Origin of the sequence: Nonomuraea jiangxiensis (assembly GCF_900099965.1) — a bacterium.
Lineage (GTDB): Bacteria > Actinomycetota > Actinomycetes > Streptosporangiales > Streptosporangiaceae > Nonomuraea > Nonomuraea jiangxiensis.
This window is the reverse complement of record NZ_FNDJ01000043.1, coordinates 1-57,175: the sequence shown is the minus strand read 5'-3', so window position 1 is coordinate 57,175 and position 57,175 is coordinate 1. Positions and strand designations below refer to the sequence as shown.

Sequence of the window (57,175 nt, the reverse complement as noted above, 5' to 3'; positions counted from 1 at the left end):
CGGCCGCTGCCAGTCACAGTGCCCGGCCTGGAACACCGACAAGCCGCTCTCGCCGAAGATGCTCATCCTCGACCAGCGCGACCACGCCTTCAAGGTGGCCCCCTACCTGTTGGCGGCCCAGGGCGGCGTCGAGCACAAGGACACCGACGTGCTGGCCCTGCTGGACAAGCCCCTGGTCGGCGAGGAGGGCGTGATCCACCCCGACGTGCTCTGGTCGTGCACCAACTGCGGCGCCTGCGTCGAGCAGTGCCCGGTGGACATCGAGCACATCGACCACATTCTCGACATGCGCCGCTACCAGGTGATGGTGGAGTCGTCGTTCCCGTCCGAGGCGGGAGTGATGGTGAAGAACCTGGAGAACAAGGGCAACCCGTGGGGGATGTCCGAGACGAAGCGGGCCGACTGGATCGAGGAGCTGGACTTCGAGGTCGAGTTGGTCGATGAAAAGATGCCCGAGGACGCCGAATACCTGTTCTGGGTGGGCTGCGCGGGCGCGCTGGAAGACCGGGCCAAGAAGACCACCAAGGCCGTCGCGGAGCTGCTGCACATCGCGGGCGTGAAGTTCGCGGTGCTCGGCCCGATGGAGGCCTGCACCGGTGACCCGGCCCGCCGCCTGGGCATGGAATACCTGTTCAACATGCTGGCCCAGCAGAACATCGAGACGCTCAACGAGGCCGGCGTCAAGAAGATCGTCGCCACCTGCCCGCACTGCTTCAACACGCTGGCCAACGAATATCCGCAGCTCGGCGGCACGTACGAGGTCGTGCACCACACCCAGCTACTGGCGAAGCTGGTCGAGGAGGGTCTGCTCACCCCGGTCACGCCGATCGAGGAGAAGATCACCTATCACGACCCGTGCTTCCTCGGCCGCCACAACAAGGTCTACTCCCAGCCGCGCGACATCATGGCCAAGGTTCCCGGCGTGCGGACCCAGGAGATGCACCGGCACAAGGACCGCGGCTTCTGCTGCGGCGCGGGCGGCGCGCGCATGTGGATGGAGGAGCGCATCGGCAAGCGCATCAACACCGAGCGGGTGGACGAGGCGCTGACCACCGATCCCGACACCGTGTCGACCGCCTGCCCGTTCTGCATGGTGATGCTCGGCGACGCGATCAACGAGAAGAAGAACAGCGGCGCGGCCAAGGAATCGCTGGAAGTCGTGGACGTGGCCCAGCTGTTGATCAAGTCGGTCAAGGGCCCGTCCTGACAGGTGAAGTCGGACTCCCTTACATCGCGTGTGAGGGAGTTTCGCACGTCAGCAGGGTTGGGTTTGAGAAATCTGCCATCCACATAACGGGAAAATCACGGTAACCTCAACGTCGCATGGCTCTATTCGACGGGGAGGGGGGTCGTGATGCGCGTCGTCGTCACTGACGCCGAGGTCACCCTGGCCGACGTGCTCTCCCTGCGACTCGCCATCGACGAACCACTGGCAGACGGCACCGAACTCGTTCTCAGGCACCGCACCACGGGGGTGGAACGCGGCGTGCGGCTCGGTACGCCAGGCAGACGGGCGCGCGAGGCCTCGCTGGCGGTCTCGCTGGCGCCGCTGGAGCTCACGGCCGGGCGCTGGGACGCCTACCTGCGCCACGGCGACAAACGTGACCGGTTGCGCAGCGTCGATCCGGGATTCTCGCTCGACCACCTCGACGCGTACGCCCTGTGCCGCCGGACCCTCGCCTACCGCTCCTACCGCACCCGCAACGGTTACCTGGCACTGAAGATCTCCGACGCGGAGCCGGTGGCCGAGGTGCGCGCCGTCTGGTTCAGGGAGGGCCGTTTCGAGGTCATGGGCCTGCTGGCGTACACGGGCCTGGAGGACGACGACTCCCGCCATGAGGCCGTGCTGACCCTGGACCGCAGGCAGACGAGCTCGCGGGTGTCCGCCACCGCCACCGTGCAGGGAGTGCGCTTCCACGCCGCCGTGTCGCTCGTGGACGTGCTGGCCGCCGACCCCGGGACCGCCGCGGGCTCCGGCACCTGGGAGCCCGCGCTGGAGGTCGAGGGCGTGCCCACGCCGCTGCGGCTGGGCGCCCGGCTCGACGACGTGGACGGCAAGAGACGCCGGCTGCACTATCCCTCGGCCAAGGTGGACGGTGTGCCCATCAGACCCTGCTACACCGCCGACGACGAGCTGCGGATCGAGGTCGGGGGATGAAGGTCAGCCTGGTGCTCGCCTCGGCGTATGTCATGCGGGGCGACGTACGGGCCACGCTCAACCTCGCGACCGCTCTGGCCGAGCGGCACGACGTCGAGGTGATCAGCATCAGGCGCCAGAAGGAGAAGCCGTTCTTCCCCGTCGGCCCCAACGTGGCCCTGCGCAGCGTGGTCGACGCCAGGCCGGGGGTGCGGCACCTGTTCCCCAACGGGCAGGTGCGCGCCGAGGTGGCGTTCTGGCGGGTGCTGCGCAACCTCAAGTCCGACGTCCTGATCACGACCAGGCCGGGGCTCAGCGTCCAGGCCGCCCGGCATGCTCCACGTGAAACCTTGACGATCGCCAGGGAGTGGGCGCGGCCGTCCGTCCCGGGGCCGGTGAAACGCCTCTACCCGCGCCTGAGCGCCGTCGTGACGGCCACGGACTCGGCCCGGGAGGAATGGGCCGGGCTGCTGGCCGGCGGGCCGCCTGTGCACTCCGTGCTGGACGCGCTGCCGAGTGGCCCGTGGCCGCGCTCGCGGATGGACAACAGGATCGTGGCCGCCGGCGGGCGGTGGGTGCCGGTCAAGGCCTACGACCGGTTGATCAGGGCGTTCGCGGTCGTGGCCGACAAGCGGCCGGACTGGCGGCTGCGGCTCTACGGCGGCGGCTCGGAGGAGCGGCGGCTGCGGGCGCTCGTACGCGACCTCAACCTGCACAATCACGTCTACTTCATGGGGACGACGCCGGACCTGGCGGGGGAGTTCGCCAAGGCGTCGATCGTGGCCAGCACCTCGCGCACCGAGGAGCTCGGCATGACCGTGCTGGAGGCCATGGGGTGCGGAGTGCCCGTGGTGGCCTTCGAGGGGGCCAGGGCGCCGACGGAGTTCGTGGCGACCGGCTACAACGGGGTGCTGGTGCCGGAGACGGAGGGCGACCTGCAGCTCTTCGCGGCGGCCCTGCTGGCGCTGATCGACGACGAGCGGCGGCGGCGCTCGCTGGCGGCGGGGGCGCTGGACACGGCGGTACGGCACTCGGCGGAAGAGGTGGCCGAGCAGTGGGAGAAGCTGATCTCCAGCCTCCGCTGACCGGTCCGAGGACCTCCAGTGCCATACCTAATACGGGTACCGTAGGAGCATGCATGGGTACAGCGGAGACAAGCAGGCATATCTGACGCGCCTCAGGCGAATCGAGGGTCAGATCAGGGGCCTGCAGCGCATGGTCGATGACGACGCCTACTGCATTGACGTGCTCACCCAGGTCTCCGCGGCCACGCGGGCGCTTCAGGCGGTGGCCCTCGGGCTGCTGGAGGAGCACATTTCCCACTGCGTGGCGGACGCGATCAACACCGGCGGGCCGGAGGCCGAGGCGAAGGTGAAGGAGGCGTCGGCGGCCATCGCACGTCTCGTGCGTTCGTAGCAGTGACGGGTGACGATTGACTAGTTATGTCGAAACCCCGGGAAACCATGTCCGGGGTCCTCATGGGTCCGGATCCAGGTCCCCGGGGCTAGTAATCGAGATGGTCCTTCAGCGGCTCGCCGAAGTCCGCAATCCGAGCGCGTCGTCGAGTTCGTCCAAGGTCAGCCGCCGTTCGCTGACTGCCACGGCAGTGAGCACCTCGGCGTAGAGCGCAATCTCGTCCAACGCGACACGGTCGTGGACCCGAGAGTCCAGGTCGTCGTGCCCCACCGCGTCGTCCTTTCCTTCCGCAGCCCACACCCTCTACGAGGTTACGGCGCGGCTCCCGGTCGGCGACATGGCCCATCGGAGTCATTCCTTTCCACGCCACGGGGGCCCCATCGGGATCATTTCCCGATACCGAGATCACAATTCAGCGAATTTCCTGTGACGGAAGTGTTGGACCGTTATAGGAGGAGTTAGTGTGAAAAAGTAGATTATTGGGTTAGAAGTGGTCATCGTCGCGTTCGTGGATGAGTCGACGTACGAGTGCCGCCTGTCCGGCGAGTCCGCGCTCGGGAACTTTGGCCCCCGTCAGCCCACCCCACGCCAGCCCCGTCGCGTACGCGGCCCCGAGCACCGCCGCCGCGCTCGCCCGGTCCGGCGGCGCCACCTCCGTCACCGGCGCGGGCATCGTCAGCACCCGGCCGGGCACCGGGAAGCCGTCCGGCTCGGTCGACTCGCCCGCCGAGGTGCCGGTCAGCCCGGCCCGGTCCAGCTCCTCGTACGCCAGCCTGAGCCGGTGGTCCAGCCGGGCCGGCAGCGCGCCCCTGGAGTCGGACAGGTCGGCCAGGAACGTGGCGGCGGCCTGCCGCGGATCCCGCGCGAACTGCAGCGCCTCCACCAGGTCGTAGACTGCGTGGGAGAAGTGCGCCTCCCGGTCGGTCTCGCCCATCAGCGCCCTGCACAGGCGCGCCGGGCAACGCTCCAGCCACGCCCGGCGTACCGCCTCGTCGTCGTCCAGCCCCGCGTCGAGGGTGGGCTCGCGCAGCACCGGCTCGACCATCGTGAGCAGCGCCAGCGCCCGCGGCCTGAAGCGGGTGTCGGAGAGCAGGATCTGGGCCGTGTCCGCCATCACGGCGGCGAGCCTGAGAGCGGCCCTGGACCGGCCGGCCCTGGCGCGCTCGGTCACCAGCGTGACGAGGTCGACCAGCGGCGGGGTGGGCAGCCAGCGCACCCACTCGTCCCCGGGCAGCGGGCGGCGCAGGTATTCGCCGAACACGGTGATCAGCCGCTCGTTGCCGTCGAAGGCCGGCGCGTACGCGCACCACATGATCGCGCCCCACACGGCCGCCACCGTGCTCGGCACGTCGGAGGCGAAGATCTCGCCGAAGGCCGTCAGCGGGTATTCCAGCTCCGACTTGCGCCCGGCGGCCCGCAACAGCACCCTGAGCTGCTCGGTCAGCCGCTCCGACACGTCGGGGCCGATGAAGGCCTGGGTCGAGCCCGGCTCGGCGAGGAAGTCGGGGCCGTCCGGGATCACGTCCAGGGGCAGCTCCGCCGACGGATGCCGCCCCTGGCGCGCCCGCGTGCCCCGCGGCGGCGGCGCGGGATGCCAGCGGCCGTCGGCCGGATCGTGCAGATGCCAGCGCGCGTGCGCGCCGAAGAGCCACCGGTCGCCATCGGGGGTCACAAGTATTCTGACGGCCAGGACGTGAGCGCGGTCGTGAAGGGAAAGCCCCTGCCAGCGCGGGTCCGCGACCATCGCGCGGACCTCCGCCTCGGCGGAGGTGAACGCATCCCAGGGTCGCACGGCCGTCATCGTACTGGGCCGCTTCGGATCATCCATCGGCAATTCACGGCAGAATGACCGCTATGAGGGCGAAGGTGGCAGGGGTGCTGGCGATTGCGGGTGTGCTCTCCGGTTGCGGTACGGCCACGTCGGAGCAGCCGCCGCAGACCGGCCCCGGAGTGCTCACGCTGGAGAACGCCACGGCCCCGGCCCCCGGCGGCGAGGTGGGCGAGGCGTCGACCGAGTTCGCCGACGCCGCCGACATGAAGATGTGGACCAAGCTGAGCGACACGGAGAAGGACGTCGACCGGCTGGCCAAGTACGACGTCAACAAGACCGCGAAGGGCTCGATGTACCTGGAGCCCAGGACCTCGGCCTGGTTCGGCGGCTTCCGCGGGCCCTTCGTCTATCAGGAGCTCGCCGGGGACATCGTCATGTACGCCCGGGTCAAGGTCGAGGGCAGGGCCGGCGGCCAGCCCAAGCGGCTGTTCTCCCTCGGTGGCCTGATGGCCCGCCAGCCCGGCTCGTACGACAAGCCCAACTGGGTGTCGATCACCACCGGGACCGCCGAGAAGAGCGGCCAGGTCGAGGTGAAGTACACCCAGGACGGCAGCTCCAAACCGGTGGAGCTGGCCGTCAAGCCCGGCTGGGTGGATCTGGTGCTGGGCCGGGTGGGCCGGGTCTTCGTGGCGCTCTACCGGGAGGACAAGGGCCAGTGGAAGGTCGGTCAGCGCTGGCCCTCGACCCTGCCCGACGTCCTGCAGTGGGGCGTCACCGCCTACACCGACTGGGACAGCTACGCACTGCTCCAGAAGGACCCGGCCAAGGGCAACGCCAAGCAGGTCAAGGGCACGCCCGACCTGAAGCTGACCGTCGACTTCGTCCGCTTCCTGCGGCCGGAACTGCCCGAATATGCCGATCCGCTCAACAGCGCGTCGGTGTCGGACGAGGTCCTGATCAAAGCGATGACGCCTGCCGGTGCCTGAGCGCCTTGGCCATGTAGTTGTCCGGCGTACGGGCGAAGGAAGCCCGGTCGTCGTCGGTGAGCTCGCGCACGACCTTCGCGGGCACGCCGGCCACCAGCACGCCGGCGGGGATCTTCTTGCCGGGGCCGACGAGCGCACCGGCCGCGACCAGCGCTCCCGCTCCCACGTGGGCGCCGCCCAGCACGATCGCGCCGATGCCGACCAGCGCCCCGGACTCCACGTAGGCGCCGTGGACCATGGCCTTGTGGCCCAGGCTGACCCGGTCCTCCAGGATCGCGGGCTCACCGGGGTCCGCGTGCAGACAGCACAGATCCTGTACGTTGCACTCCTCGCCGATCTCGATTCGCTCGTCGTCCCCTCGGAGAACGGAGCCGTACCAGATGCTGGACGCCCGGCCCACGCGCACGCTGCCCACCACGACCGCGCCGGGCGCGACGTAGGCCCCCGGGTGTATCTCTGGAATCGCCCCGTTGTCCAATGCTGCTATGTACATCCGTCACATCGTAATTCCCACTCCAGCTATGGCGTTCCGGTTGCGGACGTGGGCAGATGGCAGGAAAGTCGTTTCCTGACGTCTCGTCGCCACACCCTCACAAAACGCAGTTATCCCCCGCCTCACGCAAACCACCTTAGGTAACCCCCATGACGAACCAGCACGAGAGCATTCCCGATCTGATGCAAGAGGACACCTTCGAGGTCGTGATGCGCGGCTACAACCGCCGCCAGGTTCACGACTACATGATCCGTACCCGAAACCAAATCAGAGATCTGGAAGAGCGGCTGGCGCGCGCGATCGACCAGGCCGAGCAGGGCCGCATCGAGCTGGCGGAGGCCAGGCGCCGCATGGTCGAGGCACCGCAGAGCTACGAGGACCTCAGCCCCCGGCTCGCGCAGATCCTCCGGCTCGGCGAGGAGGAGGCCGCGGCGAAACGTGAGGATGCCGCGTCCGAGGCCGCCAGCGTGCGCGAGGCGGCCAAGGCCGAGGCCGAGCGGCTCGTGACCTCCTCCCGCGAGACCGCCGACAAGATCCTCACCTCCGCGCAGGCGGAGGCGGAGCGCCGCGTGAGCGAGGCGACGCAGGCGGCCGAGCGCATGCTGGCCCAGGCGGGCTCCGACGCCGAGGAGCAGCTCAACGCCGCCCGTACCGAGGCCGAGGACGTCCTGCGCGAGTCACGGGCCGAGGCCGAGCGGCTGCTCGCGGCGGCCCAGGCGGAGGCCGAGCAGCTCGTGCAGTCCGCCAACACGCAGGCCGAGCAGCTCGTCAGAGGGGCGAGGGACGAGGCCGAGACGATGCTGACGGACGCGCGGCAGCGCACCGCCACGCTGGACGAGCAGGCGGGCCGCCGGGTCGACTACCTGACCAACACGCACACGGAGGTCGTGCGGCGGCTGAGCGAGATCAGCTCGGTGCTCGGCGACCTCATGCGCAGCGAGTCGTCGGCCGGGCAGCTGATCCCCGAGGCCGCCCTGCCCCCGGCCGCTCCTCAGGAGGACGTGCGGGTGATCGTCCAGGAGGACGAGCCGGCCGAGGCCGCCCAGGAGGAGAAGCCACAGGACAAGCCGCAGGAGAAGAGCCCCGAGGACACCGACGTGCACATCGTCCGGCTGTCCGAGGTGCACAAGTAGCCGCCGTCGCCGGCCCGGCGGCACGCCGCCGGGCTCGGCTCTACGGAGCGGAAGCCCCCGCCCCCGATTGGGTCGGAGGCTTCCGCGTTCGTGGCCCCTCCTGATTGGGGGCCCGGTGCCGGGGCCGCCGAGACGCTGGACACGGCACCGGGCTGCTCGTGTGCGCGGGCCGGGGAACGCTCCACGGCCCGCGTCAAGGTGGCGCGGGGCCGGCCCGCCGCGGGTGCTGGCCGCCGGTCCGCCTTTCCTGGGCCCGGAGCAGGTCGCGCAGGCCGTCCGGGTCGTCCGCGTCGATGGTCATCGCACATCCGGCGTCGCGCTGCGCCGCGCTGAGCGGATGGTGTCTCGTGGCCCACCAGCGGCCCGCATCGCTCCGCCAGATGGTCCACTTGGGGTATTCCCGGGCGATTTCGGCAAGGTGCCGGTCAAAGGACACTGCTGTCTATCCTTCCCGGGGCCCCAGGCGAGTTCCATCTCCTTAGAAGGTGCGCCACATCTCTAGAGAACGCAATGATCGCGATGGACAGGTCAACCTAGCCTTGACAAATCCGTTTGAACTAGGCCTCGAAGTCGTACTGAAGTACATATGCCGCCGAGTCGAGGACCATCTCGTTGAGCTCGACCGGCAGCCCGCCCGACGTGTACGCGGTGCGGACGATCGCGATCACCGGCGTGCCCGCCGGCAGGTCGAGCAGCCCGCTCTCCCACGGCCGCGGCATGCGGGCGCGTACCTCCTCGGTGAACTGGGCCGGAGGCAGGCCCAGGTCGCTCAGCCTGGCGTAGACGCCACCGGGGCCGGTGTCCGGGGTGGTGATCGCGCTGCCCTCCACCAGGTGGGCGGGAAAGTAGGAGGTGGCCAGTTGCACGGGCCTGGAGTCGACCGAGTAGCGGCGCCGGCGTACCCATACCTCGTCGCTCTCCAGAACGCCCGCCACCTCCTCCGTGGCTCGCTCCAACGCAACCTCCAGCCGGTCCACGGTGAAAGGGCGGCCCCGCGTGTCGGCCTCCCAGACGGCCCGCCCCTGACCCCATTGCTCTCTCGACAGACGGCGCGCGCCGTGTCGTCGAATCGGTTTGAACTGCCGCACGTAAACCCCCGAACCTCGTTTGGGCACCGCCAGCCCTTCGTTGATCAGTACGGCAAGCGCCTGCCTGGCCGTGGCTCGTGCGATCGCGTGGTCGGCCATCAGCGCGTTCTCGCCCGGTAGTCGGTCCCCATCGCGCAGTTCGCCGGACAGAATCCGGGCGCGGAGGCCGTCGGCGATGCGTCGATAGATCGGGGGCTCGTGGGATACCGGGGATTCAGACACGTTCGATCACCCTCTGTCACCAACCAGGTTGTGGCGTCTCCAGAGAACTTGCCCCGTCTTGTCCACGATCGCACAGAAGTAAGCCGTGGTCGTGACCTTCTTTTGAGCGGATCGTGCCCGTGTGAGGAATTCCAGGGTGTTTTAACGGGCCGTTATCGTGGAACGGTCGCGGCCGGTATTCGACCGGCCCACCAGCGGCGAGTAACCAGTGCCGCCATGGCGGCGCCCGCCGTGTTGAGGATCACGTCGTCCACGGAGGAGAAGCGTCCCAGGCGCAGGGCGTACTGGAGCAGTTCGACCAGGACCGAAAAGGCGGCCGCGAGCGCCGCAACGCGGGCCGTCGAGGACATCGCCCGGCTGCGTACGGGCAGCAGCGCGCCGAGCGCCGCGAACACCAGGAGATTGCCTCCGACCTGCACCAACACCACCTCCCACGGGGCGCCGGCGAGGTCGGCGAGGTCGGCGAACGGGACCAGCCCGACTCCTGTCGGGCCGCTCGACGGGGTGAGGATCATCCAGACCCAGGGAGCGGTGCCGACGATGATGCCGACCTCGGCGATGGAGGTGCGCAGGGGCGCCGGATGGCCGGCGCGAGCGCGGTGGCGGGAGAGGAGCAAGATTGCTAGGAGGGCGAGGGGAAGTGCAAAAGTACCAGCAATAATGACGTTTCCCCACAATTCCCACGTGCGCGCCATCCGACCATGATGGCGATGATCTAGGGGTACCGGAAGATGTCCATCTGGACAGGTCTTCCGGAACCCCGGAGTAAAGCGGCGCTGTGGCGCACTGTCACGATCGGGAGCCCGTCACGGGCGGACGGACGGTCACGCCCGGGCCGGCAGATGATCCTCCAGGAACGCCAGAGCCACCTTCCAGGCCCGCTCCGCCGCCGCCGGATGGTGGAACATCGGGGCCTCGCTGTTGTGGAAGGCGTGCCCGGCCTCCTCCGCCACGTGCATGACCACGTTCGGCCGGCCCTGCGCCGCCTGCTCGACCACGCTCACCCGATCGCGGGTGATGTAGGGGTCCGCGCCGCCGAAGACCAGCAGGAGCGGCGCGGAGATCTGGTCCATGAGCCCCGTCGCGTCCGGCACGGCCGAGCCGTAGAAGGACAGCACCGCCTCCAGCTCGACCTGCGTGGCCAGCATGTAGTCGATGGAACCGCCCAGGCAGAAGCCGACCGCGCCGACCCCGCCGCGGACCTCGGGCATCGCCTTCAGGTGACCGACCGTGAGCGCGCAGTCGGCCACGCCCTGCGCGAAGTCGAAGCCGGAGGCCAGGTCGATCGCGGCCTTCGTGCCCTCGGGTGTGTGCTCGCCCCGCCAGTGCGGGTGCAGGCGCCAGAACAGGTCGGGCGCGGCCACCACGTAGCCGCGCCCGGCCAGCTCCGTCGCGACCTTCTCGATGTACGGGCCCACGCCGTAGATCTCCTGCACCAGCAGGATGCCGGGACCGCTCCCGGCGTCGGGCAGCCAGACGTGGACGTCGAACGAGCCGTCGTGGGCGGTGATTTGATCGGTACGGGTTCGCATGTGCAACAGCATCGCTCATAGCGCGCGTGGCGTTCGCGGGGAGACGATGCGATCGAGGAGTTTCGTGTCCCGGTAGGCCCGTCGTTGTCCGCCGCTACGAGCAGACGAGGAGAGTGTTGTGCTGACCCACTTCATCGGTGGCCGGCCCGTGGCCGAGGGTAAGGGGTTCCCCGTGCACGACCCGGTGACGGGCGCGGTGATCAGGCAGGTCCACGAGGCCGACCCCGAAGTGGTCGACCGGGCGGTCCGCGCGGCCAGGCAGGCGGCCCGCGACTGGGCGGCGATGCCGGTCGGCGAGCGCGCCGGGTGGATGCGGCGCCTGGCCGAGGGCATCGAGGCCCGTTTCGACGACCTGGTGGCCGCCGAGCTCGCCGACACCGGCAAGCCGCTCGACCAGACCCGCACGCTCGACATCCCGCGCGGCATCGCGAACTTCCGCGCCTTCGCGGAGATCGCCGCCCAGCGTCCCGACGACGCCTTCCACCTGTCCGGCGTGCTCAGCTACACCGTACGCAGGCCGCACGGGGTGGTCGCGGTGATCGTGCCGTGGAACCTGCCGTTCCTGCTCATGACGTGGAAGCTGGCGCCCGCCCTGGTCGCGGGCAACACGGTGGTGGTCAAGCCGTCGGAGAACACGCCGGGCTCGGCGGCGGTGTTCGCCGAGATCTGCGCCGACGCCGGACTGCCCGCCGGCGTCGTCAACATCATCTACGGGTACGGCTCCGCCGGCCAGCTCCTGGTCGAGCACCCGGGCGTGGACGCCGTGACGTTCACCGGCTCCACCCGGACGGGCACGGCGATCATGCACGCGGTGGCCGACCGGGTGAAGCCGGTCTCGTTCGAGCTGGGCGGGAAGAACGCCGGGGTGGTCTTCGAGGACTGCGACCTCGACCGGGCCGTCGAGGGGAGCGTGAAGTCGGTCTTCACCAACGGCGGCCAGGTCTGCCTGTGCACCGAGCGGCTCTACGTGCAGCGGCCGATCTTCGAGGAGTTCTGCGCGCGGCTGGCGGCCCGGGCCCACGAGGTCGATCCCCAGCCGATGATCTCCGCCGAACACCGCGAGAAGGTGCTCTCCTACTACGCCTTGGCCCGCTCGGAGGGAGCCAAGGTGCTGGCAGGCGGGGGTGTCCCCGCGTTCGGCGATCATCGCGACTCCGGCTATTACGTCGAACCGACGGTAGTGACAGGCTTGTCGGAGTGGTCGAGGTTCAACAGGGAGGAGATCTTCGGTCCCGTGTGTCACGTGGCGTCCTTCGACAGCGAGGCCGAGGCGATAGACCTGGCCAACGCCGGTGACTACGGCCTGGCCGCCACGCTCTGGACCTCGAACCTCGACCGGGCGCACCGGGTGGGACAGCGGCTGGAGGCCGGTCTGGTCTGGGTCAACACCTGGTATTTGCGCGACCTGCGCACCCCGTTCGGTGGCCTGCGGCTGTCGGGCATCGGCCGGGAGGGCGGTATCCAGTCGCTCGACTTCTACTCTGAACCCACGACCATCACCATCAAATTGGAGCAACCCGATGTATGACGAATGGTCCCAGGCCGTAGACGCGCACTCCCAGGCGGCCGACCGGCTGGTCGAGGCCGCGCGTTCGGGCGAACCGTGCGCGCCGATCCGGGACCTGGTCGCCACGGCGGCCGACGGGTACGCGGTACAGGAGATCAATACGAGACGGGCGCTCGGCGCGGGGCGGCGGCTGGTCGGCCGGAAGATCGGCGTGACGAACCTGCTGTTGCAGCAGCAGTTCGGCATCGACCAGCCGGACTTCGGCATGCTTTTTGCGGATATGTCCTACTCCGATGGGCTTCCTATCCCCATCGAGAAGTTCCTGCAGCCGCGGGCCGAGGCCGAGATCGCCCTGGTGTTCGGCCGGGACCTGAGCGGCGGGCCGTTCACCGTGGCCGACGTGATCAGGGCGGTGGACTTCGTGCTGCCCGCCATCGAGATCGCCGACTCGCGCATCGCCGACTGGGACATCACGCTGGCCGACACGGTCGCGGACAACGCCTCGGCCGGCGCGTACGTGCTGGGCCACACGCCCACCTCGCTGCTCGGGCTGGACCTGCGGGCGGTCCGGATGACGATGACGCGGGACGGGCAGGAGGTCTCCACCGGCACCGGCGAGGTGTGCCTGGGCGGCCCGCTCAACGCCGCCGTCTGGCTGGCCACGCGGCTCGGCCGCACGGACCACGCGCTGCGGGCCGGCGACGTGGTGCTGACCGGCGCGCTCGGGCCGGTGGTGCCGGTCGGGCCCGAGGACGTGTTCGAGGCCCGGATCGACGGGCTCGGCTCCGTACGGGCGGTGTTCACGAAGTGAGCGAGAGGGGCAGGGCCCTGCGGGTCCGGGGCAAAGCCACTCCCTGGGGCAGGTTCCCGCACGTCAAGCGGGCTGGCGACTTCCTGTACGTCTCGGGCACGAGCTGCCGGCGCCCCGACGACACGTACGTGGGCGTGGAGGTGGACAAGCACGGGGTGGCGAACCTCGACATCCGCGCGCAGACCAGGGCGGTCATCGAGAACATCGGTGACATCCTGAAGGCGGCGGGCGGGTCGCTCGCCGACCTCGTGCAGATCACCACCTATCTGGTCAACATGAACGACTTCAAGGGCTACAACGAGGTCTACGCCGAGTTCTTCGACGAGGAGGGGCCCACCAGGGCCACGGTCGCGGTGCACCAGCTCCCGCACCCGCACCTGCTCATCGAGATGCAGGCGGTCGCCTACCATCCACAGGAGCGATCATGATCGCGCCCATCGACTTCACCAGGTGGATCGACGAGCACGCTCACCTGCTCAAGCCGCCGGTGGGCAACAAGGTGGTCTTCGAGCAGGCGCACGACCTCATCGTGATGGTCGTCGGCGGGCCCAACTCCAGGACGGACTTCCACGTCGATCCGTACGAGGAGCTCTTCTACCAGGTGCGCGGCAACATGCACGTCAACGTCGTGGGCGAGCGGGGCCCGGAGACCGTGCACATCCGCGAGGGTCAGATGTGGCTGCTGCCGCCGCGCATGCCGCACTCGCCGCAGCGGCCCGAGGCCGGGTCCGTGGGGCTGGTGGTGGAGCGGATCAGGCCCGAGGGCGAGCCGGAGAAGTTCCAGTGGTACTGCCCCGAGTGCGGCAACCTGGTACACGAGGTGGAGCTCCAGGTGCACGACATCGTCAAGGACCTGCCGCCGGTCTTCGAGGCGTTCTACCGCGACGAGCAGGCCCGCACCTGCGCCCGATGCGGTGCGCTGCACCCCGGCAAGGGCTAGTCGGTCCCGGATGGCGATCGACGTCCACACGCACTGCGTGCCCCGCGGCTGGCCCGAGCTGGGCTGGCCCGGGGCGCCCAGGTTGAGGGTCGAGTCGGAGCGCGAGGCGACGATCCTCGTCAACGACCGAGAATTCCGGAAAATTCAGGATGACTGCTGGGACCCCCGGGTCAGGCTGGCCCGGATGGACAGGGACGGCGTGGACCGGCAGGTGGTCTCGCCCACGCCCGTCTTCTTCGGCTACGACCGGCCGCCCGAGGATGGCATGCGGATCGCGAAGATCTTCAACGACCTGGCTCTGGAGGTCTGCGACGACGCGCGGTTGATCCCGTTCTGCCAGGTGCCGCTGCAGGACCCCGCCCTCGCCTGCGAGGAGCTCGACCGCTGCGTGGCCAACGGGCACCGCGGCGTGGAGATCGGCAACCACGTCGGCGACCGGGATCTCGACGACCCGGGGGTGGTGGAGTTCCTCCAGCACTGCGCGGACGGCGGCGTGCCCGTCTTCGTGCACCCGTGGGACCTGCCCACCGGGCCGCGGGTCGAGCGGTGGATGGCGCAGTGGCTGGTCGGGATGCCGGCCGAGACCCACCTGTCCATCCTGGCGATGATCCTCGGCGGCGTATTCGACCGCGTTCCCGGCACGCTGCGGATCTGCTTCGCGCACGGCGGCGGCTCGTTCGCGTTCTGGCTCGGCCGGTTGGAGAACGCCTGGCACCGCAGGCACGACCTGGTCGGCGTCTCAGAGCGGCCGCCGTCCCACTATCTCGGCAGGTTCAGCGTCGACTCCGCCGTCTTCGACGAGCGCGCGTTGCGGCTGCTCGTCGACACCCTCGGGGAGGACCACGTGATGCTCGGCACCGACTTCCCCTATCCGCTGGGCGAGGCGCCCGCCGGTGACCTGATCCGGCGGGCGGGCTTCCTGTCCGGTACGGCCCGCGCCAAGCTGCTCACGGCCAACGCCGAGGCGTTCCTCGGCTGACGTGCTCATGGCTCGGAGTTGAGGCGGGCAGAATGGTGTTAATCGGGTCATTGCCACCATTCCGCCGTTACAGGAGTGACACTTGCACCGGGACCGCTGTCTCGCCCTCGACGCCGACGATCCGTTGCGCGCGTTCAGATCAGAGTTCGTGCTGCCGGAGGGCATCATCTACCTCGTCGGCAACTCGCTGGGCGCGCTGCCCCGCGGCACCGCCGAGCGGGTGCGGCGGACCGTGGAGGACGAGTGGGGCCGGCAACTCGTCGGCGCCTGGAACCACGCCGGATGGTACGAGCAGCCGCTGACCCTCGGCGACCGGCTGGCACCGCTGATCGGCGCCGGCCCCGGCCAGGTCGTGGTGGGCAACACCACCTCGATCGTGATCTACCAGGCGGTGGCGGCGGCGCTGCGGCTGCGTCCGGAGCGCCGGGTGATCGTCTCCGACGTGCGGAACTTCCCCACCGACCACTACATGGTCGAGGGGCTGGCCGGGCTGCACGGCGGCTACGAGGTACGCGACCTCGCCGCGGGGCGCTTCGACGACGCCGCCGTGGTGCTGCTGTCGGAGGTGGACTACCGCACCGGCGCGCGGCACGACGTGCCGGCGGTCACCGCCGAGGTCCAGGCGGCCGGGGCCCTCATGGTGTGGGACGTGTGCCACAGCGTGGGCGCCATGGAGGTGGACGTCTCGGCGGCGGACTTCGCGGTCGGGTGCACGTACAAGTACCTCTGCGGCGGGCCCGGCGCGCCCGCGTTCCTGTACGTCAACCCGCGTCACCACGCGAGCGCCGAGAACGTGCTGCCCGGCTGGCACGGCCACGCCGCCCCGTTCGCTTTCGAGGCCGGCTACCGGCCGGCCGCGGACATCAGGCGGTTCGTGGTGAGCACCCCGCACGTGCTGTCGATGGCCGGGCTGGACGCGGCGCTGGACCTGTGGGACCGGGTGCCGCTGGACCTGGTGCGGGCCAAGAGCATGGCGTTGACCTCGCTGTTCATCGAGCTGGTCGGGGACGCGCTGGAGCTGGCCTCGCCCCGGGAGGCCGCCGCCCGGGGCAGCCAGGTCAGCTACCGCCACCCCGAGGGCTACCGGATCATGCGCGCGCTGATCGACCGGGGCGTGCACGGCGACTTCCGTGCGCCCGACCTGCTCAGGTTCGGGTTCGCGCCGCTCTACATCGGCTACGCCGACGTCCACGACGCCGCCGCCACCCTCCTGGAGGTGCTGGAGAAGGAGTTGTGGCGGGACGAGAAGTACTCCCAGCGGCTGGCCGTCACCTGAGGGTGTACGCGGCCGCCGTCACCTGAGGTCCAGCAGGGTGATCGCGCGTTTCGGGGCGATCACCCGGTAGCTCTCCTCCACCCAGTCGAGCAGCACCTCCGTCTCCGGCAGCGGGGACAGGAACGGCACGGTCACCCAGCCCGCCCGGCCGAGCCCGTGGCTGGTGGGCGCCGCGCCTTCCACGGTCAGCGCGTGGCCGTGCGCCTCCGAGCGCAGCTTGACGCTGAACTTCGGGTCCCACCTCTCCGTCGGCTCGTCCAGCCCCAGGAACAGGAACACCTTCTTGTTCACCTTGATCACCGTCTCGCCCCACGGGTGGTCCTCGTGGGTCTCGGGCAGGCCCAGGGCGAACGCGCGCAGCTCCTCGCGTATCACATGCCAGTCGGTCATGGCCTTCTGAACTCCTCCAACTTGCGCTCGATGACGTCTCTGATCCGGTCGCGGGCCTCCATCCGCGGCACACCCCGCATGAGCAGGCTGTCGTACTCGGTGTCGAGATGCCGGATGGAGGCGATCACGGCCAGCGTGATGGCGTTCTCGTCGAGGGCCCGGGCCGCCGCTGACCTGCCCACCCGGCCGCTGCCGCGCTGGCCCGCGTGCTCGGCGATCTCCTTGGCCCGCCCCTCCGGGCAGCCGGGGAACAGCCGGGCGATCTCCGCGGCCATCGCGGCCTGGAACTCCACGTCCTCCTCCGCCCGGCGTACGCGGTCGCGCTCGCGGCGGCGCAGGCGTACCTCCTCGTCGGCCAGGCACCGCTCCTCGGCGGCGGCCAGCGCGGCCTCCTCCACCAGCAGGCCGAGGCGCTGGTAGACCTTGCGCCGCCGGTTGAACTGGACGACCACCGCCGCGAGACCGCTCTCCTGCTTGGCCCGGCGGCTGAGCGCGGCGTTGCCCGCCGGCAGGAACACCAGGTGGTCCAGGTCCGCGCAGGTCAGGCAGTGCGGCCGGTCGTCCTCCATGATGAGGTAGGGACCGGTGTCGCCGCAGTCCGCGCACGTCCAGGGGGCCGACGGGGCCACCGCCACCAGGTCGGGCGCCTTGCTCTGCCGCTCGGTCAGGCTGCGGACCCGGGCCTCGCTGAGGTCGGGCGAGAGCCAGTGCACGCGGAACGCCTCCTGCCCGGCCCCGGTGGTGAAGCGCAGCTCGCGGCGGTCGCGGGTGCCGGCCACGTACGGCGTGTCCACCGGCCGCAGCCCCCTGGCCAGCGCCCAGTCCCGCAGCAGGGCGGCCGTGGTGAGCAGCCGGTCCTCGTCCACCGCCGCCAGCTCGGCCAGCGTCGCGGCCCTGCCCTGCCGCCAGAGGTCCACGTGCCGCGAGTGCAACCAGCGCAGGCCGGTCACCACGTCGATGAACGTCACGTATTTCCGCGTGGTCAGCGCGATCTCGGCCGCGTCCGCGACCCTGCGCGCCAGGTTCGGCTTGCTCACAGGTCCCTCCTGAGCCGGCCGTCGTGTCTGTGGATCCGCTTGCTCACGTGCCCCAGTCTCCCGCGCCTTTGTCGGGAGATGGCGAGACCGGAGGGATTCCTTTTGCCCCATTGCGGCAAGTAACCCCCGTGGACCTGGCCCTGGAGGATCATCGTGCGTCTGTTCTGGCCGGCCGTGCTCGTGCTCGCCACCTCGTGTGGCGTGGCCGAGGATGGCACGCAGCCCGTCGTCACGGGTGAGTTCGGCAGCAAACCGAAGGTGGCCATCCCCAGGGGCCGGCCGGGCCGCACGCCGCGGATCACGGTGCTGAGCGTGGGGAGCGGGCGGCCCACGGTGCAGGGTGACGTGGTGCTCGCCGACGTCGACATCCGGAGCTGGTCGGGCAACCGGCCGTACCTGAGCACGTACGAGGCCAACCAGCCCACCACGGTGGTCTTCGACGGCAGGAGCGTGTCGGAGACCTGGCGGCGGGCGCTCATCGGGCGGCCGGCCGGCAGCCGGGTCATGCTGGTCAGCCCGGCCGCCGAGGCGCTGGGGCCGAACGTGCCGCTGACCGGCGTCGCGCCCGGCGAGACGCTGGTGCTGGTCTTCGACATCCTGGGCGGCTACCCGCCCGACGCGCGGCTCGTCGGCCGGACCCTGCCGGTGGTCCCCGCCGACCTCACGCCCTCCGCGCCACCCCGCACGCTCATCGACGGCTCGGGGCGGGAGATCGTGGCGGGGGCGAAGGTGGTCGTCCAGTACGTGGCCGCCGCCTGGCCCTCCGGCGCGGTCGTGGACTCGTCGTACCGGCGCGGCGGGCCCGGCGCTTTCACCCTCAAGCCGGGTGCGGTGCCGGCGGCCTGGCTGGACGCGCTCGTGGGCCGGCGGGTGGGCAGCCGCGTGGCCGTGCCCGCGCCGGACCGGATCTACGTCATCGACGTGCTGGACACCATCACCCCGGAGTAGGCGTCACGCCTCGTCGGCCAGGTCGGAGCGGATCATGCTGTAGAGCACGCCGTCGCGCCACTCCCCGGCGCGGAAACCGCCGCCACGCAGCACGCCCTCGCGGGTGAACCCGGCCTTCTCCAGCGCCCGCCGCTCGGCCACGTTGTCGATCTCGGTGGCCGCCTCGATCCGGTTGACCGTCGTGTGGTCGAACAGGTAGCGCGCGAGCTGCCGCTGCGCCTGCGTGCCATAACCCTGGCCGCGGAACTCCGGCGCCACGATCAACCCCATCGACCAGTAGTGACTGGCGCGGTTGGCCACCTTCTTGGTCCACGAGATCATGCCGACGCTCTCCTCGGCATGCGCGATGACCAGGATGCCCCCGTCCTCGCCGAGCCACCCGTCCTCCTCCCACCGCCGGCGCAGGCGGTGCGGGTCCTGCCAGCCGTACCACTGGAAGTCGCCGGTGCTGTCCGGCTCGCTCGTCAACCGGTACAGGAGGGGCAGGTCACGCTCTTTGACGGGGCGCAAATGTACGGTCATGATCCGGACACTATGCGACGTACGAGCCGCTTGAGCCGCGACTCCTGCAGGCGCGCCCCCTCCAGCGCGTCGAGTGCCTCGGCGGCGGTCGGCCGCTTGGCCGGCACGGGGTCGAGCATCCGGCGCACCACCTCGGGCACGTCAGGCCCGTGGGCGTCGGAGCTGGTCGGGAGCTGGCCGGTGAGGAGCTGATAGGCGATGACCCCGGCCGCGTAGACGTCGGAGGCCGTGGTCATCCTGTCGGGCCGCTCGATGCACTCGGGCGCCACGTAGTGGGCGTCGAGCACGTTGCCCAGCTCGTGGACGACGGTGTAGTTGCGCGGCCCCGGCTTGGCGTAGTCGAACCCGGTCAGCACCGCGTGCCCGTCGTCGGTGACCAGCACGGAGGCCGGGGTGAGCGCCCGGTGGATGACACCGTGCGCGTGCGCGTGCGCCAGCCCGCGCAGCAGGTCCTGGATCACGCCCAGCCGGGCGCCCTTGCCCAGCGACAGGTGCAGCGCCTCGCCGTGCACGTCGTCGAGCACCAGCACGAACCGGCTCTCGTCATCGATCGCGAAGAAGTCGCGCGAGCGCACCACGCACGGATGCGGGGGGATCTTGGCCAGCGTCTGGTAGGCGTTGGCGATGCGCTGCCGCTCGGCCGCCCGCGCCTCGTGGTCGGCCAGCGGGTCGGCCTGGTAGACCCGCAGCAGCACGGTCTCGCTGCCGGGCAGCGTCGTGTTGAACGCCCGGTATTCGGTGACCCGGGCGTCGCCGCCGAGCTGCTCCTCGGCCTCCCAGTTGCCGTATCTCGGAGGTGCGGTGCTGCGGCGCACGGTCTGGTTGAGCGCGTCGAGGATCGCGGTCAGATACGGCTTCGCGTCCGGACTGCACCCGCGCCTGATCCGCGAGACGTCGCTCAGGGTGGCGATGAGCCCGGGCAGGTCGGTGACGTTGGGCGCGTCCCGCCCCGCCGGGTCGACCACCTCGGCGTCCGGCGAGGTGAGCACCACCAGCGCGTCGACGTAGACGCGTTCGAGCTGGGTGGCCTTGGACACCAGCAGGCCCTTCAGCGCCTTCGCGGTGCCGCGCAACTTGGTCACCGGGGAGCCGAACGCCTCCCGGCGCGGCGGGAACCACCGCGTGCCGGACACCTCGATGCGGCCCCTGGTGCCCTTGACGTCGACCACCACGAGCGAGTGGCCGGTCAGCACCAGCAGGTCCACCTCGAAGATGTCATGGCCGCGCGGGACCTCGACGTTGTGCAGCAGCAACCAGTCGGCGGGCGCGTGGTCCCGCAGATAGGCGATCACCCGCCGCTCGGCGTCGTTGACCGGACGTCCTCCGCCGACGATCTCTGCCATGGAGCTATCCTCGCACGGCCCACCGCCGGGCCTGGCTCTTCTCCAGCGCCCCCGGCCCCCTGGACGCCCCGCCGCGGTCCGCCGTCGAACAGTTTGGCGCGCGGCTTGAAGATCGACAGCACCGTGGCCGTCATCAGCATGGCGACCTGCGTGCCCAGCACGGCCACCTGGCCCCACTGCCGGGCGTCGGAGGCGGGGACGGGGACCCCGGACGCGCTTTCGGTCGCGGCGGCCATTCCCTCCGGATCGAACAGGAACATCCCCGCGCAGATCACGGCCACCAGGAGCACCAGCTTGGCCGCGGTCCAGTAATAGCGAAACAGTCCCCATTGGCTGACCAGGCCGAGCACGACGCCGGTGGTCAATGCGATGAGGCTGAACGGTATCCCGCCCCCGAACACCATCACCGGCATCAACCGATAGGCGGCGTGGGCCAGCCCGGGATCGTTTGTCAGCGTCGCCGCGGTATTCAGCAGCACCAGTCCCCAGACCTCGCCGAGCAGCGCGACGGAGGCGACGACGTGGATAACCAGGACTGTCTTACGGGTACGCGGTCGCAGCAATGCCCTCACCTGACCTCCGGAATCGAACTCGCGGCCCATCCTCGCCGCTATGAGCGCGCCGGACGTCAGCCCGCGGGCGGCACTCCGGATACGCCGTGGGGCGTAGGAGTGATTCTCAAGTTTCGGGTGATCGTTGCCTAAACGGCGGTGAACGCCAGTCCCAACCGCGCTGTGCCGAGCCAAAATAAATGCCCTTCGACGACCTAAGGGCGCAGCTTTAATGCCGCGCGTCGTCGACGGGCCGGAAAACCGACAGCCAAGAAATCGAGGCGCCTCCTTGACCACGAAGAGGGATTTCTGAGTTGCGGTTCCCGCTCCCTGCCGCGATTGTTATTGGCGGCACCTCACAGCCCTGCACAAACGACTACGGCGCTGGAATTCCGCGCCTATCCATGGAGGAAAGCACACATGATCCGTCGCATTCTGGCCGGTGCAGCAATCGCGGCCGTCGCCCTCGGCTTCTCCGCCTCCGGAGCCTCCGCCGACGTCGGCCCCAACCCGCACAACGGCGGGCAGAGCGTCCTGAGCCAGTTCAGCATTCTCGACGATCTGACCGCACTGAACGACGTCCTCAACGACTCCGTCAAGTACGTCGACATCCTCACGCTGCTGCACCTGAACGACATCGACGCCGACATCCTCAACAACGAGGAAGGCACGGGCGACAACAACTGACGGCTCCCTGCGTGGCGTAGGCAGGACGGCGATCGGCGACTCCCCGGCTCATCGACAGGGAGCCCGCCCGGCCAAGATCGCCCTCCTGGTGCCTTGAGGTGAACCGAAAGAACGGGCCGTGGAATTTCGCGAGGCCACGGCACGGGCTCGGTGCGCACCGAGCTCCAGCGCCGCGCGGCTCAGGTCGATCACTGCAGGACGACCTGGGCCGCGCGGCCGCTTGCGTTCCGGCCCCGACCGCCCGTGGAACCGCGACCTACGGCACCGGGCCGTGAACGCTCTCGGAAAGGCCTGGCTCGTCAGGCCGGCCGGCGATCGTGACCGCACCCGCGGCCTCGACGTTGGCGCCGGCCGCGCTCGGCCGCACCACTCCCAGGAACGTCCGCCTGTCCAGCGGATCCAGCCGCACGACCTGACCCGTGTACGGCGCGTGCACGATCCGGGTGGCGTCCACCGCCAGGCCGACGTGCTCCGGGCCCGGCCGGCTCGGATCGTTGTCGTAGAACACCAGATCCCCCGGCTCCACCTCCTCCTTGGCCAGCCGGATCCCCGACCGCCACTGCGCGTACGTGGTCGAGCCGATCAGCACCCCGGCCCGCGCCCAGGCGTACTCGGTCAGCCCCGAGCAGTCGAATCCCCGGATCCCGGCCCCTCTCCCGGTGCCGAACCCGGGCCCCTTTCTCCCGCCGCCGCCCCACGAGTACGGGACGCCGATCATCTCGATCGCCGCCCGCACCGCGATGGCGCCGCCCGCCGACCTGGCCAGCGCGGGAGCGGAATGCGTGCCGTGAATCGCCAGCACCAGCGCGATCGGCAGTAGCCGCCGTAGTCCATTCATGGCATTTTCCAGCGCTCCCATGACTAATCGGCGCCCCGGCGTCCGGCGGTGGCCCGCCGAGTTCTCCGTGGCGTGTGCCAGGTCGTTTCTCCCGTTAGCATTCCGCCATCGCTATGCGGATAAAACGCCCTTTGGTCAGGTGGGACGCGCGTATGGCAATAAGCTGGAAATTGCCTTCCCGATTTATGCGGCAAAACTGACCAGTCGGGACATATCTGGCCCATTAATGATCAGGGCCAAGGAATTGGGAGGTGTATTTGACTTCGACTTAGCTCGGCCGGGTTGCGACTCGCCGACGCACCGCGAGATTGTTATTACTGGAATCTCGCAAGCCTGCGAGTGATTTACGATGACGCGCATCCCGCGCCGATTCCGACGAAGGAGAAGTAGAAAAATGATGCGTCGCATTCTGGCCGGTGCAGCCATCGCGGGCTTCCTACTCGGGTTCTCGGCCACGAGCGCCTCGGCCGACGTCGGCCCCAACGCCTTCAACAAGAAGCAGCAGACCCTGAGCCAGTTCAGCCTGCTCGACGATCTCACTGCGGCGAACGACGTCCTCAACGACTCGGTGAAGTACATCGACCTGCTCACCGCGCTGCACCTGCAGGACCTCGACGTCGACCTGCTCAACAACGAGAAGAACACGGGCGACAACAACTAGCCGCCCCGGGTGGCGGCACGCCCCCGGCGTACAGGTCTGACAGGACGGTGTTCCGGCAGCCACGGCTCCCCGTGGCGGCACCTTGCCGGGGCGCCTGCCCGGGGCCGAGCGCGGGGCGCGGGCCGTGCCCGCAGGAGGTGCCTCCGACCAGGCCGACGTCCGTCAAGCCCGCAGCCGGCGCGGGCTCCGTCGGCCTGTACGGAGACCCTTCATAGTTCCCCCCAAATTCGGTCATTTCTTACATAGTGAAACAAACTTCGTAGTAACCTGGTTTCGGGTTGATCGTCGGACACTTTCCCGGTCATCCCCTGCAGACGGCAGATCCGGCTACTACCCCCAAAAGCCTGCGTTGGGGGGTGTGAAGAGCGGTGAGCAGTGTCAGAGAGCGGTTGCTCTACCAGGACGGGCAACTGACCATTCTCGTACGCGCGGCGCTCGGGGCTCCGGTCGTCACACTGATCGGCGAGGTCGACGCCACCAACAGCCGCGCGCTGGCCGCCGCCCTGGCGAGCTGCCACCAGGGCGCCCACGTCGACGTCGACACCGGCGGACTGACCTTCATCGACATCTCGGGACTACGCGTGCTCGTCATGCCCACGCTGCCACCGTCGCAGCGGTGGATCCGCCTGCACAACGTCACGCCGAGCCAGCAGCGCCTGCTGCGCATGATGGGCTGGTTCTACCAACCCCACGCGGACAATCTGCCCGCATAGCCGTACCGGCGGGTCACCGGCTCGCCGTGATGATCGACGCCGAGGTGCCGAGGCCGGTCGGGCCGCGTAGGGGCACGGGCCGCGGCCGGTAGTGGCGGCGCAGCGACTCCTCGTCGTAGCGGGAGCAATGAAGGTGCCAGTGGACGATGCCCGCCACCCAGTTGCGCAGCTCGTCCAGATAGCCGTCGAGCGCCCTGCGGGCCTCGGCGTCCAGGCCGAGCTCGGCGGTCAGGATCGGCAGTTCGTTCGCCACGATGTGCTCGAACTCCCGCATCCGCGACGTCAACAGGTCGTTGACGATGCCGAGCGCCACCGGGTAGTCGCAGTCGAAGAAGCTGCGTACCACCAGGATGCCGTTGTGCAGATCGCCCTCGAACTCCATCTCCCTCTGGTAGGAGACGATGTCGTTGACGAGCACCCCGCAGTCGGCGATCGCGCTCTCCAGTGCCCGCATCGGCCCGCTGCGACGAAGCTCCTCGGAGATCCCCTTGGTGTGCCGCAGCCGGCACAGGTCGATCAACAGCTCGCCGCCGGAGGTCAGCCGGGCCATTTCCAGGTAGTCGACGGGGTCGGGGATGTGGTTGACCACCCTGTTGGCCAGCTCCCACAGCCACGCCTCGCCCATCGTCTCCACGTCCGCGCGGAGCCTGCGCCGGAACGCGAGCGGCACCGGCCCGACCGTCCGTGACCACACGTCGGCCAGGCCACGCTCGATCGCGTTCAGGGGCTGCGGCGGGGGAGAGCCGTCGAGCGGCATGAACGCCGACAACCGGGCCACCGCGATCCGCGCGCCGGGCAGGTTGCCCGTCCTGCCGTGGACGGCGGGGAAGTAGTCGTCGGCGTAGGTCCCCCAGGCCAGCCAGAACGACGCCAGGTCGAGCTCTTCAGGATTGGCGTCGGGATGCAGGCCGGCGGCGCAGAGCGGGAGGTCGAAGTCGGTCAGCTTCTCCTCGTCCCAGATCACCGAGCCCACCACCCCCGGCTGTCCCTCCAGCATGCCCATCTCCCGGCACCAGGCGACCGTGGAGCGCCGGGCGGCGTCCAGGTGCGGGGACAACCTGAGCGGGAACGGCATGTACAGCTCCGGGACGTGGACCGGTCCCACCCGCTCGTACGGCACATGCGTGAAGTTGCGCACCCGCTTGGCGCCCAGCAGGTTGACCAGCGCCGGCACGCCCAGCGGCCGGCTGGCCCCGGCCCGCTTGTTCATGTACCGGCTGGAGCGCAGGTGCCACGCGTGCCCGCCCGCCTGCCAGTCCTGCAGCCCCTTGACGTAGGCCAGCACGCCCACCGCGCTGAGCGCGTCGACCCCGTGCTCCACGAACAGCGGCCCGAGCTCGGTGAACACCGTGTGCTCGAACTGCTGCAACCGCGAGGTCAGCAGGTCGTTGACGGCGTCGGCGGCCTCCTGCGTGCCGCACCCCAGGAACTTCTCCAGCACCAGCACGCCGTTGCTCAGCTCGCCCTCGTCGGCGACCTCCCGCTGGTAGGAGAACAGGTCGTTGCGCAGGTGCACCGCGTCGGCGAACGTGTCCCGTAGCACCCGCATCGGCCGGGTGGCCGCGATCCGCGCGGGCACCTCGGCCCCCACCGCGTGCTCGATCAGCCCGGCCGACCAGGGCGCCCCGCCGACCTTGCGGCGCATCTCGATGTACTCGACCGGGTTGGCCACCCGGCCCCGGTTGATGTTGGCCAGCTCCCACAGCGACTCGTTCAGCAGGTTACGGGTGCTCTCGGCGAAACGCGCGCGCCAGTCGGCCGACCGGCTCGGGACGGTGCGTACCCACAGGTCCGCCAGGCCGGCCTCCACCGGGTTGGTCGGCTCCGGCATGCCCAGGTCAGTACCCATCGGCATGAACTGGGCCAGCCGGTCGAGGTAGACCTTGCCGCCTTCGAGGTCGCCGGTCCGCTTGAAGATCTCCAGAAAGTGGTCGTCGAAGAAGAACACCCACACGTACCAGTCGGTGATCAGGCACAACTCGGTGGCGTCGCAGTCGGGATGGGTGTGGGCGCACAACAGCGCATAGTCGTGGGCGTTGAGATCGGCCTCCTCCCAGACCCCCGATCCCTCCAGCATGCCCATGTCGCGGGCCCACTGCCTGGAGTGCACGCGGGCCGCCTCGAGATGCGGGTTGAGCCGGGCCGGGTACGGCAGGTAGAAGTCCGGCAGTTCGAACGGCTGGGACATGATCACTCCTTCACTCGCGGGGCCACCTCGACGTCCGTCAGCACCCCGAGCGCGTCGGGCACCAGCACCGCGGCCGAGTAGTGGGCGCTGACCAGGTAGGACGCGACGGCTCTGGAGTCGACGCCGGTGAACTTCACGCTGAGCCCCGGCTCGCGCTCACCGGGCACGCCACGCTGGAAGAGGCCGACGACGCCCTGATCCTCCTCGCCCGTCCGCATGACGATGATCGAGCTGGTGCCCGCCCGGCTGACGGGGATCTTGTCGCACGGCAGGATGGGCACGCCGCGCCAGGCGGTCACCCGGGAGCCGTCGATCACGGCGCTGTCGGGATAGACACCCCGCGCGGTGCACTCCCGGTGGAAGGCGGCGATGGCCCGCGGGTGGGCCAGGAAACAGCGGGACTTGCGCCGGCGGCAGAGCAGCTCGTCCAGGTCATCGGGGCCGGGCGGCCCGATCCGGGGGCGGATGCGCTGCCCGGGGTCGGCGTTGTGCAGCAGGCCGAAGGCGCGGTTGTTGATCAGCTCGCGCTCCTGCGCCTCGCGTACCGCCTCGATGGTCAGCCTGAGCTGCTCCTCGGTCTGGTCCATCGGGCCGTTGTAGAGGTCGGCGACCCGGGTGTGCACGCGCAGCACGGTCTGGGACACGCTCAGCTCGTACTCGCGCGGCCCGGGGTCGTAGTCGGCGAACGTGCCGGGGAGCACGGGCTCGCCCCGGTGGCCCGCCGCCACGTGGATGGCGGCCTCGCCCCACTTGTTGCGGGGCCGGGCCAGCCTCGCGCGGTGGCGTTCGAGCTGGGCCCGCAGCGGCGCCGACTGGCCGCCCGCCGCCCGGAACACCTCCCAGGGCAGGGCCAGCACCGTGACCGCGGTGCCGGCCTCCAAGGTGAAGCCCCACACCCCGGGCCCGTCCGGTGACTCGGCTCCGGCGTGGTCGCCGTCGGCCAGCGCCCCCAGGACGAGGCGGTCGCCGTATCCGCCCTCCTGGAGTTTGCTCACCTTGCCGTGCGCGATGAGCAGGATCTCGTCCGCCGGCCGCCCGGCCCGCGCGATCGTGTCGCCGGGCGCGAACTCGCGCTGCTCGAACAGCCCGGCGAGGGTGTCGAGGACGTCGCCGTCCTCGAACCCGTGCAGCAGCGGCAGCTCGGTCAGGCTCGGTGGGATCACCCGGACCCGCGCGCCCGTGCGGGCGAAGCTCACCCGGCCGCCGCCGACCGCATAAGTGAGCCGCCGGTTCACCCGGTAGACCCCGCCGGCGACGTCCACCCACGGGAGCACCCGCAGCAGCCACCGGGGGGAGATCTCCCGCATCTGCGGGGGCGTCTTGGTCGTCGTGGCGAGCGTGCGCGCCGCCGCGGTGCCGAGGCTCAGCTGCCGCTGGTCCGACTCCGTCAACTTGAACACCACCATTTCCGTGAACCGACGGACGAGGGACTCCGGGTCAGCCGTTACGGCCGAGTTCGACGTCCTCCAGCACGCCGAGCGCGTCGGGCACCAGGACGGCGGCCGAGTAGTAGGCGCTGACCAGGTAGGAGATGACGGCCTTCTCGTTGATGTTCATGAAGCGCACGGACAGGCTGGGCTGGTATTCGTCGGGAATGCCGGTCTGGTGCAGGCCGATGACGCCCTGGTTCTCCTGGCCGGTACGCATGAGCAGGAACGACGTCGTACGTGTGCCCGACACCGGGATCTTGTTGCACGGGAAGATCGGCACGCCCCGCCAGGCCGGCACCCGGTTGCCGTTGACCTCGCTGGACTGCGGGTAGACGCCGCGCTTGCTGCACTCCCTGCCGAAGGCGGCGATGGCCTGCGGGTGGGCCAGGAAGAACGCCGGGTCCTTCCACACGACCGCCAGCAGGTCGTCGAGGTCGTCGGGGGTGGGAGGGCCGGAGCGGGTGCGGATGCGCTGGCTGAAGTCGGCGTTGTGCAGCAGGCCGAACTCCTTGTTGTTGACCAGCTCGTCCTCCTGGCGCTCGCGCAGGGCCTCGACCGTGAGGCGGAGCTGCTGGTCGAGCTGGCTCATCGGCTGGTTGTACAGGTCGGAGACCCGGGTGTGCACCCGCAGCACGGTCTGCGCGACGCTCAGCTCGTATTCACGCGGGCTCTGCTCGTAGTCCACGAACGTGCCGGGCAGCACGGCCTCGCCGGTGTGGCCGGAGGACATCTCGATCGCGGCCTCGCCGTAGGCGTTGCGGGCGTGGGCGCCGGCCGCGCGCCATCCGGCCAGGTGCTCGCGCAGCCCGGGCGACTGGTCGGCGATCCGCTCGAACTCCTGCCTGGACAGGGTGAGCACGGTGGTGGCGGTCTTGGCCCGGGCGCTGAACGGGAACTGGCCGCCGTTCGTCAGGACCTCCTCGCCGAGGAAGTCGCCGTCGGCCAGCACGCCGAGGTTCTGCTCGTCACCGTAGGCGCCGTGGCCGATCTTGGCCACCCGGCCGTGCGCGATCAGCACGAGCTGGTCCACCGGGTTGCCCTCGGCGACGATCTCTTCCCCGGACTCGACCTCGCGCTGCGTGAAGCGGTCCGCCAGGGCTTCGAGCACCTCCATGTCGTCGAAGCCACGCAGCGGGGCCAGCTCGGTGAGCTCGGCCGGGATGACGCGGACGGCCGAGCCGGTCGTGCTGAAGGTGATGCGGCCGTCGCCCAGTGTGTAGGTCAGCCGCCGGTTGACCCTGAACACGCCGCCCGAGCACTGCACCCACGGCAGCAGCCGCAGCAGCCAGCGGGAGGTGATCTCCTGCATCTGCGGCGGAGTCTTGGTCGTGGTCGAGAGCTGCCTGGCGGCATCGGTGCTCAGGCTGAGCTGGCCGTTGCCGTTCTCCTGGGGCGTCGTGTTGGTGGTTTCTGTCATGGTCGTGCACCGCCAATCTTTTAGTGGGGGTTCAGCGGGGGTCGCGGGCGGATCGGAGTTCGACGGGAAGCGAGAACGTGAGGGTCTCCTCGGTCAGGGTCACCGGCTCCACGTCGGCGTATCCGCGGTCGGCCAGCCAGTCGAGTAATTCCTGGACCAGCAGCTCAGGGACGGAGGCGCCGGCGCTGATCCCGACGGTCTCCACGCCGGTGAGCCAGCCTTCGTCGGCGTCGGTGGCCCGGTCGACCAGGTGGGCCGCGCCGGCGCCGGCCTCCAGGGCGACCTCGACCAGCCGCTGGGAGTTGGAGGAGTTGGCCGAGCCGACGACGATCACCAGGTCGCACCGCCCGGCGATGCCGGCGATCGCCTCCTGCCGGTTTTGGCTGGCGTAGCAGATGTCGTCGCTGGGCGGGTCGGCCAGGCCGGGGAAGCGCTCGCGCAGGGCGGTGACGGCCCGCATGGTCTCGTCCACGGCCAGCGTGGTCTGCGACAGCCAGCTCACCGGCCCGGCGCCGCTCGCCGTCACCTCGTCGGGCCGGGCCGGGTCGACGACGTGGATGCGGTCGGGGGCCTCGCCCAGCGTGCCCTCGACCTCCTCGTGGTCGGCGTGGCCGATGAGCACGATCTCGTGGCCGGCCTCGGCCAGCCGCACGGCCTCCTTGTGCACCTTCGTGACCAGCGGGCACGTCGCGTCGATCGTCCGGAGCCCGCGCCCGGCCGCCTCCCGCTTGACCGCGGGCGCGACACCGTGGGCCGAGAAGACGACCAGCGCGCAGTCGGGGACCTCGTCGAGCTCGTCGACGAAGATCGCGCCCCGCTCGATGAGGTCCGCGACCACGTAGGTGTTGTGCACGATCTGTTTGCGCACGTAGACGGGCGGTCCGAAACGTCTCAGCGCCTCTTCGACGGTGAGGATGGCGCGTTCCACCCCCGCGCAGTAGCCGCGCGGGGCGGCCAGCAGTATTCGTCCCATCGGGGCTCCCCCTACCTCGTGCGGTGCGCGAGGCGGTCGGCCAGGATGGCCAGCGCGTTCGCGGCCCGCGGCTCGATCTGTGCCGAGGCCAGGGCCGTCACGGCCTCGCGCACCCGGTCCTCGATCATCTGCTCGACCCTGGCCAGCGCTCCGGTGTCGCGCAGGATCGCTCGTATGTCGCCGGCCCGCTCCTCGGTCAGCTCGGGGTTGCCGTGCCAGGTCCTGAGGTGGCGGAGCTGCGCGGCTGAGGCGTTGTCCACGGCGTGCGCGAACAGCACCGTGTGCTTGCCCTCGCGCAGGTCGTCGAGGGCCGACTTGCCGGTCTCCGACTCGGTGCCGAACGTGCCGAGCACGTCGTCGCGGAGCTGGAACGCCTCGCCGAGCGGCAGGCCGAACCGGGAGTAGGACTCCAACTGGCCCATGGTGGCGCCGGCCAGCGCGCCGCCGATCTGCAACGGGCGCTCGACCGTGTATTTGGCCGTCTTGAAGCGGATCACCGTCAGCGCCTCCTCCACCGTGGCCCCGGACCGGAGCTGGGCGAGGATGTCGAGATACTGGCCGCTGATGACCTCGGTGCGCATGGCGTCGAACAGGTGGTGCGCCGCCCGCAGCCGGAGCGGGTCCACCCTGCACGACGACAGCAACGTGTCGGACCAGGCCAGGCTGAGCGTGCCGAGCAGGATGCCGCCCGCCTGGCCGAACGCCTCCGCGCCCGGACGGTCATAGCGGCCGGCCAGGCTCCGGTGCACGGTGGACCGGCCGCGGCGCAACTCGCTGCCGTCCATGATGTCGTCGTGGATGAGCAGCCCGGCATGGCACAGCTCCAGGGCCGCGGCGGCGGTGATGATCTCCTCGCCGTCGTCTCCGCCGGCACCCCGCCAGCCCCAGTAGCACAGCTGCGGCCTGACGCGCTTGCCGCCGTTGAGGATGAAGTCGCTCAGCAACTGGTAGGCGGCCTCCACGTCGGGATCGGAGACGGGGGCGCGCCAGGTCTCCAGGAAGACCGTCAGGCGCTTTTCGACGCGTGACCCAATGTCGGGCTGGGTGAAGCTCACCGGCATCGGCGCGGCTCCTTCTGTCGGGGCGTGGCTACCAATAGTTACTCATTGAATACGGAGTGTGTAAAGTGTCTTTTGTAGCTCGCGTTTCGTTCCGCCACAGCAGTCACAAGGTCAGGGGGATGCCATGAAGAGCCTGCTTCCCTACGTCTCGACCCCGGAGGACCTCCGTGCCCTGCCTGCCGAGCTGCTCCCCGGGCTGGCCCGCGAGATCCGCGACTTCCTGATCGACAAGGTGAGCGCCAACGGCGGCCACCTGGGTTCCAACCTCGGCATCGTGGAGCTGACGATCGCGCTGCACCGGGTGTTCGACTCGCCCGGCGACGCCATCGTGTTCGACACCGGGCACCAGGCCTACGTCCACAAGATCCTCACCGGGCGCCGCGGCGCCTTCGACGAGCTGCGCCGCCGGGGCGGGCTCAGCGGCTACCCCAGCCGGCAGGAGTCCGCGCACGACCACCTGGACAGCTCCCACGCCTCCACCGCCCTGGCCTACGCCGACGGCATGGCCAAGGCCCGCCGCCTCGTGGGCGGCGACCCCCGGCCGGTGGTGGCGGTGGTCGGCGACGGCGCGCTCACCGGTGGGGTGGCCTGGGAGGCCCTCAACAACCTGGGCGCGGCCAAGCACCACGAGGACAACCCCGTCATCGTGGTGCTCAACGACAACGGCCGCTCCTACGCGGCCACGTTCGGCGCGTGCGCCGACCACCTGGAGCGGTTGCGCGCCGCCGCGGCGGACGTGACCGTGTTCGAGCAGCTCGGGCTGCGTTACCTCGGCCCGGTCGACGGCCACGACATCCCCGCGCTGGAGCGGGCCCTGCGGGCGGCGCGGGAGCTGCGCGAGCCGGTCGTGGTCCACTGCGTCACCGTCAAGGGGCGCGGTTACGAGCCCGCCGAGCAGGACCTGGACGAGCACCTGCACGCCATCCCGGTCACCGACCCGGCGACCGGGCAACCGCTGAAACCGGCCGCGACCACCTGGACTCACGTGTTCTCGCAGCACCTGTGCCTCCTCGGCGAGCGCCGTCCCGACCTGGTCGCCATCACCGCGGCCATGCCGGGGCCGACCGGGCTGGCCGCCTTCGGCCGCCGCTTCCCCGAGCGCATGTTCGACGTCGGCATCGCCGAGCAGCAGGCCATGGCCTCGGCCGCGGGCATGGCCATGAGCGGCCTGCACCCCGTGGTCGCGATCTACGCCACCTTCCTCAACCGGGCGTTCGACCAGGTGCTGATGGACATCGCGCTGCACCGGCTGCCGGTGACGCTGGTGCTCGACCGGGCCGGGATCACCGGGCCCGACGGGCCCAGCCACCACGGCATGTGGGACCTGGCGGCGCTGTCCGTCGTGCCGGGCATGCGGGTGGCCGCGCCGCGCGACGCCGTACGCCTGCGGGAGCTGCTGGAGGAGGCCGTCGCGCACGACGGGCCCACGGCGCTGCGCTTCCCCAAGGCGCCGGCCGAGGCGGAGATCGCCGCCACGGGCCGCGCCGGCGATGTGGACGTGCTCTCCTCCACCGGCCAGGACGTGCTCCTGGTGGCCGTCGGCCCGATGGCCGAGCCGTGCCTGGGGGCCGCGGCGATGTTGTCGGCCGCCGGCCTCGGCGTGACCGTGGTGGACCCGCGCTGGGTGATCCCGGTCTCGTCCGACCTGCGCGAGCTGGCCCGCGGCAGCGGGCTCGTGGTCACGGTCGAGGACGGCCTGGCCGCCTCGGGGGCCGGGGCGCTGCTCAGGCAGGTCTGCCCGCCCGGCCTGCGCGTGCTCAACCTCGGCCTGCCGTGCGAGTTCGTCCCGCAGGGCGGCAGGTCCGAGCTGCTCGCCGAGGCCGGGCTGACCGGCCCGGGCATCGCCCATGCCGTGCGAGAGGAACTGCGAGCGTGGCCGCTGTAGCTCTGGCACCCCCGCCGGCGCGCTGGTCGCCGTCAGGGGTTGAAGTCGTTTGATGCCCTATGTGGGGGTATGCGGGCATTTACGCCCCCGGCATCGAGGAGACGCTATGAAGGCAGTCACCTGGCACGGCAAGCGGGACGTACGGGTCGAGGACGTCCCCGATCCGGCCGTCAAGGAGCCCAACGACGCGGTCATCAGGATCACCAGCACCGGGATCTGCGGCTCCGACCTGCACCTGTACGAAGTGCTCGGGCCGTTCATGGCCGAGGGCGACATCCTCGGGCACGAGCCCATGGGCGTCGTCGAGGACGTCGGGCCCGCGATCACCGACCTCAAGCCCGGCGACCGCGTGGTGATCCCGTTCAACATCGCCTGCGGCCACTGTCACATGTGCGGCCAGGAGCTCTACGCGCAGTGCGAGACCACCCAGGTACGCGAGCACGGCATGGGCGCCGCACTGTACGGCTACACCCGGCTGTACGGGCACGTGCCCGGCGGCCAGGCCGAATACCTGCGGGTGCCCGAGGCCCAGTTCGGCCCGATCAAGGTGCCGGAGGGGCCGCCGGACGAGCGCTTCCTCTACCTGTCCGACGTGCTGCCGACCGCCTGGCAGGCCGTCGAGTTCGCGGACATCCCCGAGGGCGGCAGCGTCACCGTCTTCGGCCTCGGCCCGATCGGCCAGATGGCGGCCCGGATCGCCCGCCACCTCGGGCACCGGGTGTTCGGCGTGGACGGGATCCCCGAGCGCCTGGAGATGGCCCGCCGCCACGGCATCGAGGTGATCGACGCCTCCGAGAACCTCGACGTGCCCGCGGAGATCCGCGAGCGCACCTCGGGGCGGGGCACCGACTCGGTCATCGACGCGGTCGGCATGGAGGCGCACGGCTCGCCCGCGGCCAAGATCGCCCAGACGCTCACCGGGCTGCTGCCCAGCGCGATGGCCGCGCCTCTCATGTCGAACGCCGGCGTCGACCGCCTCGCCGCGCTGCACCACGCCATCGACACCGTACGCAGGGGCGGCGTCATCTCCGTCATCGGCGTCTACGGCGGCATGACGGACCCCATGCCCATGCTGCGCATGTTCGACAAGGGCATCACCATGCGCATGGGGCAGGCCCACGTCCGCCGGTGGACCAACGCGCTGATGCCGCTGGTGACCGACGACGCCGACCCGCTCGGCGTGATGGACCTGGCCACGCACCGGTTGCCGCTGGAGCAGGCGCCGATGGCGTACCAGATGTTCCAGAAGAAGGCTGATGGGGCCATCAAGGTCCTGCTTCAGCCATAACGCCCAGGTCAGGGGTGTTTCGTGGGTCGCTCGGCGGGCAGCGAAGCGCCATGAGAGTCGTTGTGGTGGGAGCCACCGGAAATGTCGGCACCAGTGTGGTGCGTGCGCTGGCCGCTGACGACGGCGTCACCTCGATCGTGGGGGTCGCCCGGCGGCTGCCCGAGTGGCGGATCGACCGCACCGACTGGCGCCAGGCCGACGTGGCCACCGGCGACCTGGCGCGGATCTTCGAGGGCGCGGACGCCGTGGTGCATCTCGCCTGGCTGTTCCAGCCGACCAGGGATCCGACGGTGACCTGGCGGGCGAACGTGCTGGGCAGCATGCGGGTCTTCCGCGCGGTCGCGGAGGCGGGGGTGCCCGCGCTGGTGCACGCCTCGTCGGTGGGGGCGTACTCGCCGGGGCCCAAGGACCAGCCGGTGGACGAGAGCTGGCCCACGCACGGCTGGCCGGGCGCCGCGTACGGGCGGGAGAAGGCCTACGTGGAGCGGGTGCTCGACGTCTTCGAGCACGACCATCCGGCCATCCGGGTGGTGCGCATGCGGCCCGGGTTCATCTTCCAGCGGGTGGCGGCCACCGAGCAGCGCCGGTTGTTCGCCGGGCCGTTCCTGCCGCGGCGGCTGGTCAGGCGGGGGCTCGTTCCCTTCGTACCGGACCTTCCGGGGCTGCGGTTGCAGGTGCTGCACGCCGCGGACGCGGCCCAGGCCTACCGGCTGGCCGTCACCCGGCAGGTGCGGGGGGCCTTCAACCTCGCAGCCGAGCCGGTGCTCGACCCGCACGACCTGGCCGAACTGCTGGGCGCCCGGACGGTACGGGTGCCGTACGGGCTGGCCAGGACGGTCATGGCGGCGGGCTGGCACCTGCGGCTCCTGCCCGCCGCGCCGGGACTGCTGGAGCTGGCCCTGCGCATCCCGCTCATGAAGACCGACCGCGCCAGGGACGTGCTGGGCTGGACGCCGCGGCACTCCTCGTGGCAGGCGATGCGGGAGCTCTTCGAGGGGCTGCACGACGGCGCCGGTATGGAGACCGCGCCGCTGGCTCCCGACGGTGGGGCGGTCGGGCGGATCAAGGAGCTCGCAACGGGCGTCGGCGGACATTCGTAAGCGGAAGCGGTGTGTACTTTCGTCTCATCGGGGAAGGCGACAGATCAAGAGGTCCAGAAGCGCGGCCTGACGCGAGATGACGCGGAGGAGCGCATGGACTTCTACCCGGGGCCGTTTCACACCGGGCTTTCAGTTCCGGTTTCGCACGAAGGCGGCCGAGGGGTTCCTGCGCGTCGGCGTATCCAGGCAAGGTTGGAGGAGCCTGCCATGCGCACCCTAATGACCCAGACCTTTACGTTTCACGACATCACGACGATGCGTCGCACGGTGGCCCAGCACGCCGCGGCCTGCGGGCTTAGCGGTTCCCGGCTGGACGACTTCGTCCTTGCCGTGCATGAAAGCGTCGTCAACGTCGTGGAGCACGCGGGCGGGTACGGGCACTTCAGGTTGTGGACGGTTGACGGCGTCATCCGCTCGGAGACGAGGGATCGGGGAGCAGGGATCCCCGACGGCTACGTCAACGGTCATCACAGGCCGTCCGACCAGGGCGCCAGCGGCCGGGGGATCTATCTCATCCGCCGGCTGTGCGACTCGGTGGACTTCCGTACCGGGGCCGGCGGCACGACGGTCCGGCTCACCATGCGGTTACCGCGGAAGTGCGCGGGCGACGGCCGGTTGACCATGAGGCGGGTCAGGGTGACGGCGGGCGGGGGAGACTCGCTCGGCGACTTCACCGCCTGAGCTCATGGGTGAGGCCGTCGGCTGGCCTGGCCGGGGGGCGGGTAGGCTCGAAGCCGTGAGCGGCGAGGGGCGTTTCCCGGAGATCATCTCTCCAGTCCGGCGCATCGGGCGGCGCGAGTTCGATTTCGAGCGCCAGGTCGCCGTCATGGCCATCGTCAACAGGACCCCCAACTCCTTTCACGACCAGGGCAGCACCTACGCCCTCGACAGCGCCGTCGCGGCGGCCGTCAAGGCGGTGGACGACGGGGCGGACTGGGTGGACATCGGCGGGTTCGCCTTCAGCGCCGCCCAGGCGGGGATCGGCGTCGAGGAGGAGATCGAGCGGGTCGTCCCGGTCATCGCCGAGGTCAGGGCCGCCACCGACGCCGTGATCTCGGTGGACACCCACCGGCCCGAGGTGGCCAGGGCGGCCATCGAGGCCGGTGCCGACGTCCTCAACGACACCAACGGCCTGCGTGAGCCGGGCATCGCGGAGGTCGCCGCGGCGGCCGGCGTCAGCGTGGTCGTCACGCACAGCCTCGGCGGCCCCGGCAGGCGGGTCGTCCGGCCCAGCTACGCCGACGTCGTCACCGAGGTGGCCGACTTCCTGCGCGAGCGGGTCTCGGCCGTGCTCAAGGCGGGCATCGCCGCCGACAGGATCATCATCGACCCCGGTCACGACCTGAACAAGAACACCTTCCACTCGCTGGAGCTGACGCGCCGGCTCGAGGAGATCACCTCCATCGGCTATCCGACGCTGGTGGCGCTGTCCAACAAGGACTTCATCGGCGAGACCCTCGACCTCCCCCAGGGGGAGCGCAAGGAGGGCACGATCGCTGCGAACGTCGTCTCCATCCTCAAGGGCGCCCGCATCCTGCGGGTGCACGACGTGGCCGCGACGGTCGCGTCCGTACGCATGACCGAGGCCGTGCTCGGCTGGCGCGGCCCGCTCGCCCCCGCCCACAATCTCGCCTGAGGAGATGAGCACGTGCCCGATCGCAAGCCCGCCGGCGTGCCCTTCGAGAGCTGGATCGACAGGCAGATCCGCGAGGCGGAGGAGCGCGGCGAGTTCGACGACCTGCCGGGCGCGGGCAAGCCGCTGCCCAACCTGCACCGCGACCACGACGAGATGTGGTGGATCAAGGCGAAGGTGGAGAGAGAGGGGCTGACCATGCCCCTGCCGCCCACGCTGGCGTTGCGCAAGGAGGCCGAGGAGGCGCTGGCCGACGCGCTCGGGGCCAGGTCGGAGACCGAGGCACGGCGGATCGTCGAGGACGTCAACGACAAGATCCGTGAGGCGATCAGGACGGGCCTGTCGGGGCCGCCGCTCAACCTGATGCCGTACGACGCCGACCGGATCGTGGCCGAATGGCGCGAGCGGCGGCGCGGGCCTCGATAGCGCGGTGGAAGGGGCCCCGGCGCGGCCGGGACCCCTTCCGGTAGCCGAGGGACCCGGGTCAGGCGGGCCCCTCCGGGAGACCCGGGTCAGGCGGGTCTCCCGGGGCGGGGCCGGGGGTCCGGCCCCGCGGGCTGACTCTCAGTTGACGGGCGGATAGGCGTTGGCGAGCAGTTGCCTGAACTGCGCGGAGAACCAGCGGCCTGACAACGGGGCGTTGGGCAGGGCGCCGCTCATGTTGTTCTTGTTGAGGTTGTTGCCGGTGTAGGTCGGGTCGCACATCCGGTCGAACTTCTTGCCCTCGTCGTTCTGGATGTCCTCGCTGGCGCCGTCCGACTCGCCCGGCGGTTTGATCCAGACGTAGGCGTCGAAGCCCGCGGCGGGGCTGGCGGTCGGCCGCGCGCCGAGGCCCGCACCGTTCTGGTTGCACCAGTTGCCGGCGTGGATACGGCGGTCGACCCGGGACTGGTCGACGAAGGCGTTCAGCTCCGTCGAGCTGCTCGGGCCGCTCGGGCGGGCGCTGCCGCCCCAGCCGTTGCGCGAGGTGTCGATGAGCATGCCGAGCCCGCTCCTGAAGCCCCGGTTGACGAGCGCGGTACGCAGGTCCCTGGCGAAGGTCATCTCGTCGATGTAGTAGTTCCAGTCCACCCAGTTGGACTGCCGGATCGGCTGGCTGCCCACCGTGCCGCTGACCGAGAAGTACGGCTCCGTGGTCGCGGAGTAGTTGGCGGTGTTGACGATGAAGCCGTCCACGCTGTCCACACCGGCCGTCGTACCGGAGACGGTGCTGTAGAACAGGTTGACCGACGGGTTGAAGTTCGAGTCCCAGCCCAGCCACGCGTGGTGGGCGGCGTCGATGTAGGTGTAGACGTTGGTGATCGCGTGCAGCTGGTTCAGCGCGTAGCGCACGCCGTCCACGTAGCCGCCGGGGCCGTTGGCCTCCTGGCACTTGGGGAAGCTGTTGAGGTTGGTGACCAGGTTCGGCAGCGAGTCGGGCTCGATGATCGTGACGATGCGCAGGTTGCTGTAGGCGCTGTCGCGCATGATGGCCGCGATCGGGTCGATGTACTCGGTGCGGTAGCGGTTGAAGCCGTTCTGCGCGATGAGCAGCTCGCCGTTGGAGGCCAGTGCCGAGCAGTCGCGGTTGGGCAGGTTGTAGATGACGACCTGGATGGTCAGCGGCGCCGAGCCGTTGGCGGCGTCCTGCCTGACGGCCTCGTCCAGGTGCGCCCGCAGGCCCATGGCCCCGCTCGCGCCCGCGATGGCCGCGATGCGGTCCATCCACACGGCCGTGGAGGTGTTGGCCACCGCGGCACCGCCGGGCTCGGCCGCGGCCTTGGCCCGCCAGTCGGGGTTGACGTAGCCGGTGGCGCCGGCGTACGGGTTCTCGACGTGGCCGGTGGGCGGCGCACCGTCGTCGTCGGCCTCGGTGGCGGTGACCGTTCTGGAGGTCAGGCCGCTGGAGGCGACGGTGAACGTGCGGCTGCCGTTGGTGGTGTCGGAGTCCTGCGCGGCGGCCAGCGTCACCGTCTGGGGGGTGTTCCAGTTCGACGTGGTGAAGGTGAGAGTGGCGCCGGAGGAGATGGTGAGGTTGGTGTCGCCGCTGCCCGCCGTCGAGGTGACGCTCACGTTCGCACTGGGCTGCCTGGCCAGCGCCACGGTGTAGCCGGCGGTGCCGCCCTCGGGCACGGTGACGGAGGTCGGGGTCACGACGATCGACTGCGCCGTGGTGGCGTCGTCGTCCACCTCGGTGGCGTTGACCGTGGCGGAGGTGACGCCGGTGCCGCCCACGGTGAACGCGGCCGAGCCGGAGGCGGTGTCACTGTCCTGGGCCGCGGCCAGGGTCACCGTCTGGGGGGTGTTCCAGTTCGAGGGGGTGAAGGTCAGCGAGGCGCCCGAGCTGACGGACAGGTCGGTGTCGCCGCTGGTCCGGCTGGTGGTGACGGTCACGTTGGAGCTGGGCGCCGCCGAGAGCCGGGCGGTGAACGTGGCCGTGCCGCCCTCGTTGACCGGGACCGAGCTGGCCGAGGTGATCACCGAGGGGGTGGTCGGGTTGGTGCCGCCGCAGGTGGTGCCGTTGACGCTGAACGACGTCGGGTTCGGGTTGGTGCCCGACCAGGTGCCATTGAAGCCGATGGAGATGGAGGCACCGGTGGCGAGGCTGCCGTTGTAGGGCATGTTCGTGCCCGTGATGCGGGCGCCGGACTGGCTCCAGTTGGCGCCCCACCCGGTGGGGGTGTATCTCTGCGTGGTCGTCGGATAGTCGAAGGCCAGCGACCAGGACGTGAGGGGGTCGCCGGTGTTACGCAGCGTGATGTTCGCGGTGAAACCGCCCTGACCAGGGCTGCTCGTCCACGAGTTGGCTGAGTAGGTCACGTCGCAGGCGACGGCGGCGTTGGCGGCCGTGCTCTGGCCGGCGACGAGCCCCATGGCCGCGACGCTCGCGGCGGTCATGGTCACGGCCCATTTGCGGAGGCCGCGTTGGAGTCTCACGAGCGATCATCTCCAGGACTAGATGACTGGGAGCGCTCCCATGGTGAGCCGGACTCGGACCCGTGTACAGAGGGCGCCTTTTGCGGAGCTTCTCGCCGCCCCACATGCTCGCTGAATGCCCTGGAATACGGATGAAACTTTCATCCCGGGCAGCCAGGTGAGAGGGAAACGCGAGGGTTACCGAAACGCCATTCCGTTGACATACGCCGGACGGCACAGACAATCCCTTTTGGGAGCGCTCCCACACCCCTACTCCCATGGAGACCCCGTGAAGTACAGACCTCCTCCCCTTCTGACGCGCTTAACGAGGCGGCTCGCCGTGGCCACGACCCTCGTCCTCGTCGCGAGCGCGACCGCGGCCGTGGCGGCGGCCCCCGCCCAGGCGGCCGTGGCCTGCGACGTGACGTACGCGGCCAACCAGTGGACGAGCAGCCCCGGCCAGGGCGGTTTCACCGCGAACATCACACTGCGTAACACCGGCGACCCGCTCACGTCCTGGTCACTGGTCTTCGACTACCCGACCACGGGCCAGCGGTACACGCCCAGCGGCTGGGGCGCCAACTGGAGCCAGTCGGGCACCCGGGTCACCGGCACGAACATGCCCTACAACGGCAACCTCGCCACCGGAGCCTCGATCTCCATCGGCTTCAACGGCACCTGGACAGGCAGCAACCCGAACCCGACGTCGTTCAGCGTCAACGGCACCACCTGCGGCGGCACCGGCACCAACCCGCCCCCCACCGTGTCGCTGACCTCGCCGAGTGCCGGGCAGGCGTTCACCGCCCCGGCCACCGTGCCGATCGCCGCGACCGCCGCCGACTCCAACGGCACGGTCAGCCGGGTCGACTTCTACCAGGGCTCCACGCTGCTGGGCACCGACACCTCGTCCCCGTACAGCTACAACTGGACGAACGTGGCCGCGGGCAACTACTCGATCACCGCCAGGGCCACCGACAACGGCGGCGCGACCACCACGTCCTCGCCGGTCGGGATCACCGTCTCGCAGAACACGGGCCCCCGGCTCAACGTGAGCCCGACGACCCTGTCCGTGCCGGAGTCCGGCACCGCCAACGTCGGGATCCGGCTGTCGCAGGCGCCCACGTCCAACGTGACCGTCACCGTCGCCCGCGTCAGCGGTGACACCGACCTGACGGTCTCGGGCAGCGCCACCAGAACCTTCACCGCGAGCAACTGGAACACCGTGCAGAACGTGCCGCTGGCCGCGGCCAACGACACCGACTCGACGGCCGGCTCGGCCGTCTTCCGGGTGAGCGCCAGCGGCTATCCGTCGGTCGACGTGACCGCCACCGAGGCGGACGACGACGTGGGCGGCGGCGACAACGAGTACGTCCAGCGCTTCATCGAGCTCTACAACGAGATCCACGACCCGGCCAACGGCTACTTCTCGCCCGAGGGCGTGCCCTACCACTCGGTCGAGACGTTCATGGTCGAGGCGCCGGACCACGGGCACGAGACCACGTCCGAGGCCTACAGCTACTACCTGTGGCTGGAGGCGGTCTACGGGCAGGTCACCGGCGACTGGACGAAGTTCAACAACGCCTGGACCTCCCTGGAGAGGTACATCATCCCGGCGACGGCCGACCAGCCGACGAACTCCTTCTACAACCCGTCGGACCCGGCCACGTACGCGCCGGAGCACCTGCAGATCAGCAACTACCCGAGCCAGATGGACACCGGCGTCACCCCCGGCGTCGACCCGCTGGCCAACGAGCTGCAGAGCACGTACGGGACCCGCGACATCTACGGCATGCACTGGCTGCTCGACGTGGACAACACCTACGGCTTCGGCCGCTGCGGCGACGGCACCACCAGGCCCGTCTACATCAACACCTACCAGCGCGGCCCGGAGGAGTCGGTCTTCGAGACGATCCCGCAGCCGTCCTGTGACACCTTCGCCCACGGCGGCACCAACGGCTTCCTTGACCTCTTCATCAGGGACAGCTCCTACGCCAGGCAGTGGAAGTACACCAACGCCCCCGACGCCGACGCGCGGGCCGTGCAGGTGGCGTACTGGGCGCAGACCTGGGCCACGGCGCAGGGCCGGGCCTCGCAGATCTCCTCGACGGTGGCCAAGGCCGCCAGGATGGGCGATTACCTGCGGTACGCCATGTACGACAAGTACTTCAAGCGGCCCGGGTGCACGAGCCCGTCCTGCCCGGCGGGCACCGGCAAGGACTCGGCCGCGTACCTGCTGAACTGGTATTACGCCTGGGGCGGAGCGACCGACACGAGCGCCGGCTGGGCCTGGCGCATCGGCTCCAGCCACAACCACTCCGGCTACCAGAACCCGATGGCCGCCTGGGCGCTGTCGAACGTGACCGCGCTGCGGCCCAGGAGCTCGACCGCGGCCACCGACTGGAGCACCAGCCTCACCAGGCAGCTGCAGTTCTACAAGTGGCTGCAGTCGGCCGAGGGCGCCATCGCCGGTGGCGCGACCAACAGCTGGAACGGCAACTACAGCGCGCCGCCGTCCGGGCTGCCGAAGTTCTTCGGCATGGCCTACGACTGGCAGCCGGTCTATCACGACCCGCCGTCCAACCAGTGGTTCGGCTTCCAGGCCTGGACGATGGAGCGGGTGGCCGAGCTCTACAACGTGACCGGCAACGCCGACGCCAAGGCGATTCTCGACAAGTGGGTGACCTGGGCGCTGGCCAACACCACGATCGGCTCCGACGGCAGCTACCAGATCCCCTCCACGCTGCGCTGGACCGGCCAGCCGGCCGGCGACTTCAGCTCCACCTCCGGCATGCCGCCGAACAACCCCAACCTGAGCGTGACCGTCGTGGACCACACGCAGGACGTGGGCGTGGCCGGCGCGTACGCCAAGGTGCTGATGTACTACGCGGCCAGGGCGAACCATGCCCAGGCGCGTGACACCGCCAAGGCGCTGCTCGACGGCGTCTGGGAGAACCGTGACGACAAGGGCGTGTCGGTGCCGGAGACCAAGACCGACTACCAGCGCATCGACGACCCCGTGTACGTCCCGCCGGGCTGGACCGGCGAGATGCCCAACGGTGACCCGATCAACTCCAGCTCGACGTTCCTGTCGATCAGGTCGTTCTACGAGGACGACCCCGACTGGCCGGAGGTCAGGAACTTCCTGAACGGCACCGGCCCCGCGCCCACCTTCAACTACCACCGGTTCTGGGCGCAGGTGGACGTCGCCGTCGCCCTGGCCGAGTACGGACGGCTCTTCCCGTGAGAAAGGTACTGATAGCCGTGGCGTCGCTGGTCCTGCCCCTGCTGTGGGCGGGATCGGCGGCCCACGCCGCACCGGCGTTCAACTACGGTGAGGCGCTGCAGAAGTCCCTGTGGTTCTACGAGGCCCAGCAGTCGGGCGCCAAGCCCGCGTGGAGCCGGGTCGGCTGGCGCGGCGACTCGGGCATGAACGACGGCCGGGACGCCGGTCTGGACCTCACGGGCGGCTGGTACGACGCGGGCGACCACGTCAAGTTCGGCTTCCCGATGGCCTTCTCCGCCACGATGCTGGCCTGGGGCGCGGTCGAGTACCGCGACGCCTACAGCTCCTCCGGCCAGCTCACCCACCTGCTCAACAACCTCAAGTTCGTCAACGACTACTTCATCAAGGCCCATCCGTCGCCGAACGTGCTCTACGGCCAGGTCGGCAACGGCGGCACGGACCACGCCTGGTGGGGGCCGGCCGAGGCCATGCAGATGGCACGGCCGGCGTACCGGATCGACGCCTCGTGCGGCGGGTCGGACCTGGCGGGCGAGACGGCGGCGGCGATGGCGGCCTCCTCGATCGTCTTCCGCCCGACGAATCCGTCATATGCCGACACGCTGGTGACGCACGCCAAGCAGCTCTACTCCTTCGCCGACAGCGTGAGGCGGAAGTACAGCGACTGCATCACCGACGCCGGCGGCTACTACAACTCGTGGAGCGGCTTCAACGACGAGCTGGTGTGGGGTGCGATCTGGCTCTACCGGGCCACCGGCGACGCCTCCTACCTGGCCAGGGCCGAGACCGGCTACGACAGTCTGGGCAACGAGCCGCAGACGACGACCAAGTCGTACAAGTGGACGATCGCGTGGGACGACAAGTCCTACGGGGCGTACGTGCTGCTGCACAAGCTGACCGGCAAGCCGCGCTACCTGGAGGACGCCAACCGCTGGCTCGACTGGTGGACGGTCGGCGTCAACGGCTCGCAGGTGCGGTATTCGCCGGGCGGCCAGGCCGTGCTCGACCGCTGGGGCTCGCTGCGGTACGCGGCCAACACCGCGTTCGCGGCGCTCGTGCACAGCGACTCGATCACCGACGCCACCCGCAAGGCCCGCTATCACGACTTCGCGGTCCGGCAGATCAACTACGCGCTCGGCGACAACCCGCGCAACTCCTCCTACCAGATCGGCTTCGGCGCCAACCCGCCGAAGAACCCGCATCACCGTACGGCGCACGGCTCGTGGACAGACCAGCTCACCTTCCCCGAGCAGACCCGCCACACCCTGTACGGCGCCCTCGTCGGCGGCCCGCCCGACCCGAACGACGCCTACACCGACCGGCGCGACGACTACGTCATGAACGAGGTCGCCACCGACTACAACGCCGGCTTCACCAGCGCGCTGGCCCGCCTCTACCGGGAGTACGGCGGGACCCCGGCGGCGAACTTCCCGGTGGCCGAGACGCCGGACGGGCCCGAGCTCTTCGTCGAGGCGGGGGTGAACGCCTCCGGCGCCACCTTCACCGAGATCAAGGCCATCGTCCGCAACCAGTCGGCCTGGCCCGCCAGGGTCCTGTCCGACGGGTCGTTCCGCTACTACTTCACGCTCGACGGCGCCACCACCCCCGCGCAGATCAGTGTGTCCTCGGCCTACACGCAGTGCCGGCCACCGACCCTGAACGCGGCGGGCGGGAACGTCCACTACGTCAACATCGACTGCTCGGGCCAGGTCATCGCACCGGCCGGGCAGTCACAGCACCGCAGGGAGGTGCAGTTCAGGATCACCAGCGCGGGCACCTGGGACCCGGCCAACGACTGGTCGTACCGGGGCATCCCGACCACGCCCGGCGCGACGCCGGCGCGGACCCAGAACATCGCACTTTACAGCGGCGCCACCAAGATCTGGGGTGAGCTCCCCGGGCCGGAGGAAGCTGACGAGACGGCGCCCAGCAAGCCGGGCAGGCCCGTGGCATCCGGGATCACGGGTTCCACCGCACGGCTGAGCTGGACCGCCGCCACGGACAACGTGGGTGTGAGTGGCTATGACGTCTACCTGGGGTCCACCAAGGTAGCCACGGCCACGAGCACGTCCTTCGACCTGAGCGGGCTCACCCCTAACACCTCCTACACCGTCAGCGTGGTGGCCAGGGACGCGGCGGGCAACAGCTCGGCGCGCTCGGACGCCACGACGTTCACCACCTCCGACACACCGGCGCCGACCGGCGGGTGCTCGGCGACGTACCGGGTCACCAACACCTGGGGCGGCGCCTTCCAGGCAGAGGTGACGGTGCGGAACGCGGGCACGGCGGCGATCAGCGGCTGGACGGTCACCTGGGCCTCCCAGAACACCATCACCCAGCTCTGGGGCGGCCGGCACACCGCCTCCGGCGGCACGGTCACCGTGCGGAACGAGGCGTGGAACGGCGCGCTCGCGCCGAACGCCACCACCTCGTTCGGCTTCATCGCCAACGGCACGCCCGCCACCCCCGACCCGATCACCTGCACGCCCGCCTGACCGAAGACCCCGCCCCCGCCGCAATCGCGGCGGGGGCGGTTCCACACTTCACCGCTCCGAGTTCCACGGCGCAGATCCACGATCCGTGCGAACCGATCGGTCCCGAGTCGCGTACGAGGAGGTGAGGCGAAGCAACAACCCTGCTCAACGAACACCATCCCGCCCGGATGGGACGGACGCGGCCGGCGCATCCCGTCGGCCGCGTCCGTTGTCCAGTCGGGGACCGTTCTTGCCCCGCTCGGCCTATTTGGCCTCGTTGGCCAGGGCGAATCTCTCCCGGGCCGCCTCGATCGCGGCCTCGTCGGTGAACTCGGCGAACGCCTGCTCGTGGTAGCGCGCCGGGATGAGCCGCCTGACCCGGTCCGGATAGCCAGGACCCGCCTCCGGCACCCGGATCTGCGGCGGAATGCTGACCTTGACGGCGATCGGGCCCGAGGCCCGTACGGAGGCCGCCCAGTCGGGACTCTCCCCGGTGACCGCGCACATGTGGCGGGCGTAGACCCAGGTGACCTCGACGAGGGAGGTGGCGTTCTGCGGCTCGGTGCCGAAGGGTTCCACGGCGCACACGACCTTGGAGTCGAAGCTGTGCCCGTGGTTGTGGTGCTCGTCGGGTGAGGCCTGTTCGAGAATCAGGGTCACCTGGGCGGCGAGCTCCTCGTTCAGCTGCGATGACGGCTGCCTGCCGGCGAAAAACATCACCCCGGCCAGGGTCAGGCTGGCCAGGGTGACGATTGCCGCGACTAGCCCGCGACGGGTTTTGATCACGGGCTGGTGCAGGTCAGCGTGGGTGCGGGGTTCGGGATCGAGCCGGTCGCGTTGAAGCCGAACGACGTGCTGGCGTTCGGCCCGAGCTGGCCGTTGTGGGTGGCGTTCCTGACGGCCACGTTCGGTGGCTGGCCGTTCAGCACGCCGTTCCAGGGTTGTCCCTCGAAGCCCTGGCCGCCGGTGTAGTTCCACCGGACCGTCCAGCCGTTGATCGCGCTGGAGCTGCTGTTGCGCACGGTCACCTCACCCTGGAAGTGGCCGGCCCAGCCGGTGTCGGTGGCCCGCCAGGTCGCCGTGCAGGCGCCCGGCGTCGGCGTCGGGGTGTTCGTGGGCGTGATCGTCGGCGTGGGGCCGGGCGTGCTGCCGCCGGGGCCGACCCCGGTGACCTGGCCATTGCCGCCGTCGAAGACGACGTCGGAGCAGCTGTAGAAGTTCTCGCTGCTGTCCGAGCGCTTCCAGTGGGTGTAGATGATGTGCCGCCCGCTCTTGCCGGAGGGCAGCTGGGCGTTCCAGTAGTAGTAGTTGAGCCCGCCGACACCGCCGCTCTGCGGCGGGTTCGTGACGCTGCCGAACAGCTCCAGGTCCGACCAGCGCAGCGGTCCGTTGGGGTTCCAGCCGTTCTTGGTGACGTAGTAGTCGAAGCTGCCCGGGTGCGCCGCCCAGTTGCTGTGCCGCATCTGGATGTTCGCGCCCGAGGTCAGGTGGGTCAGCGGCCAGTCGGAGCGGACCGCGTTGTAGGCAGAGAAGTTGTAGGGCCCGCCGGTGCCGCCACTGCAGAGCTGCCCGTCGGGGATGAAGCCGCTGGTCCGGCCGGCGCCGTCGGAGCGCAGCACCGCGAACCAGTTGTAGAGCGGGGTCGTGCCGCTCTGGTTGACGGCTGCCGCGCAGGCCGGGTTGTAGGGGATGATCTGGCCGTTCTCGCGCAGGCCGTCCTGCCAGCACAGGAACGTCCTGGCACCGGGGAACATGCTCACCCCGTGCGCCTGTGCCTGCGTGGGCACCATCAGGACAGTCGTGATCAGAACCATGACGGCGGTGATCGCCGCCGACTTGAACAACTTCATGGGGGGATTCCCTTGCGCTGACGACAGAAAAGGAACCTGCCCACGAACAGCCCGCCCGGCCAGCGCATTGAACCACGCCGCGGGCGGGCTCGACAACGCGCGGTGAAACTTTCAGCCGATCTTGGTCATGGTTTTCCCTGGTGGCCTGCCCCCGTGCGGGTCGGCCGCGGTCATGCCCGCTTGCCGTCCCTGCGTATGCCCGCGAGGCTGATGCTGGGAGCGCTCCCAGAATCTCCCCCGACCGCAGAACCGGAGCAACATGCCATGAGGCACGCGCACATCTACCTGATCATCGGGGTGTTACTCGCCACCGGCCTGTTCGCCGCACCGGCGCAGGCCGCCCCGGTGCTGTGCGAGAAGTGGGGCTCGACCAGCATCCAGAGTGGCCGCTACGTCGTGATGAACAACGTCTGGGGCGCCGACACCGCCCAGTGCATCGACGTCAACCAGAGCGGGGGCTTCACCGTCACCCAGTCCGCGCACAGCAAACCGACGAACGGCGCGCCCGCGTCGTATCCGGCGATCTACGCGGGCTGCCACTACGCCACCTGCACCACCGGCAGCAACCTGCCCATGCAGGCCAGCGCGTCCGCGTTCGGGTCGCTGCGGACCAGCGTGAGCATGACCTATCCGAGCAGCGGCACCTGGGACGCGGCCTACGACATCTGGTTCGATCCCACCCCGCGCACCGACGGGCAGAACACCGGCGCCGAGATCATGATCTGGCTCAACAGGCAGGGCTCCATCCAGCCGGTCGGCTCACAGGTCGGCACCGTGAACCTGGCCGGTGGCAGCTGGCAGGTCTGGTTCGGCAACATCGGCTGGAACGTGATCTCGTACGTGCGCACCTCGCCCACCTCCTCGCTGGACTTCACCATCAACACCTTCTACGCCGACGCGATCAGCCGCGGCTACGCGCAGCGGTCGTGGTATCTGACCAGCGTGCAGGCCGGTTTCGAGCCCTGGGTCGGCGGCGCCGGGCTCGCGGTCAACTCCTTCTCCTTCGGCACGGGCGGCGGCGGCACCGACACCACGGCGCCGAGCACCCCCGGCACCCCCACCGCCTCCGGCACCACCTCGACCAGTACGACCCTGAGGTGGGGCGCCTCCACCGACACCGGCGGCAGCGGCCTGGCCGGCTACGACATCCTGCGCACCGCCGGGGACGTCGTCCAGCGGGTCGGCAGCAGCACCACGACCTCCTTCACCGACACGGGGCTGAGCCCCGCCACCACCTACCGCTACCAGGTCCAGGCCAGGGACGGCGCCGGCAACCTCTCGCCGGCCTCGGCCGCGGTCACCGTGACCACGCTCTCCGGCGGCGGGAACGGCGGCGCCTGCACGGCCACCGCCACCACCCAGACGGCCTGGAACAACGGCTACGTCATCCAGCCCGTGACCGTCACCAACGGCTCCGCCGCCAGGACGAGCTGGACGGTCACCTTCCCGCTGCCGTCCGGGCACACGATCACCGGCATCTGGAACGCGAGCTACACCGTCAGCGGCGGCACCGTCACCGTCAGGAACCTCGCCCACAACGGCAACCTGGGGCCGAACGGCACGGTCAGCTTCGGCTACCAGGCGAGCAGGCCCAACGGCAACACGCAGGTGCCCACCGGCTACACCTGCGCCTGAGGCTCGCCCGCAGGCGCTTGTGAGGGGCGCCCGCCGGGCGATCGAGGGGTACGGCTGGTGCTGTCGTACCCCTCCTCAGTTCCGTTCCAGGGCGATGTCGATGTCGTCCAGCCGGGCCTGCAGCTCGCTCAGGCAGGACGGCTCCAGCCGGCCCTCGCGCAGCCGGTCGGTGAGCTTCTGGCGCAGGCCCGCCGTCCCGGACTCGTACGGGCCCTGGGGTGTCACGGTGGCGCGCAGTACCTGCTTGAGATCGAGCACGACATCGGCGTCGGTGGCGCCGCACGGCGTCTTGGCCTCCAGCACGGTCTGGAACTCGGCCACGGCCTGCTCGACGGAGCTCGCCGCGGGCGGTGAACTCACCGCCGGCGAGCTCGCCAGGAGCTTGGCCGCGGGAGACCGCGCCGGCTCGGCCGCCCGCTCCGGCTGCCGCAGCCCCGTCTGCTGGAACCACAGCAGGACGGACAGCGCGATGGCCGCCGAGCCCGCGACGGTGAGCCCCCGCCTGACGTGCCGCCCCAGGGTCGCGGCGCCGAGCGCGGAGCCCAGCGCCTTGACGATCTCCGCCGCCGTGGGCCGGTCCTCCGGCCGGTGCGCGAGGCAGCGCCGGCAGAGCGAGGCGACCGCGTTCGGCACCCCGGGGGCGCGGGGTGGGGGAGAGGTCCTGCGCGCCGCCTCGATCTCCTCCCACGTGGTCTCCGGGTACGGCGTACGTCCGGTGATCATGGTGTGGAGCAGCACGCCGAGGGCGTAGACGTCGACCGCGGGATGCGTCGGCGCGCCCAGCAGCCGCTCGGGCGCGACGTAGGGAGGGGTGCCGCGGCCGTCGTCGGGGTCTCCGGCCCAGGCCGCGATGCCGAAGTCGAGCAGCTTCGGGCCGTCTGCGGTGAGCAGCACGTTCTCCGCCGTGACGTCCCGGTGCACCAGGCCGCGGGCGTGCCCGGCCATCAGCACCCGGGCCAGCCGCAGCGCGATCGCCGCCGCCTCGGGCCACGGCAGCGGCCCCGCCTCGATCCGCTCGCCCAGCGGCGTGCCGTCGAGCAGCGGCATGACGACGTAGGCCGCCACGCCGCCGCTCGTGGTCACGGTCTCGCCGTAGTCGTAGATCTCGATCGAGTCCGGATGGATGAAGCGGGCGGCGGCGCGGGCCTCGCTGCGTACGCTGACCCGCTCGTCGAGGTCGGCGTGCAGCGAGGCGGTGAGCACCTTGACCGCGATCATCCGGTGCAGCGACTGGTCGAAGGCACGCCAGATGACCGACATGCCCCCCCGGGCCAGCGGATCCAGCAACAGGTACCGGCGGGCCAGCACGTCCCCAGACTCAAGCCGACTCACGGACGACCAGTTCCGTGGGGAGGACGGGGTCGATCCCCGCGGCTCCCGTCAGGAGCAGCCTGGTGGCGACCGTGGCGAGCTCCTCGACAGGCTGGCGGACGGTGGTGAGGGCGGGCACGGTGTGCCTCGCGACCGGGGCGTCGTCGAACCCGATCACCGCGACGTCCGCCGGAACCTTGCGCCCGGCACGGCGCAGCGCCTGGATGGCGCCCGCGGCCATCAGGTCCGAGGCGACGAACACGGCGTCCAGTCCTGGGGCGTGGCGTAACAACCATTGCATGGCGTGGGTGCCGGAGGCGGCGGTGAAGTCGCCGTAGGCCACCGGCACGTCGGGGGCGCCGGCCGCCTGGAGTGTGCGGACGAGTCCCTCTAATCGGTCGCGGGCGGCCGGCAGGGACGGCGGGCCGCCGATGGCCGCGACGTTGCGGCGGCCGGTCAGCAGGAAATGCTCGGCCGCCTGACGGCCGCCGTCGAGGTTGTCGACGTCGGCGTAGGGCAGCTTGAGGTCGTGGGGCGGGCGGCCGATGTTGCGCACGGGAACGCCCGAGGTGGATAACTTGATCGCCAGGGGGTGGCGCTCTCTGGCGCCGACGATGAGCACCGCGCCCGACAGCGCGGGCAGGGTCGAGGAGGTCGGGGTGACGGTGGTCACCATGAGGTGGGTGCCGTGTTCGGTGATCACGGCGCCCGCCGCGGACAGGAGCCTGGCGTAGTAGGGCTCGGAGAAGAGACGGGGAAGGTGGTCGCAGATGACTGCGGTCACGCCGTCGGCCATGGTCTTGGCGGCCGTTCCCCGTGGTGCGCGTTGTCGGACGTATCCCATGCGGGACACGGCGTCGTACACTTGGCGGCGGGTCGAGGTACTGACCCGCACCGAGCCCGTGAGGACCCGAGATGCGGTCGCGGGGGAGACCCCGGCTGCGGCCGCCACCTGTGCCAGTGTGGGCTGCTCGGTCATGAGAGCACCTCGCGGAGAGAGCCTGGGAGCGCTCCCACGTTACCAATGTTTCGCCGCTGTTAATAGGGCCTTTGCAGCGAGTGCGTCCGACTGTACGGACGCTCGCCGAATCTGCTCAGCTAGGGGCGGTGGTGACCGTCAGTGCTTTCTGTGCCGGATGTGGATCACGCCATATTTCCCCACCCGATTCGTCAAATCCGACGATCTCGAAACCCCCCGCCCGAATAAATGTCCTGCGCGTGCCGGCGGCTTCCGGCGGACAATCTGCGGCCGGGATTCCCCGGACCGGCCACTGTTTCCGCCCGTGCGGCGGTCCCCTGGCCGTCCAGGCGAAAAGTTGGTGGCCAGGTCGGGCCCCGCAATGGCGCGCCCCGATCCGTCGTGACTGACGGACCGGGGCGCGGCCTGCGGACTGGTCAGCCGAAGGTGGCGTCTCCGCCGGCCTCGTCGAGCGGGCTGTTCGTCACGTCGCCCCGGTCACCCCGGTCGCCGCCCCCGTCACCCTGGTCGGCCGGGTCGGGCTCCGACCGGACGGGCGCGCAGCTCTGGCCGCAGCCGCCGAAGCGGGCGGTGTCGACCGGCGTGAACTCGGTCGCCGGCGTGTCCTTCAGGGCCGCGATCATGGTGTCCTTCCAGATCGGGCCGGGCACGGACGCGCCGAACACCGAGGAGTAGTAGACGCCGCCGATGGTGATGTTGTTCAGCTTGTGGGTGACCGCGCCGCGCGGGTCGCCGATGCTCACCGCCCCCGCCAGATCCGGGGTGAACCCGGCGAACCACGCGGTGGCCTGGTCGTCCGTGGTGCCGGTCTTGCCGGCGGCCGGGCGGCCGATGCCGCCGACGGCGCGCATGGTGCCCTTGGTGAACACGCCGGACAGGATGTTCGCCGCGGCGTCGGCGACCTCCGGGTCGAGCGCCTGCTTGCACTTGGCCGGGTAGTTCTTCACCTTGCCGTAGCGGTCAGTGATCTTGGTGATGGCCATCGGCTCGCAGTACTTGCCGCGCGCGCCGATCGCGGCGTAGGCGGTGGCGACGGTCACCGGATCCATCTCGTTGATGCCGAGCGTGAACGTCTCGTACTCCTGCAGCTTGTTGCCGTCGGACCGCTTGATGCCCAGCGACTTCGCCGTCTTGACCACGTTGCACAGGCCGACCTTCTGCTCCAGCTGCAGGAAGAAGGTGTTCACCGACCCCCAGGTGCCGGTGGCCAGCGTCTTGAAGCCGCCGCCGCCCTCGTCGTTGGTGACGGTGTGGGTGGGGTCGCCGATGTTCTCGCCCTTGCAGTTCTTGAACGAGGAGTAGTACGGGGCGGTGTAACCCTCGCCGACCGAGAACCCGTCGTTGATCTTCATGCCCTGCTTGAGCGCGGTGAGCAGGGTGAACGTCTTGAACGTGGAGCCGGCCTGGAAGCCGATGCCGCCGCCGTGCGCGGCGTCCGCGACCACGTTGTACGACATCTCGTTCTTCCGCTTCTTGTTGCCGTATTTGCGGCTGGCGGCCATCGCCTTGATCTGGCCCGTGCCCGGCTGCACCAGGGCCTCCGAGGCGACCGGGGCGTCCGAGGCGCGCACGTGCTTCTTGATGGCCTGCTCGGCGGCCTTCTGCATCCCCGGGTCGAGCGAGGTCTGGATCGTCAGGCCGCCCGTGTTGAGGAACTGCGTCCTGGCCTGCTTCGTCTTGCCGAAGATCGGGTTGCTGAGGACCTCGTTGCGGACGTACATGCAGAAGTACGGATACTGGCTGGCCTCGCAGCCGCCGGGCAGCGGGGTGTCCTTGTAGCCGAGCGGCTTGGCCTTGGCCTCGTCGGCCTCCGCCTTGGAGATCTTGCCCAGCTCGGCCATCCGGTCGAGCACCACGTTGCGCCGGGAGAGCAGCCGGGCCCGGTAGTCCTTGCCACGGTCCGGGTCGGTCATGTTGGGGTCCTGCACGGCGCCGGCCAGGGTCGCCGCCTGCACCAGGTCGAGGTCAGCGGCCGCCACGCCGAAGAAGCGCTTGGCGGCGGCCTCGATGCCGTGGGCGCCGGCGCCGAAGTAAGCGATGTTCAGATATTTCTCGAGAATCTGGTCCTTGGTGTACTTCTCCTCGACGGCGAGCGCATACCGCAGTTCCCGGAGCTTGCGGGCGTAGCTGGCCGCCAGCGCCGCGTTCCTCTCCTTGTCGGTGGTGGCCGAGTTGAGCAGCACCTGCTTGACGTACTGCTGGGTGATGGAGGAGCCGCCCTGGCTGATGCCGCCCGAGGCCATGTTCTTGGCCAGGGCCCGGATGGTGCCCTCGATGTCGATCGCGCCGTGCTCGTAGAAGCGGAAGTCCTCGATCGAGATGATGGCCACCTTCATGATCTCGGCGACCTTGTCGAGAGTGACATTCTCGCGATACTGCTCGTAGAACTGCGCGATCTGGTTACCCTTGGCGTCGAGCACCGTGGTCTTCTCCGCCAGTGGGGGTTCTTTCAGCTCCTCGGGCTGGATGCCCAGATCCTCCGATGCCGATACGAACATCGCTCCCGTGCCGCCGACCGCCGGGATGGCGATGGCCGCGGCCACCACGCCGGCCGCCACCGCCGCTGCGGTCAAGCGCGCGAGACTCGACATACGGGAACCCATGCTGGTGATTCCTCCCATTCGTGGCAATAGGGTGCATCCTAAACCCCGCCATACATCCTCCATGTAAAAACTTGGACCTTGCGCCGAGTGGTTTTGTTCGGCGTTGGCGCGGTGTTTTTGGTCACTTTTGGGGGGCCGGAGTCCGGCGGCTCGTACGCGGTGGGGAGAGTTTCCGCCAGTCCCGGGCAAAGAAGCGGGTTGTCGGCGGGTTGCCCGGCCCCGGCTCTGGCAACCTCTACGGAACATCTACGGGGTCGTTTTCTTGCGAGGGGGAGGGTCTTATGCGTCATGCCGGGGATGGCGAGCCCGCCGATCTTCTGCTCTCCGCCGTCAGGACATATTGGGGCGAACGGCACGGCGGTGCGCGGTGCGTCGTGGCGGAGGCGTACGGCGAGGACCTCCGGGTCGTGGCGCGTACCCTCATGGTCGCCAAGGCCGTCTGCGGCCTGCTCTCGGCGCGGCTGGTGGTGCTGGCCGAGCCGGAGTGGAAGCGGCTGGCCGAGGCGTTCGGGTCCACCGGGGACGTCCGGCCGCAGGCGCCGCCCACCGCGGTGGTCACCAGTCGCGTCGATCGTGCCGGGGTCAGCGACGTGCCGGTGGTGCACGTCCACGGCACGGGCGGGCTGCGGGCGTACGCGGTGTTCCCCGACCAGGGGCCGGTCTCGTACCAGGACGAGCTGCCCGCCAGGATCGGCGCGTTCTTCGAGCGTCATGTCTGGCCGCGCAGGCAGGCCATCAGGCCGAGCGCGGAGCGGGCGGCCTGGCGCTCCAAGAGCGGCTACCAGATCCGTACGGAGACCGAGCGCCGTCAGCTCCGCTACTACGGCTGCGCCCGCCTGGGCCTCGACCCCGACCGCCCGACGATCACGGTGTTCGGCCACGAGCCGGGGGACAGGGAGCTGTTCGAGGCGACGGCGGCCTACGCCGCGGCGAGCGACGCCGCCAACTGGCTCTTCCTCGACCCCGTCGCGTGCGACCACCCGAGGATCAGGTCCGTGACGGGCTCCCTGACCACGAACCTCCTCTGGAGCGTGACGGACGTCGGCGTCACCTTCGGCGACAGCGACCTGCCCGCCTACGGGATCCCCGTCATCCAGGCCGGTTGGTCGGAGGGCGGCGCCTGCGGCGCCACGCACGTCGTGCGCTCGCCGGGCGAGCTTCGCCGGCTGCTCGACGAGGCCATCGCCAGGCACGCCAAGGGCGACAGCCTCCTCGGACCCGAGCAGCGCGAACGCGCCCGGCTGTGGCTCTGGCTGCGCCGCTGTGGCGCCGACGTGCCCACCCAGCTGCTGCCGCACTGGGCGTACGGCGACGACTACGCCCGCGCGCTCGCCGTCAACCTGGCGAACGCCGAGCGGGACGGCGACCCGCTCTACGGCGCGGTGCGCCGTCTGTGGGACAGGCGCGACCCCGTGCTCACCCGATTCGACTTCCAGAACCTCGACGTCACCTTCACCCCTGAGGGGAGCCCCCGATGAGCAGTGCAGAATCCTCGACCGACCTGGATCAGGTGATCCTCCCCGCGATCCCGCCCGTGCACCTGCTCAGCGGGCAGATCTCCGCCCTGCAGGTGACCGACCGGCTGCAGCGGGGCGGCCACATCGTGGGCAGGTTCGAGACGTCGGGGCTGGTCGGGTTCAAGGTGGCGGCGCACGGGCGGCCGCTGCGGGTGCAGGTGTCGTTGTCCACGGACGACATGTCCGTCAGCGGCTGGCACAACGGCATCACCGAGTCGCAGGGGCCGTCGTTGCCGCGGTTCGTACAGGTTCGTTCCCAGGGGCGGCTGCGCCAGTGCGTGCTGCTGAAGGGGCGGCGGGCGCATGCCAAGGTGGCCTTCGAGCTGGCCGCGAACGAGATCCCCGACGACGGGCTGATCTGCGTCGAGGTGCTCGACATCATGGAGGGCGAGGGCGTCTCCGAGGAGCTCAGGCAGGCCGTCTCCGGCCGCGTCCAGCCCGACGGGGTGGCCGGGCTGCGGCTGAACAAGGTCGTGTTCGAGCTGGTCCCGGAGTCGGAGTTCGATCCCGACACGCTGGACGGGCTGCGCTGCGAGTTCTCCTCGCTGGTCAGCGCCGGCGGGCTGGCCAACTGGAACCGGCGGCAGGGGGTCCGGGTGCTGCGCTCCGGCCTGCTCGTGGTCAACCCGGTGTTCAGGGACACGTTCGGGTCGAACGGCCGGCTCACGCTCAGGTTGAGCACCAAGGCGGAGGCGGCGAGCCTGCTGCCGGTGACGTGGCGGCGGATGAGCAGCGAGCTGCGCTGGCTGGGCCACGCGGGCCGCAAGCTGTGCGGGGCGGCGGCGCCGGTCGTGGAGCAGGTGCTGGGCGTCCGGGACGGGGACATGGGGGCGCCGGAGCAGCGGGCACGCGCGAACGTCACCGAGCTCACGCTGCCGGATCAGGCGCGGTGGCCGCTGCTGGTGGTGCTCGAATCCCGGCGCGGCGTCATCCCGACCCTTGAATCCGCCCTGGTACGGGACTGACCGTTCCCTGGTCACCGCTTTCCGGTCGCCCCCCCGCTCACCTGGGAGGATGCCGAGATCCTGGGCGAGCCGCTCGACGGCTCACTTGGTGGCCGGGACGCGGTACATGGGAAAAAATCGCTGTCTTCCGTGATAACCGCGTACAGCGGGAAGTTTCACAGTGTGGGGACGAATGGTTTGCGAATAGAGACCATCCGGCACCTGCGTTGCACGGTCATACGCGCCAGCGGCGAACTCGACCACGCGGGCCGGGTACGGTTCAGCGCCTGTGTCATGGCCGTCTGGGACTGGTCCGAGGGGCCCGTGCTCGTGTTCGACCTGACGGACCTGGCCTTCTACGACTCCTCGGTGATCGGGGTGCTGGCGATGGCGATGCAGCGGATGGAGGAGGAGGACAGCGGCGGCCGGATCATCCTGGTCCGCCCTACCGGCCATCTGCTGTCCGTGTTGCGGTTGACGGATCTGCTGTCACATGTGGAGCTGCGTGACAGCGTCGAGGAGACGGTGGCGGAACTGACGACACGATCAAGCGCCCACGGCGCCTCCGCCCTGGCTCCACCACCGGTGGTGCTACGCCTGGGCGGCCCGCGCTGAGCGTGATGCGGTAAGGGCGGAGGCCCGCCCGGCCGATGCGGTGAGGGCGGAGGCCCGCCAAGCGGCCGATGCGGTTGCGCCTTGTTCCTGCCCGTGGCGGCGGAGGCGCGCCGAGCGGCCGATGCGGTGAGGGCGGAGGCCCGCCGAGCGGCCGA

The 57,175-nt window shown here is 70.1% G+C and carries 52 protein-coding genes (1 of these 52 cut by a window edge); 28 read left to right on the top strand and 24 right to left on the bottom strand.

Annotated features, from left to right (window positions below; all coding sequences use genetic code 11):
- The 4 genes from BLS95_RS50170 to BLS95_RS50155 form a co-directional block, all read left to right on the top strand.
- Positions 1-1,207, top strand: partial view of a (Fe-S)-binding protein gene (locus BLS95_RS50170; RefSeq protein ID WP_090946718.1) — the 3' portion only. The gene continues 899 nt to the left of window position 1, outside the view; 1,207 of the gene's 2,106 nt are visible here — the last part of the coding sequence; its start codon lies beyond the left edge, outside the window; the stop codon is at positions 1,205-1,207.
- A 147-nt stretch (positions 1,208-1,354) separates the two neighbouring features.
- Positions 1,355-2,158, top strand: coding sequence for a hypothetical protein (locus BLS95_RS50165; protein WP_090946717.1), 804 nt, complete (start codon positions 1,355-1,357; stop codon positions 2,156-2,158).
- Entirely contained in the window at positions 2,155-3,222 is a 1,068-nt protein-coding gene (locus BLS95_RS50160; RefSeq protein WP_090946716.1) for a glycosyltransferase, read from the top strand. The genes BLS95_RS50165 and BLS95_RS50160 overlap by 4 nt, the downstream gene beginning before the upstream one ends.
- 49 nt (positions 3,223-3,271) lie before the next feature.
- Positions 3,272-3,553 (top strand): metal-sensitive transcriptional regulator, encoded by a 282-nt coding sequence (locus BLS95_RS50155; protein ID WP_080044376.1) that lies wholly within the window; start codon positions 3,272-3,274, stop codon positions 3,551-3,553.
- Between the two features lie 108 nt (positions 3,554-3,661).
- Here BLS95_RS50155 and BLS95_RS56475 read toward each other — a convergent pair whose 3' ends face one another.
- Together BLS95_RS56475 and BLS95_RS50150 are read right to left on the bottom strand one after the other, a co-directional pair.
- The gene (locus BLS95_RS56475) at positions 3,662-3,823 is read right to left on the bottom strand and encodes a hypothetical protein (RefSeq protein WP_020540796.1); all 162 of its coding nucleotides are present in this window, start codon (positions 3,821-3,823) and stop codon (positions 3,662-3,664) included.
- A gap of 214 nt (positions 3,824-4,037) precedes the next feature.
- Positions 4,038-5,354, bottom strand: a complete 1,317-nt coding sequence (locus BLS95_RS50150) for a hypothetical protein (protein WP_090946715.1) — start codon at positions 5,352-5,354, stop codon at positions 4,038-4,040.
- Positions 5,355-5,407: 53 nt separating this feature from the next.
- Here BLS95_RS50150 and BLS95_RS50145 point away from each other — a divergent pair, with 53 nt between their 5' ends.
- Complete coding sequence (locus tag BLS95_RS50145; protein ID WP_143044247.1) at positions 5,408-6,310, top strand: DUF1349 domain-containing protein; 903 nt, start codon at positions 5,408-5,410, stop codon at positions 6,308-6,310.
- Here BLS95_RS50145 and BLS95_RS50140 read toward each other — a convergent pair.
- Entirely contained in the window at positions 6,282-6,803 is a 522-nt protein-coding gene (locus BLS95_RS50140; protein ID WP_090946713.1) for a gamma carbonic anhydrase family protein, read from the bottom strand. The genes BLS95_RS50145 and BLS95_RS50140 overlap by 29 nt on opposite strands.
- 149 nt (positions 6,804-6,952) lie before the next feature.
- Here BLS95_RS50140 and BLS95_RS50135 point away from each other — a divergent pair, with 149 nt between their 5' ends.
- Complete coding sequence (locus BLS95_RS50135) at positions 6,953-7,936, top strand: coiled-coil domain-containing protein (RefSeq protein WP_090946712.1); 984 nt, start codon at positions 6,953-6,955, stop codon at positions 7,934-7,936.
- 193 nt (positions 7,937-8,129) lie between these two features.
- Here BLS95_RS50135 and BLS95_RS50130 read toward each other — a convergent pair whose 3' ends face one another.
- From BLS95_RS50130 to BLS95_RS50115, 4 genes are all read right to left on the bottom strand, one after another.
- The gene (locus BLS95_RS50130; protein WP_090946711.1) at positions 8,130-8,372 is read right to left on the bottom strand and encodes a hypothetical protein; all 243 of its coding nucleotides are present in this window, start codon (positions 8,370-8,372) and stop codon (positions 8,130-8,132) included.
- A 121-nt stretch (positions 8,373-8,493) separates the two neighbouring features.
- A complete protein-coding gene (locus tag BLS95_RS50125; RefSeq protein WP_090946710.1) occupies positions 8,494-9,246 on the bottom strand; it encodes a GntR family transcriptional regulator in 753 nt (250 codons plus the stop codon).
- Positions 9,247-9,398: 152 nt separating this feature from the next.
- Positions 9,399-9,863 (bottom strand): VanZ family protein, encoded by a 465-nt coding sequence (locus BLS95_RS50120; protein WP_218136407.1) that lies wholly within the window; start codon positions 9,861-9,863, stop codon positions 9,399-9,401.
- A 207-nt stretch (positions 9,864-10,070) separates the two neighbouring features.
- The gene (locus tag BLS95_RS50115) at positions 10,071-10,778 is read right to left on the bottom strand and encodes a dienelactone hydrolase family protein (protein WP_090946733.1); all 708 of its coding nucleotides are present in this window, start codon (positions 10,776-10,778) and stop codon (positions 10,071-10,073) included.
- 118 nt (positions 10,779-10,896) lie between these two features.
- Here BLS95_RS50115 and BLS95_RS50110 point away from each other — a divergent pair, with 118 nt between their 5' ends.
- The 6 genes from BLS95_RS50110 to kynU all read left to right on the top strand — a co-directional run bounded on the left by BLS95_RS50110 (position 10,897) and on the right by kynU (position 16,291).
- Positions 10,897-12,306 carry an aldehyde dehydrogenase family protein gene (locus BLS95_RS50110; RefSeq protein ID WP_090946708.1) on the top strand — a complete coding sequence of 470 codons (1,410 nt, stop codon included), beginning with the start codon at positions 10,897-10,899 and terminating at the stop codon, positions 12,304-12,306.
- Positions 12,299-13,096 carry a 2-keto-4-pentenoate hydratase gene (locus tag BLS95_RS50105; protein WP_090946707.1) on the top strand — a complete coding sequence of 266 codons (798 nt, stop codon included), beginning with the start codon at positions 12,299-12,301 and terminating at the stop codon, positions 13,094-13,096. Before BLS95_RS50110 ends, BLS95_RS50105 begins: the two co-directional genes overlap by 8 nt.
- Positions 13,093-13,524, top strand: a complete 432-nt coding sequence (locus BLS95_RS50100) for a RidA family protein (RefSeq protein WP_090946706.1) — start codon at positions 13,093-13,095, stop codon at positions 13,522-13,524. The genes BLS95_RS50105 and BLS95_RS50100 overlap by 4 nt, the downstream gene beginning before the upstream one ends.
- Positions 13,521-14,036 (top strand): 3-hydroxyanthranilate 3,4-dioxygenase, encoded by a 516-nt coding sequence (locus tag BLS95_RS50095; protein ID WP_090946705.1) that lies wholly within the window; start codon positions 13,521-13,523, stop codon positions 14,034-14,036. Before BLS95_RS50100 ends, BLS95_RS50095 begins: the two co-directional genes overlap by 4 nt.
- 10 nt (positions 14,037-14,046) lie before the next feature.
- A complete protein-coding gene (locus BLS95_RS50090; protein WP_090946704.1) occupies positions 14,047-15,015 on the top strand; it encodes an amidohydrolase family protein in 969 nt (322 codons plus the stop codon).
- 82 nt (positions 15,016-15,097) lie between these two features.
- Positions 15,098-16,291, top strand: a complete 1,194-nt coding sequence (kynU, locus tag BLS95_RS50085; protein ID WP_090946703.1) for a kynureninase — start codon at positions 15,098-15,100, stop codon at positions 16,289-16,291.
- An 18-nt stretch (positions 16,292-16,309) separates the two neighbouring features.
- Here kynU and BLS95_RS50080 read toward each other — a convergent pair whose 3' ends face one another.
- Together BLS95_RS50080 and BLS95_RS50075 are read right to left on the bottom strand one after the other, a co-directional pair.
- The gene (locus BLS95_RS50080) at positions 16,310-16,681 is read right to left on the bottom strand and encodes an MmcQ/YjbR family DNA-binding protein (RefSeq protein WP_090946702.1); all 372 of its coding nucleotides are present in this window, start codon (positions 16,679-16,681) and stop codon (positions 16,310-16,312) included.
- Complete coding sequence (locus BLS95_RS50075; RefSeq protein WP_245765762.1) at positions 16,678-17,718, bottom strand: DUF2293 domain-containing protein; 1,041 nt, start codon at positions 17,716-17,718, stop codon at positions 16,678-16,680. Before BLS95_RS50075 ends, BLS95_RS50080 begins: the two co-directional genes overlap by 4 nt.
- Before the next feature lie 153 nt (positions 17,719-17,871).
- On the opposite strand from BLS95_RS50075, the gene BLS95_RS50070 reads away from it, so the two are divergent.
- Complete coding sequence (locus tag BLS95_RS50070; protein WP_090946700.1) at positions 17,872-18,666, top strand: FKBP-type peptidyl-prolyl cis-trans isomerase; 795 nt, start codon at positions 17,872-17,874, stop codon at positions 18,664-18,666.
- A 3-nt stretch (positions 18,667-18,669) separates the two neighbouring features.
- Here BLS95_RS50070 and BLS95_RS50065 read toward each other — a convergent pair whose 3' ends face one another.
- The 3 genes from BLS95_RS50065 to BLS95_RS50055 are packed head-to-tail and all read right to left on the bottom strand — an operon-like array spanning position 18,670 to position 21,133.
- Positions 18,670-19,188 carry a GNAT family N-acetyltransferase gene (locus BLS95_RS50065; protein ID WP_090946699.1) on the bottom strand — a complete coding sequence of 173 codons (519 nt, stop codon included), beginning with the start codon at positions 19,186-19,188 and terminating at the stop codon, positions 18,670-18,672.
- Positions 19,185-20,531 (bottom strand): methylation-associated defense system protein kinase MAD6, encoded by a 1,347-nt coding sequence (gene mads6, locus BLS95_RS50060; RefSeq protein WP_090946698.1) that lies wholly within the window; start codon positions 20,529-20,531, stop codon positions 19,185-19,187. Before mads6 ends, BLS95_RS50065 begins: the two co-directional genes overlap by 4 nt.
- Positions 20,477-21,133: a SirB2 family protein gene (locus BLS95_RS50055; RefSeq protein ID WP_143044246.1), complete on the bottom strand. Its 657-nt coding sequence runs from the start codon at positions 21,131-21,133 to the stop codon at positions 20,477-20,479. The genes mads6 and BLS95_RS50055 overlap by 55 nt, the downstream gene beginning before the upstream one ends.
- Before the next feature lie 369 nt (positions 21,134-21,502).
- Between BLS95_RS50055 and BLS95_RS50050 the strand changes: the two genes are divergently transcribed.
- Positions 21,503-21,769: a hypothetical protein gene (locus tag BLS95_RS50050; protein ID WP_090946696.1), complete on the top strand. Its 267-nt coding sequence runs from the start codon at positions 21,503-21,505 to the stop codon at positions 21,767-21,769.
- 256 nt (positions 21,770-22,025) lie between these two features.
- Here BLS95_RS50050 and BLS95_RS50045 read toward each other — a convergent pair whose 3' ends face one another.
- Positions 22,026-22,607 (bottom strand): C40 family peptidase, encoded by a 582-nt coding sequence (locus tag BLS95_RS50045; protein ID WP_245765761.1) that lies wholly within the window; start codon positions 22,605-22,607, stop codon positions 22,026-22,028.
- A 394-nt stretch (positions 22,608-23,001) separates the two neighbouring features.
- Between BLS95_RS50045 and BLS95_RS50040 the strand changes: the two genes are divergently transcribed.
- A complete protein-coding gene (locus BLS95_RS50040) occupies positions 23,002-23,268 on the top strand; it encodes a hypothetical protein (RefSeq protein WP_090946694.1) in 267 nt (88 codons plus the stop codon).
- A gap of 368 nt (positions 23,269-23,636) precedes the next feature.
- On the top strand, positions 23,637-23,981 hold the full coding sequence (locus tag BLS95_RS50035) for an STAS domain-containing protein (RefSeq protein ID WP_090946693.1): 345 nt from the start codon (positions 23,637-23,639) through the stop codon (positions 23,979-23,981).
- Positions 23,982-23,994: 13 nt separating this feature from the next.
- Here BLS95_RS50035 and BLS95_RS50030 read toward each other — a convergent pair whose 3' ends face one another.
- From BLS95_RS50030 to BLS95_RS50010, 5 genes are read right to left on the bottom strand one after another with little or no spacing between them, the layout of a single operon-like run.
- Positions 23,995-26,169 carry a terpene synthase family protein gene (locus BLS95_RS50030; RefSeq protein WP_090946732.1) on the bottom strand — a complete coding sequence of 725 codons (2,175 nt, stop codon included), beginning with the start codon at positions 26,167-26,169 and terminating at the stop codon, positions 23,995-23,997.
- 2 nt (positions 26,170-26,171) lie between these two features.
- Positions 26,172-27,575: a family 2B encapsulin nanocompartment shell protein gene (locus BLS95_RS50025; RefSeq protein ID WP_090946692.1), complete on the bottom strand. Its 1,404-nt coding sequence runs from the start codon at positions 27,573-27,575 to the stop codon at positions 26,172-26,174.
- Positions 27,576-27,606: 31 nt separating this feature from the next.
- Positions 27,607-29,016, bottom strand: a complete 1,410-nt coding sequence (locus tag BLS95_RS50020; protein ID WP_090946691.1) for a family 2B encapsulin nanocompartment shell protein — start codon at positions 29,014-29,016, stop codon at positions 27,607-27,609.
- 31 nt (positions 29,017-29,047) lie between these two features.
- Complete coding sequence (locus BLS95_RS50015; RefSeq protein WP_218136408.1) at positions 29,048-29,980, bottom strand: 4-hydroxy-3-methylbut-2-enyl diphosphate reductase; 933 nt, start codon at positions 29,978-29,980, stop codon at positions 29,048-29,050.
- Between the two features lie 20 nt (positions 29,981-30,000).
- On the bottom strand, positions 30,001-31,050 hold the full coding sequence (locus tag BLS95_RS50010) for a polyprenyl synthetase family protein (protein ID WP_218136406.1): 1,050 nt from the start codon (positions 31,048-31,050) through the stop codon (positions 30,001-30,003).
- A 124-nt stretch (positions 31,051-31,174) separates the two neighbouring features.
- Between BLS95_RS50010 and BLS95_RS50005 the strand changes: the two genes are divergently transcribed.
- The 6 genes from BLS95_RS50005 (at position 31,175) to BLS95_RS49980 (ending at position 37,382) form a co-directional block, all read left to right on the top strand.
- Positions 31,175-32,935 carry a 1-deoxy-D-xylulose-5-phosphate synthase gene (locus tag BLS95_RS50005; RefSeq protein ID WP_090946689.1) on the top strand — a complete coding sequence of 587 codons (1,761 nt, stop codon included), beginning with the start codon at positions 31,175-31,177 and terminating at the stop codon, positions 32,933-32,935.
- 106 nt (positions 32,936-33,041) lie between these two features.
- Positions 33,042-34,223, top strand: coding sequence for a zinc-dependent alcohol dehydrogenase (locus BLS95_RS50000; RefSeq protein WP_090946688.1), 1,182 nt, complete (start codon positions 33,042-33,044; stop codon positions 34,221-34,223).
- A gap of 50 nt (positions 34,224-34,273) precedes the next feature.
- A complete protein-coding gene (locus BLS95_RS49995) occupies positions 34,274-35,323 on the top strand; it encodes an NAD-dependent epimerase/dehydratase family protein (RefSeq protein WP_090946687.1) in 1,050 nt (349 codons plus the stop codon).
- A 207-nt stretch (positions 35,324-35,530) separates the two neighbouring features.
- Positions 35,531-36,004, top strand: coding sequence for an ATP-binding protein (locus BLS95_RS49990; RefSeq protein WP_176993837.1), 474 nt, complete (start codon positions 35,531-35,533; stop codon positions 36,002-36,004).
- 55 nt (positions 36,005-36,059) lie between these two features.
- On the top strand, positions 36,060-36,959 hold the full coding sequence (gene folP, locus BLS95_RS49985; protein WP_245765760.1) for a dihydropteroate synthase: 900 nt from the start codon (positions 36,060-36,062) through the stop codon (positions 36,957-36,959).
- 12 nt (positions 36,960-36,971) lie between these two features.
- On the top strand, positions 36,972-37,382 hold the full coding sequence (locus tag BLS95_RS49980; RefSeq protein WP_090946684.1) for a DnaJ family domain-containing protein: 411 nt from the start codon (positions 36,972-36,974) through the stop codon (positions 37,380-37,382).
- A gap of 138 nt (positions 37,383-37,520) precedes the next feature.
- On the opposite strand, the gene BLS95_RS49975 is transcribed toward BLS95_RS49980, so the two are convergent.
- On the bottom strand, positions 37,521-39,872 hold the full coding sequence (locus BLS95_RS49975) for a glycoside hydrolase family 6 protein (RefSeq protein WP_281250139.1): 2,352 nt from the start codon (positions 39,870-39,872) through the stop codon (positions 37,521-37,523).
- Positions 39,873-40,191: 319 nt separating this feature from the next.
- On the opposite strand from BLS95_RS49975, the gene BLS95_RS49970 reads away from it, so the two are divergent.
- Together BLS95_RS49970 and BLS95_RS49965 are read left to right on the top strand one after the other, a co-directional pair.
- A complete protein-coding gene (locus tag BLS95_RS49970) occupies positions 40,192-43,095 on the top strand; it encodes a glycoside hydrolase family 48 protein (RefSeq protein WP_245765759.1) in 2,904 nt (967 codons plus the stop codon).
- On the top strand, positions 43,038-45,587 hold the full coding sequence (locus BLS95_RS49965; protein ID WP_090946682.1) for a glycoside hydrolase family 9 protein: 2,550 nt from the start codon (positions 43,038-43,040) through the stop codon (positions 45,585-45,587). Before BLS95_RS49970 ends, BLS95_RS49965 begins: the two co-directional genes overlap by 58 nt.
- Positions 45,588-45,830: 243 nt before the next feature.
- Here BLS95_RS49965 and BLS95_RS49960 read toward each other — a convergent pair whose 3' ends face one another.
- Both BLS95_RS49960 and BLS95_RS49955 read right to left on the bottom strand, forming a co-directional pair.
- Positions 45,831-46,352: a hypothetical protein gene (locus tag BLS95_RS49960; RefSeq protein ID WP_090946681.1), complete on the bottom strand. Its 522-nt coding sequence runs from the start codon at positions 46,350-46,352 to the stop codon at positions 45,831-45,833.
- A complete protein-coding gene (locus tag BLS95_RS49955; RefSeq protein WP_090946680.1) occupies positions 46,349-47,416 on the bottom strand; it encodes a lytic polysaccharide monooxygenase in 1,068 nt (355 codons plus the stop codon). The genes BLS95_RS49960 and BLS95_RS49955 overlap by 4 nt, the downstream gene beginning before the upstream one ends.
- Positions 47,417-47,680: 264 nt before the next feature.
- On the opposite strand from BLS95_RS49955, the gene BLS95_RS49950 reads away from it, so the two are divergent.
- Entirely contained in the window at positions 47,681-49,051 is a 1,371-nt protein-coding gene (locus BLS95_RS49950; RefSeq protein ID WP_090946679.1) for a GH12 family glycosyl hydrolase domain-containing protein, read from the top strand.
- A gap of 75 nt (positions 49,052-49,126) precedes the next feature.
- On the opposite strand, the gene BLS95_RS49945 is transcribed toward BLS95_RS49950, so the two are convergent.
- From BLS95_RS49945 to BLS95_RS49935, 3 genes are all read right to left on the bottom strand, one after another.
- On the bottom strand, positions 49,127-50,359 hold the full coding sequence (locus tag BLS95_RS49945; RefSeq protein WP_090946678.1) for a serine/threonine-protein kinase: 1,233 nt from the start codon (positions 50,357-50,359) through the stop codon (positions 49,127-49,129).
- 10 nt (positions 50,360-50,369) lie between these two features.
- Positions 50,370-51,341, bottom strand: a complete 972-nt coding sequence (locus BLS95_RS49940; protein WP_090946677.1) for a LacI family DNA-binding transcriptional regulator — start codon at positions 51,339-51,341, stop codon at positions 50,370-50,372.
- 416 nt (positions 51,342-51,757) lie between these two features.
- Positions 51,758-53,914 carry a transglycosylase domain-containing protein gene (locus tag BLS95_RS49935; protein ID WP_342742843.1) on the bottom strand — a complete coding sequence of 719 codons (2,157 nt, stop codon included), beginning with the start codon at positions 53,912-53,914 and terminating at the stop codon, positions 51,758-51,760.
- Positions 53,915-54,225: 311 nt separating this feature from the next.
- On the opposite strand from BLS95_RS49935, the gene BLS95_RS49930 reads away from it, so the two are divergent.
- The 3 genes from BLS95_RS49930 (at position 54,226) to BLS95_RS49920 (ending at position 57,020) form a co-directional block, all read left to right on the top strand.
- Positions 54,226-55,422 (top strand): hypothetical protein, encoded by a 1,197-nt coding sequence (locus tag BLS95_RS49930; protein WP_143044244.1) that lies wholly within the window; start codon positions 54,226-54,228, stop codon positions 55,420-55,422.
- Positions 55,419-56,426: a hypothetical protein gene (locus BLS95_RS49925; RefSeq protein WP_090946674.1), complete on the top strand. Its 1,008-nt coding sequence runs from the start codon at positions 55,419-55,421 to the stop codon at positions 56,424-56,426. Before BLS95_RS49930 ends, BLS95_RS49925 begins: the two co-directional genes overlap by 4 nt.
- Positions 56,427-56,603: 177 nt before the next feature.
- Complete coding sequence (locus BLS95_RS49920; RefSeq protein WP_176993836.1) at positions 56,604-57,020, top strand: STAS domain-containing protein; 417 nt, start codon at positions 56,604-56,606, stop codon at positions 57,018-57,020.
- The last annotated feature ends 155 nt before the right edge of the window (positions 57,021-57,175 follow it).

Coding starts and splice junctions, on each gene's coding strand:
- BLS95_RS50145 (WP_143044247.1), top strand. CDS start 5,408: ATGAGGGCGAAGGTGGCAGGGGTGCTGGCGATTGCGGGTGTGCTCTCC.
- BLS95_RS50025 (WP_090946692.1), bottom strand. CDS start 27,575: ATGGTGGTGTTCAAGTTGACGGAGTCGGACCAGCGGCAGCTGAGCCTC.
- BLS95_RS50010 (WP_218136406.1), bottom strand. CDS start 31,050: ATGCCGGTGAGCTTCACCCAGCCCGACATTGGGTCACGCGTCGAAAAG.
- BLS95_RS50080 (WP_090946702.1), bottom strand. CDS start 16,681: ATGACCGACTGGCATGTGATACGCGAGGAGCTGCGCGCGTTCGCCCTG.
- BLS95_RS50005 (WP_090946689.1), top strand. CDS start 31,175: ATGAAGAGCCTGCTTCCCTACGTCTCGACCCCGGAGGACCTCCGTGCC.
- BLS95_RS50140 (WP_090946713.1), bottom strand. CDS start 6,803: ATGTACATAGCAGCATTGGACAACGGGGCGATTCCAGAGATACACCCG.
- BLS95_RS49940 (WP_090946677.1), bottom strand. CDS start 51,341: ATGACCGAGCAGCCCACACTGGCACAGGTGGCGGCCGCAGCCGGGGTC.
- BLS95_RS49990 (WP_176993837.1), top strand. CDS start 35,531: ATGCGCACCCTAATGACCCAGACCTTTACGTTTCACGACATCACGACG.
- BLS95_RS50105 (WP_090946707.1), top strand. CDS start 12,299: ATGTATGACGAATGGTCCCAGGCCGTAGACGCGCACTCCCAGGCGGCC.
- BLS95_RS50150 (WP_090946715.1), bottom strand. CDS start 5,354: ATGACGGCCGTGCGACCCTGGGATGCGTTCACCTCCGCCGAGGCGGAG.
- BLS95_RS49995 (WP_090946687.1), top strand. CDS start 34,274: ATGAGAGTCGTTGTGGTGGGAGCCACCGGAAATGTCGGCACCAGTGTG.
- mads6 (WP_090946698.1), bottom strand. CDS start 20,531: ATGGCAGAGATCGTCGGCGGAGGACGTCCGGTCAACGACGCCGAGCGG.
- BLS95_RS50020 (WP_090946691.1), bottom strand. CDS start 29,016: ATGACAGAAACCACCAACACGACGCCCCAGGAGAACGGCAACGGCCAG.
- BLS95_RS49930 (WP_143044244.1), top strand. CDS start 54,226: ATGCGTCATGCCGGGGATGGCGAGCCCGCCGATCTTCTGCTCTCCGCC.
- BLS95_RS49950 (WP_090946679.1), top strand. CDS start 47,681: ATGAGGCACGCGCACATCTACCTGATCATCGGGGTGTTACTCGCCACC.
- BLS95_RS50115 (WP_090946733.1), bottom strand. CDS start 10,778: ATGCGAACCCGTACCGATCAAATCACCGCCCACGACGGCTCGTTCGAC.
- BLS95_RS50095 (WP_090946705.1), top strand. CDS start 13,521: ATGATCGCGCCCATCGACTTCACCAGGTGGATCGACGAGCACGCTCAC.
- BLS95_RS49925 (WP_090946674.1), top strand. CDS start 55,419: ATGAGCAGTGCAGAATCCTCGACCGACCTGGATCAGGTGATCCTCCCC.
- BLS95_RS50055 (WP_143044246.1), bottom strand. CDS start 21,133: ATGGGCCGCGAGTTCGATTCCGGAGGTCAGGTGAGGGCATTGCTGCGA.
- BLS95_RS50090 (WP_090946704.1), top strand. CDS start 14,047: ATGGCGATCGACGTCCACACGCACTGCGTGCCCCGCGGCTGGCCCGAG.
- BLS95_RS50050 (WP_090946696.1), top strand. CDS start 21,503: ATGATCCGTCGCATTCTGGCCGGTGCAGCAATCGCGGCCGTCGCCCTC.
- BLS95_RS50000 (WP_090946688.1), top strand. CDS start 33,042: ATGAAGGCAGTCACCTGGCACGGCAAGCGGGACGTACGGGTCGAGGAC.
- BLS95_RS50165 (WP_090946717.1), top strand. CDS start 1,355: ATGCGCGTCGTCGTCACTGACGCCGAGGTCACCCTGGCCGACGTGCTC.
- BLS95_RS50030 (WP_090946732.1), bottom strand. CDS start 26,169: ATGTCCCAGCCGTTCGAACTGCCGGACTTCTACCTGCCGTACCCGGCC.
- BLS95_RS50045 (WP_245765761.1), bottom strand. CDS start 22,607: ATGAATGGACTACGGCGGCTACTGCCGATCGCGCTGGTGCTGGCGATT.
- BLS95_RS50065 (WP_090946699.1), bottom strand. CDS start 19,188: ATGACCGTACATTTGCGCCCCGTCAAAGAGCGTGACCTGCCCCTCCTG.
- BLS95_RS50155 (WP_080044376.1), top strand. CDS start 3,272: ATGCATGGGTACAGCGGAGACAAGCAGGCATATCTGACGCGCCTCAGG.
- BLS95_RS50040 (WP_090946694.1), top strand. CDS start 23,002: ATGATGCGTCGCATTCTGGCCGGTGCAGCCATCGCGGGCTTCCTACTC.
- BLS95_RS50160 (WP_090946716.1), top strand. CDS start 2,155: ATGAAGGTCAGCCTGGTGCTCGCCTCGGCGTATGTCATGCGGGGCGAC.
- BLS95_RS50135 (WP_090946712.1), top strand. CDS start 6,953: ATGACGAACCAGCACGAGAGCATTCCCGATCTGATGCAAGAGGACACC.
- BLS95_RS49955 (WP_090946680.1), bottom strand. CDS start 47,416: ATGAAGTTGTTCAAGTCGGCGGCGATCACCGCCGTCATGGTTCTGATC.